Source organism: Muriicola sp. E247 (assembly GCF_041358175.1).
Lineage (GTDB): Bacteria > Bacteroidota > Bacteroidia > Flavobacteriales > Flavobacteriaceae > Muriicola.
In genome coordinates this window covers 57,672-115,342 of record NZ_JBGKBE010000007.1, presented here as the reverse complement: position 1 = coordinate 115,342, position 57,671 = coordinate 57,672, and the positions used below count along the sequence as shown (strand labels likewise).

Annotated in this window: 46 protein-coding genes (2 of these 46 cut by a window edge); 17 read left to right on the top strand and 29 right to left on the bottom strand. The window is 38.7% G+C overall.

Annotated features, from left to right (window positions below; translation table 11 throughout):
- The 8 genes from ACA086_RS11100 to ACA086_RS11065 form a co-directional block, all read left to right on the top strand.
- A protein-coding gene (locus tag ACA086_RS11100) for an N-acetylmuramoyl-L-alanine amidase (protein ID WP_371003426.1) crosses the window boundary here: on the top strand, positions 1-700 show its 3' portion. Its footprint begins 542 nt before the window's first position; only the last 700 of its 1,242 coding nucleotides appear in the window; the start codon falls outside the window, past its left edge; it ends in the stop codon at positions 698-700.
- Between the two features lie 54 nt (positions 701-754).
- Complete coding sequence (locus ACA086_RS11095; protein ID WP_369747569.1) at positions 755-1,717, top strand: MlaD family protein; 963 nt, start codon at positions 755-757, stop codon at positions 1,715-1,717.
- A 3-nt stretch (positions 1,718-1,720) separates the two neighbouring features.
- Positions 1,721-3,049: a 4Fe-4S dicluster domain-containing protein gene (locus ACA086_RS11090; protein WP_371003377.1), complete on the top strand. Its 1,329-nt coding sequence runs from the start codon at positions 1,721-1,723 to the stop codon at positions 3,047-3,049.
- A 24-nt stretch (positions 3,050-3,073) separates the two neighbouring features.
- On the top strand, positions 3,074-3,853 hold the full coding sequence (locus tag ACA086_RS11085) for a (Fe-S)-binding protein (protein ID WP_369747571.1): 780 nt from the start codon (positions 3,074-3,076) through the stop codon (positions 3,851-3,853).
- 64 nt (positions 3,854-3,917) lie between these two features.
- Positions 3,918-4,400, top strand: a complete 483-nt coding sequence (locus tag ACA086_RS11080; protein ID WP_369747572.1) for an ABC transporter ATPase — start codon at positions 3,918-3,920, stop codon at positions 4,398-4,400.
- A gap of 71 nt (positions 4,401-4,471) precedes the next feature.
- A complete protein-coding gene (locus ACA086_RS11075; protein ID WP_371003376.1) occupies positions 4,472-7,402 on the top strand; it encodes a glycoside hydrolase family 3 N-terminal domain-containing protein in 2,931 nt (976 codons plus the stop codon).
- Positions 7,403-7,430: 28 nt separating this feature from the next.
- On the top strand, positions 7,431-8,576 hold the full coding sequence (bshA, locus tag ACA086_RS11070) for an N-acetyl-alpha-D-glucosaminyl L-malate synthase BshA (protein WP_369747574.1): 1,146 nt from the start codon (positions 7,431-7,433) through the stop codon (positions 8,574-8,576).
- Between the two features lie 219 nt (positions 8,577-8,795).
- Positions 8,796-9,974: an OmpA family protein gene (locus ACA086_RS11065; RefSeq protein ID WP_371003375.1), complete on the top strand. Its 1,179-nt coding sequence runs from the start codon at positions 8,796-8,798 to the stop codon at positions 9,972-9,974.
- 26 nt (positions 9,975-10,000) lie between these two features.
- On the opposite strand, the gene ACA086_RS11060 is transcribed toward ACA086_RS11065, so the two are convergent.
- The 21 genes from ACA086_RS11060 to ACA086_RS10960 form a co-directional block, all read right to left on the bottom strand.
- Positions 10,001-11,257, bottom strand: coding sequence for a sulfate adenylyltransferase subunit 1 (locus ACA086_RS11060; RefSeq protein ID WP_371003374.1), 1,257 nt, complete (start codon positions 11,255-11,257; stop codon positions 10,001-10,003).
- Between the two features lie 12 nt (positions 11,258-11,269).
- Positions 11,270-12,175, bottom strand: coding sequence for a sulfate adenylyltransferase subunit CysD (gene cysD, locus ACA086_RS11055; protein ID WP_371003373.1), 906 nt, complete (start codon positions 12,173-12,175; stop codon positions 11,270-11,272).
- Complete coding sequence (gene cysC, locus ACA086_RS11050) at positions 12,168-12,770, bottom strand: adenylyl-sulfate kinase (RefSeq protein ID WP_371003372.1); 603 nt, start codon at positions 12,768-12,770, stop codon at positions 12,168-12,170. Before cysC ends, cysD begins: the two co-directional genes overlap by 8 nt.
- A complete protein-coding gene (locus ACA086_RS11045; RefSeq protein ID WP_371003371.1) occupies positions 12,767-13,183 on the bottom strand; it encodes a DUF2061 domain-containing protein in 417 nt (138 codons plus the stop codon). The genes cysC and ACA086_RS11045 overlap by 4 nt, the downstream gene beginning before the upstream one ends.
- Positions 13,183-13,986 carry a 3'(2'),5'-bisphosphate nucleotidase CysQ gene (cysQ, locus tag ACA086_RS11040; protein ID WP_371003370.1) on the bottom strand — a complete coding sequence of 268 codons (804 nt, stop codon included), beginning with the start codon at positions 13,984-13,986 and terminating at the stop codon, positions 13,183-13,185. The genes ACA086_RS11045 and cysQ overlap by 1 nt, the downstream gene beginning before the upstream one ends.
- Positions 13,987-14,060: 74 nt before the next feature.
- A complete protein-coding gene (locus tag ACA086_RS11035) occupies positions 14,061-14,714 on the bottom strand; it encodes an acetyltransferase (protein WP_371003369.1) in 654 nt (217 codons plus the stop codon).
- 108 nt (positions 14,715-14,822) lie between these two features.
- The gene (locus ACA086_RS11030; RefSeq protein WP_371003368.1) at positions 14,823-15,038 is read right to left on the bottom strand and encodes an acyl carrier protein; all 216 of its coding nucleotides are present in this window, start codon (positions 15,036-15,038) and stop codon (positions 14,823-14,825) included.
- 3 nt (positions 15,039-15,041) lie between these two features.
- Positions 15,042-16,112 (bottom strand): 3-oxoacyl-ACP synthase III family protein, encoded by a 1,071-nt coding sequence (locus tag ACA086_RS11025; RefSeq protein WP_371003366.1) that lies wholly within the window; start codon positions 16,110-16,112, stop codon positions 15,042-15,044.
- Complete coding sequence (locus ACA086_RS11020; protein WP_371003365.1) at positions 16,109-16,342, bottom strand: acyl carrier protein; 234 nt, start codon at positions 16,340-16,342, stop codon at positions 16,109-16,111. Before ACA086_RS11020 ends, ACA086_RS11025 begins: the two co-directional genes overlap by 4 nt.
- 42 nt (positions 16,343-16,384) lie before the next feature.
- Positions 16,385-17,905 carry an amino acid adenylation domain-containing protein gene (locus tag ACA086_RS11015; protein ID WP_371003364.1) on the bottom strand — a complete coding sequence of 507 codons (1,521 nt, stop codon included), beginning with the start codon at positions 17,903-17,905 and terminating at the stop codon, positions 16,385-16,387.
- 95 nt (positions 17,906-18,000) lie between these two features.
- Positions 18,001-18,486: a hypothetical protein gene (locus ACA086_RS11010; RefSeq protein WP_371003363.1), complete on the bottom strand. Its 486-nt coding sequence runs from the start codon at positions 18,484-18,486 to the stop codon at positions 18,001-18,003.
- A gap of 60 nt (positions 18,487-18,546) precedes the next feature.
- The gene (locus ACA086_RS11005) at positions 18,547-19,032 is read right to left on the bottom strand and encodes a hypothetical protein (protein ID WP_371003362.1); all 486 of its coding nucleotides are present in this window, start codon (positions 19,030-19,032) and stop codon (positions 18,547-18,549) included.
- 586 nt (positions 19,033-19,618) lie between these two features.
- A complete protein-coding gene (locus ACA086_RS11000; RefSeq protein ID WP_371003361.1) occupies positions 19,619-20,242 on the bottom strand; it encodes a sugar transferase in 624 nt (207 codons plus the stop codon).
- 120 nt (positions 20,243-20,362) lie between these two features.
- Positions 20,363-21,562, bottom strand: a complete 1,200-nt coding sequence (locus ACA086_RS10995; RefSeq protein ID WP_371003360.1) for a glycosyltransferase family 4 protein — start codon at positions 21,560-21,562, stop codon at positions 20,363-20,365.
- A gap of 108 nt (positions 21,563-21,670) precedes the next feature.
- The gene (locus ACA086_RS10990) at positions 21,671-22,705 is read right to left on the bottom strand and encodes a GNAT family N-acetyltransferase (RefSeq protein ID WP_371003359.1); all 1,035 of its coding nucleotides are present in this window, start codon (positions 22,703-22,705) and stop codon (positions 21,671-21,673) included.
- A gap of 45 nt (positions 22,706-22,750) precedes the next feature.
- Positions 22,751-23,962, bottom strand: a complete 1,212-nt coding sequence (wecC, locus tag ACA086_RS10985; protein ID WP_371003358.1) for a UDP-N-acetyl-D-mannosamine dehydrogenase — start codon at positions 23,960-23,962, stop codon at positions 22,751-22,753.
- Positions 23,963-23,965: 3 nt separating this feature from the next.
- Complete coding sequence (gene wecB / locus ACA086_RS10980) at positions 23,966-25,081, bottom strand: non-hydrolyzing UDP-N-acetylglucosamine 2-epimerase (protein WP_371003357.1); 1,116 nt, start codon at positions 25,079-25,081, stop codon at positions 23,966-23,968.
- A 65-nt stretch (positions 25,082-25,146) separates the two neighbouring features.
- A complete protein-coding gene (locus tag ACA086_RS10975; RefSeq protein ID WP_371003355.1) occupies positions 25,147-26,394 on the bottom strand; it encodes a glycosyltransferase family 4 protein in 1,248 nt (415 codons plus the stop codon).
- 2 nt (positions 26,395-26,396) lie between these two features.
- Positions 26,397-28,226, bottom strand: coding sequence for an alginate lyase family protein (locus ACA086_RS10970; RefSeq protein WP_371003354.1), 1,830 nt, complete (start codon positions 28,224-28,226; stop codon positions 26,397-26,399).
- Positions 28,227-28,291: 65 nt separating this feature from the next.
- Positions 28,292-30,415, bottom strand: coding sequence for a bi-domain-containing oxidoreductase (locus tag ACA086_RS10965; protein WP_371003352.1), 2,124 nt, complete (start codon positions 30,413-30,415; stop codon positions 28,292-28,294).
- A 384-nt stretch (positions 30,416-30,799) separates the two neighbouring features.
- Positions 30,800-31,924, bottom strand: a complete 1,125-nt coding sequence (locus ACA086_RS10960; RefSeq protein ID WP_371003351.1) for a glycosyltransferase — start codon at positions 31,922-31,924, stop codon at positions 30,800-30,802.
- Positions 31,925-33,028: 1,104 nt separating this feature from the next.
- Between ACA086_RS10960 and ACA086_RS10955 the strand changes: the two genes are divergently transcribed.
- The 4 genes from ACA086_RS10955 to ACA086_RS10940 all read left to right on the top strand — a co-directional run bounded on the left by ACA086_RS10955 (position 33,029) and on the right by ACA086_RS10940 (position 38,898).
- Positions 33,029-33,907, top strand: a complete 879-nt coding sequence (locus ACA086_RS10955; RefSeq protein WP_371003350.1) for an O-antigen ligase family protein — start codon at positions 33,029-33,031, stop codon at positions 33,905-33,907.
- Positions 33,904-35,034, top strand: coding sequence for a glycosyltransferase family 4 protein (locus ACA086_RS10950; protein WP_371003349.1), 1,131 nt, complete (start codon positions 33,904-33,906; stop codon positions 35,032-35,034). Before ACA086_RS10955 ends, ACA086_RS10950 begins: the two co-directional genes overlap by 4 nt.
- 37 nt (positions 35,035-35,071) lie before the next feature.
- A complete protein-coding gene (locus ACA086_RS10945; RefSeq protein ID WP_371003348.1) occupies positions 35,072-36,532 on the top strand; it encodes a lipopolysaccharide biosynthesis protein in 1,461 nt (486 codons plus the stop codon).
- A gap of 854 nt (positions 36,533-37,386) precedes the next feature.
- Positions 37,387-38,898: a heparin lyase I family protein gene (locus ACA086_RS10940; protein WP_371003347.1), complete on the top strand. Its 1,512-nt coding sequence runs from the start codon at positions 37,387-37,389 to the stop codon at positions 38,896-38,898.
- A 75-nt stretch (positions 38,899-38,973) separates the two neighbouring features.
- On the opposite strand, the gene ACA086_RS10935 is transcribed toward ACA086_RS10940, so the two are convergent.
- From ACA086_RS10935 to ACA086_RS10920, 4 genes are all read right to left on the bottom strand, one after another.
- Complete coding sequence (locus ACA086_RS10935; protein WP_371003346.1) at positions 38,974-40,254, bottom strand: nucleotide sugar dehydrogenase; 1,281 nt, start codon at positions 40,252-40,254, stop codon at positions 38,974-38,976.
- Positions 40,255-40,278: 24 nt separating this feature from the next.
- On the bottom strand, positions 40,279-41,634 hold the full coding sequence (locus ACA086_RS10930; RefSeq protein ID WP_371003345.1) for a UDP-glucose/GDP-mannose dehydrogenase family protein: 1,356 nt from the start codon (positions 41,632-41,634) through the stop codon (positions 40,279-40,281).
- A 9-nt stretch (positions 41,635-41,643) separates the two neighbouring features.
- Entirely contained in the window at positions 41,644-42,639 is a 996-nt protein-coding gene (locus ACA086_RS10925) for an SDR family oxidoreductase (protein ID WP_371003344.1), read from the bottom strand.
- Between the two features lie 178 nt (positions 42,640-42,817).
- Entirely contained in the window at positions 42,818-43,849 is a 1,032-nt protein-coding gene (locus tag ACA086_RS10920) for an NAD-dependent epimerase (protein WP_371003343.1), read from the bottom strand.
- A 746-nt stretch (positions 43,850-44,595) separates the two neighbouring features.
- Between ACA086_RS10920 and ACA086_RS10915 the strand changes: the two genes are divergently transcribed.
- The 4 genes from ACA086_RS10915 to ACA086_RS10900 are packed head-to-tail and all read left to right on the top strand — an operon-like array spanning position 44,596 to position 50,859.
- Positions 44,596-45,681, top strand: coding sequence for an aminotransferase class I/II-fold pyridoxal phosphate-dependent enzyme (locus ACA086_RS10915; RefSeq protein WP_371003424.1), 1,086 nt, complete (start codon positions 44,596-44,598; stop codon positions 45,679-45,681).
- Positions 45,681-47,633: a polysaccharide biosynthesis protein gene (locus ACA086_RS10910; RefSeq protein WP_371003342.1), complete on the top strand. Its 1,953-nt coding sequence runs from the start codon at positions 45,681-45,683 to the stop codon at positions 47,631-47,633. The genes ACA086_RS10915 and ACA086_RS10910 overlap by 1 nt, the downstream gene beginning before the upstream one ends.
- A 26-nt stretch (positions 47,634-47,659) precedes the next feature.
- Complete coding sequence (locus ACA086_RS10905; protein ID WP_371003341.1) at positions 47,660-48,445, top strand: polysaccharide biosynthesis/export family protein; 786 nt, start codon at positions 47,660-47,662, stop codon at positions 48,443-48,445.
- Between the two features lie 14 nt (positions 48,446-48,459).
- A complete protein-coding gene (locus ACA086_RS10900) occupies positions 48,460-50,859 on the top strand; it encodes a GumC family protein (protein ID WP_371003340.1) in 2,400 nt (799 codons plus the stop codon).
- 13 nt (positions 50,860-50,872) lie between these two features.
- Here ACA086_RS10900 and ACA086_RS10895 read toward each other — a convergent pair whose 3' ends face one another.
- From ACA086_RS10895 to mnmE, 3 genes are all read right to left on the bottom strand, one after another.
- Positions 50,873-51,613, bottom strand: a complete 741-nt coding sequence (locus ACA086_RS10895) for a tyrosine-protein phosphatase (RefSeq protein ID WP_371003339.1) — start codon at positions 51,611-51,613, stop codon at positions 50,873-50,875.
- Between the two features lie 119 nt (positions 51,614-51,732).
- Positions 51,733-54,462 carry a pyruvate, phosphate dikinase gene (gene ppdK / locus ACA086_RS10890; RefSeq protein WP_371003338.1) on the bottom strand — a complete coding sequence of 910 codons (2,730 nt, stop codon included), beginning with the start codon at positions 54,460-54,462 and terminating at the stop codon, positions 51,733-51,735.
- 145 nt (positions 54,463-54,607) lie between these two features.
- A complete protein-coding gene (mnmE, locus tag ACA086_RS10885; RefSeq protein WP_371003337.1) occupies positions 54,608-56,005 on the bottom strand; it encodes a tRNA uridine-5-carboxymethylaminomethyl(34) synthesis GTPase MnmE in 1,398 nt (465 codons plus the stop codon).
- Between the two features lie 110 nt (positions 56,006-56,115).
- Here mnmE and ACA086_RS10880 point away from each other — a divergent pair, with 110 nt between their 5' ends.
- Positions 56,116-56,478: a DUF4870 domain-containing protein gene (locus ACA086_RS10880; protein ID WP_371003336.1), complete on the top strand. Its 363-nt coding sequence runs from the start codon at positions 56,116-56,118 to the stop codon at positions 56,476-56,478.
- 74 nt (positions 56,479-56,552) lie between these two features.
- Here ACA086_RS10880 and ACA086_RS10875 read toward each other — a convergent pair whose 3' ends face one another.
- Positions 56,553-57,671, bottom strand: partial view of a hypothetical protein gene (locus ACA086_RS10875; protein WP_371003335.1) — the 3' portion only. The gene runs 636 nt beyond the window's last position; the window shows 1,119 of its 1,755 coding nt (coding positions 637-1,755); its start codon lies beyond the right edge, outside the window — the gene reads right to left on this strand; its stop codon occupies positions 56,553-56,555.

Here is a 57,671-nt window from a genome sequence, read left to right as displayed (position 1 = left end):
TTTAAAGCGAAATGACCGAAAAGTGAAGCAGGCTGGTTTTATTGTCCTTCATCAGACCTTTATGCCCAGTGTCCTTATTGAAACGGGGTTCCTTACCAATAAAGAAGAAGGCAAATACCTGAATTCTTCAAAGGGTCAGGCCGAAATGGGAAAGGCTATTGCACAGGCCATCATCAAATACCGCAGTAGTATCCCGGATGAAGAAACCGTAATTTCAAATGGGCAGCCACCAGTGGCGTCGCCTGAAGTGGCCGAAATTCCTAAAAAAGCAAATCCGGACCTCAAACAAGAGGAATTACTGGAGGTTAATAAGGAAGTAAAAGAGGCAGTGGTTGAAGTGACGGAAAAATCTTCTACTGAATCCGCCGGGAAAAAAGAAAATCCTGAAGAGACCAAGGAAAACAAACCTAAAGCGAGGCAATTAGTAGAAAAAAGCGGAGTTACTTTCAAAGTCCAGATTATGGCAACGGCAAGAGACCTTTCGCCTAATTCACCTGAATTCAACGGTCTGAACAGGATATCAAAGGAACCGATCAAAAATTTGTTCCGATACCTCTACGGGGAAACAGATACCTACATGGGGGCTAAACTATTAAAATCTAATGCCGATATGAAGGGCTTTACGACCTCCTATATTGTGGCCTATAAAGAAGGGAAACGCATCGCGCTACAAGACGCCTTGAAATACGAAGATGAATAATGGCTTGTCTTTCGATTTTATTCATAATTTTGTTTAGAACCTAAAAACGTATCCTTGAAACTATCGCGGGAAATTAAGACTGGAATTATAGTTATCGGGGGTATTCTCCTATTTATTCTGGGATTCAGCTATTTGAAGTCCACCCCACTTTTTGATAACAGCAAGATATTTTACGCGGTCTATGACAATATTGGTGGTTTGCAGACGGGCACTCAGGTATCTATTAACGGGTTTAGCGTTGGAAAGGTTAATGATATTCAGTTTAAGGATAATAGCGGTAAGCTGGTTGTAACATTTACTGTTTCTAACGATTTTCAGTTTTCCCGAAATAGCAAGGCAGAACTATACGATACAGGGATCATAGGGGGGAAAGGGATTCAGATTAAACCTGTTTTCGACGACGCCCCAATGGCAAAATCCGGCGATACGCTTGTTACGAATACCCGTCCCGGCCTCACAGAACTCGTACAACAAAAACTTACCCCATTGCAGTTAAAGGTGGAAGGAGCAGTCTCAAATGCAGATTCCTTGTTGATGAATGTCAATGATGTTTTGGATGATGAAACCAAGAAAAATCTGCGTGAGAGTATTCAGGGTTTATCTCAGGTAATCTCGAGTTTTCAAAAAAGTGCAGGCACACTTAATGAAATGCTTTCTGAAAATAGAATGCATATCGATAGTTCTTTGAGTAATATCAATACCCTTACGGCCAATTTTGCAAGCCTGTCAGACTCTTTAGCGGCCAATAACCTGGGCGCAACAATCCGGAATCTGGAATCTACCATGAAGAACCTGGATGCTGTCCTGGAGAAGATCGAGAAAGGGGAAGGAACCATGGGGAAATTGATGAATGATGAAGAGCTGTATAAAAACCTTGCGGATGCCTCAAAGGAACTCGATTTACTGCTTCAGGATTTTCGTTTGAACCCTAAGCGCTATGTCAACGTATCCGTCTTCGGGAAGAAACAGATCGACTACACCCTTCCGCAAAACGATCCTGCCATAAATCAAGATTAATTGATGGAATACCTTCCCAACATCCTCTTTGCCCTCCTCCTGATCACAGGAATTGGCTTTTTTGCCCGGAATGTTAAAAAACTAAGACGAAATATTCTGCTGGGGAAAGCAGAAGATCTTTCCGATAACAAGCCCCAACGCTGGAAGAACATGATGAGGATTGCCCTGGGGCAGTCCAAGATGGTAGTGCGGCCTGTTGCAGGGATCATGCATATCATCGTATACCTAGGTTTTATTATCATCAATATAGAGGTACTCGAGATCATAATTGACGGCCTTCTGGGGACGCATCGCATCTTTGCCTTTATGGGTGGGTTTTACGATTTTCTTATTGCCTCCTTTGAAGTCCTGGCTCTGTTGGTGATCCTGGCTGTTATCATTTTTTGGTTGAGGAGGAATGCATTAAAACTGGCCAGGTTTGTTAAGCCTGAAATGAAAGGATGGCCAAAGAATGATGCCAACTGGATTCTATATATCGAACTCATTCTGATGGGGCTGTTCCTCACCATGAATGCAGCAGACTATCAATTACAGCAGATGGGAGTTGCCCATTATGAGGCAGCCGGGATGTTTCCTGTAAGTCAGTTTATTACACCACTGTTCGAAGGGATGTCTGCCAGTACAGTGATTCTGATTGAGCGAATCGCCTGGTGGCTGCATATCGCGGGGATTCTCTTCTTTTTAAATTATTTGTATTACTCTAAGCATTTGCACATTCTGCTGGCATTCCCCAACACCTATTTTGGCAACTTAAAACCTAAAGGACAATTTAAAAATAACGAAGCGGTAACCAAGGAAGTAAAACTGATGATGGATCCCAATGCAGATCCTTTTGCCGCCCCAGCTGAAGATGCGGGACCTCCTGATAAATTTGGTGCTTCCGACGTACATGACCTGAAATGGGTTCAGTTGCTCAGCGCTTATACCTGCACCGAGTGTGGTCGATGTACCAATGAATGTCCGGCGAATCAGACCGGCAAAAAGCTTTCCCCCAGGAAGATCATGATGGATACCAGAGACCGACTTGAAGAAGTGGGAAAAAATATTGATAAAAACGCAGGTAAGTTTGTAGACGATGGTAAACAACTCCTGGATGATTATATCAGCAGGGAGGAATTGTGGGCTTGTACCTCCTGTAATGCCTGTGTGGAGGCCTGTCCGGTAAGTATAGACCCTTTGTCGATCATCATGGATATGAGGCAGTATCTGGTAATGGAGCAATCTGCTGCCCCGGCTGAATTAAATGTGATGATGGGAAATATTGAAAATAATGGAGCTCCCTGGCCTTTTAATCAGATGGACCGACTCAACTGGGCCGATGAGTCCAAATAGAAGTAAACGAATAAGCAGAATACTATGAATGTACCCACTATGGCATCGCTGTTTGCAGAAGGAAAACAACCAGAGGTTTTATTCTGGGTGGGTTGTGCAGGTAGTTTTGATGACAGAGCCAAAAAGATCACCAAGGCCTTTGTAAAACTTCTTAATAAGGCAGGCGTATCCTTTGCAGTTCTTGGAACTGAGGAAAGTTGTTCCGGGGATCCTGCTAAAAGGGCCGGAAATGAATTTTTGTTCCAGATGCAGGCAGTTACCAATATAGAGATCATGAATGGCTATGGGGTTAAAAAGGTCGTCACCGCCTGCCCGCACTGTTTTAACACCCTGAAAAATGAATACCCCGGATTAGGGGGGACATATGATGTAGTTCATCACACCCAGTTTTTAAAGCAACTGGTTGAAGAAGGCAGGATTGGACTGAAGGGTGGAACATATAAGGGCAAGCGAATAACGTATCATGACCCGTGCTATTTGGGCAGGGCCAATGATGTTTATGAAGCTCCCAGAGAACTGATAAGGAAATTAGACGCCGAACTGGTGGAAATGAAAAGCTGCCGTCAGCGCGGACTCTGTTGTGGAGCCGGTGGGGCTCAGATGTTTAAAGAGGCAGAGAAGGGGGATAAGGAAGTAAATATCGAACGTACAGAACAGGCCCTGGAAACCCAGCCCGAAATCATCGCTGCGGCTTGTCCTTTTTGTAACACTATGATGACCGATGGGGTAAAGAATAAAGAGAAAGAGGCGTCAATTGCAGTAATGGATATCGCAGAATTAATGTCGAATGCCGAAGATCTTTGATCGTTCTGATTTTTGGAACGATTTTAGAGAAGGATTATGAAAGAATTAAAACAGTAAGTGAGTCATGTTAGTACCGTTTAACGAACTACCCGAAACATCCAGGATATGGATATACCAGGGAAACAGGAATTTCTCTGAAGAGGAATTAGGGGAAATCAACAATCTTCTTCCCCAGTTTCTGACCCAGTGGACTGCCCATGGAGCTTCTCTCCGTGCCGGGTACGAGATTAAGTACAAGCGGTTCATTATCATAGGGCTGGATCAATCCCTGTCATCTGCCTCAGGTTGTTCGATAGATGCTTCTGTACACTTTATCCAAGGACTGGAAAAAAGATTCGGCCTTGAGCTCCTCGATCGAATGAATGTCTCTTTTAAACAGGGAGATTTCATCACTTATAAATCAATGTCCGACTTTAAGAAAATGGCGAAAGCCCGCTCCATTACCAAGGATACGATTGTCTTCAATAACCTGGTAGCCAACAAACAGGAATATTTAGAGCACTGGGAAGTACCTGCCTCTGATAGTTGGCACAGCAGGTTTATCTAATCTATTCACCACAATTTCAGAGTGTTATCTCACTGTTTTACAATAATCCCTGTCGATTTTAGTTAGAATCAATGATCAGATTGCATATGCGGATAAAAAATTACTTTCTCTTGCTCTTTCTACTTTCAGCCTTTTTTGGCCAGTCTCAACAAAACCCGTTGCAGGCAAGAGATAGCGTTGCCCAAATAAAATGGGTAAACGACACCTATGAAGGAATGACACTGGAGGAGAAAATAGGTCAGCTCTTTATGGTTCTTGTGGCATCAGATCAGGACAAGGCGTCTACTGATAAGATAAAAACACTGATTGAAGAAGATCACCTGGGTGGGATCATCTTTTCAACAGGCGGACCAATGAGGCAGGCTAAACTTACCAATGAGTACCAGGCCCTGTCTAAAGTGCCTCTATTGATAGGAATGGATGCAGAATGGGGATTGGCAATGCGACTCGATTCAACCTTTGCGTACCCATGGAATATGACACTTGGGGCAATAAAAGATTCTAATGTTATAGAGGAAGTAGGATTCAGGATCGGGAGTCATGCTAAACGCCTCGGGGTTCATTTCAATTTTGCCCCTGATGTAGATATAAACATCAACCCCAGAAACCCGATTATCGGGAATCGCTCATTTGGGGAAGACCGTGAGAATGTAGCCCGAAAAGGAGCTGCTTTTGTTCGTGGGATGAGCAGAGCTGGGGTGCTGTCGAGCGGGAAACATTTCCCCGGTCATGGGGATACTGCTGTGGATTCACATAAGGATCTGCCTGTAATTCCTTTCGAAAGGGAACGACTCGATAGTATTGAGATGTATCCCTATAAAGAATTAATCAAAGCAGGGGTTTCTGGAGTGATGGTAGCCCACCTCAATGTACCTGCTTTAGAGCCTGATGAAAAACGCCCTTCTTCCCTTTCCTCGAGTATAATCTCAGGCACTCTTAAGAATGAACTGGGATTCAAAGGACTTGTGCTTACCGATGCCCTGAATATGAAAGGTGTGACCGATTTTGCCGGGGATACCAATGCGGAATTACAGGCTTTTCTTGCGGGAAATGATATTCTGCTCATGCCCAAGGATATAAAGGTAGCCAGGGTTGCCATTACAGAGGCTTACAAGCAAGGAATAATTAAGGAAACAAGGTTGTCTGCCTCGGTAAAGAAGATTCTGATGGCCAAGTATAAGGTGGGTTTAAACACCTATCAGGAAATAGACACCAATAATTTATACAAGGATCTCAATACTATTGAAGACTATTTGTTGTACGAAAAAGCAATTGAAAATGCGATAACACTGGTAAAGAACGAAGTGTCATTACTCCCTGTAAAAAATCTGGAAAATAAAAAGATTGCTTATGTAGCCATGGGAGATGATTCTGGTGAACAATTCCATAAGGCATTGCAGCAGTACACGGAGGTCATAAAAGTAGTGGGGAAGGATATAGGTACGCTCAAAAAAAATCTTGAGGGTTACAATGTAGTGATCGTCGGTTTTCACAAAAGCAATGACAGTCCCTGGAAGCCTTATAAATTCTCGGAAAAGGAGCTTTACTGGCTGGCTGAATTGGGGAGATCGAGGAGTTTCAATCTTGTCCTTTCAGTTTTTACCAAGCCTTATGCCCTTTTAGATCTGGTTAATTACAATGACATAGACGCTCTTGTTCTCGGGTACCAAAACAGCGAGATCGCCCAGGAGAAGACTGCTGAGGTAATTTTCGGGGCCATTCCTGCTAAAGGTGTTTTGCCGGTCTCCCTGAGTTCAGAATATTCTGCTGGACATGGTATTTTAAGCAAATCTCTTGGTCGTTTGGGGTATAGTATTCCGGAGCGAGTGGGTATTAATGGAACTTTGTTATCTGAAGTAGACACTTTGGTGAAAAATGGGATCGATTCTCTGATGTATCCAGGGGCCCAGGTGCTTGTCGCCCGAAAAGGAAAGGTGATATACAATAGAAATTTTGGTAAGCCCACTTATGATTCCGTCGATTCGATAACCTCAGATCATTTATACGACTTGGCGTCTCTTACCAAGATACTGGCTACACTGCCAGTTGTCATGGCTATGGAAGAGGAGGGGAAGATCTCATTAAACGATACTTTTGGTGAGCTGATTCAGGCTTATGATACAACAGACCTGAAAAATGTTACCGTGTTAAAAGCACTGAGTCACTATGGTCGCCTGCCATCCTGGATTGCATTCTACCTGTCAACGCTTGACAAGAACAGGAAACCATCCAGCGAATTTTATCGATCGCGTCCGGGCCCCGGATACTCTATAGAAGTGACCAAAAATCTTTATCTCAGCGATGCCTATCAGGATTCTATTTACAATCGTATAGGCCGTCAGTCGCTTAAATCGAATCGATACCGCTATAGTGATGTAGCCTACTATGTGATGAAGAAATATATAGAAGATACCTACAAGCAGTCCCTCGACAAACTGGCAAATGAAAAGTACTATGCACCACTGGGGACCAACAATACCGGCTACAGGCCTCTGGATTACTTTGATAAGGATCGAATTGTACCTTCGGAAATTGATAATTATTATCGCTATCAGACGGTACAGGGCTTTGTCCATGATATGGGTGCAGCTATGCAGGGCGGAGTAGGGGGTCACGCAGGTCTGTTCAGTAATGCCAACGATGTTGCCAAGATTATGCAGATGTACCTGCAGGGGGGATATTACGGGGGAGATCGTTTTTTAGATTCGAGGACCATTGAAAAATTCAACAAGTGTTACTTCTGCCAGGAAAATGTGCGCAGGGGTGTTGGGTTTGACAAGCCTCAGCTTGAGGAGTACGGGCCTACCTGTGGCTGTGTATCAAGGAAGAGTTTTGGACATAGTGGCTTTACAGGCACTTATACCTGGGCTGATCCGGAAGAAGAGATCATCTATGTTTTTTTATCAAACAGGACCTTCCCCACCTCCTCTAACAACCTGCTCATCAAATCAGAACTCCGTACCCGGATTCAGCAGGCGATTTATGATTCTATTATAAATTAGAAAAGGAATTTAAATGTAATTTTACGATATGAAGATCGCCATTGTTTGCTATCCTACCTTTGGTGGGAGTGGAGTAGTTGCTACAGAATTGGGTATAGCCCTTGCCAACAGAGGTCACGAGATCCACTTTGTGACCTACCGCCAGCCTGTGCGACTGGAATTGCTGGGGAATAACATTCATTTCCACGAAGTACATGTACCTGAATATCCATTATTTCATTATCAGCCCTATGAACTGGCACTATCCAGCAAGCTGGTGGATACCATCAAATTACATGGCATAGAATTACTACATGTACACTACGCTATCCCACATGCCTATGCAGGATATATGGCAAAGAAAATACTGGAAGAGGAAGGCATTTATATTCCCATGATCACCACGTTGCACGGGACAGATATTACCCTGGTGGGAAATCATCCCTTCTACAAACCTGCGGTGACCTTCAGCATTAATAAATCTGAAGTGGTGACCAGTGTATCTGCCGATTTGAGGCAGAAGACGCTCGACTTCTTTGAAATAGACAAGGAGATTGAGGTGATTCCCAATTTTATAGATAAACGTAAATACAATGCTGAATTTACGGACTGCCAACGTTCCCTGATGGCCAATGAGGATGAGAAGATCATTACCCATATCAGTAATTTCAGAAAGGTTAAGCATATCCCCGATGTGATTAAGATATTTTACGGTATACAAAAGGAAATGCCGGCGAAACTGATCATGGTAGGGGAAGGCCCTGAAAAGGAAAAAGCAGAGTTGCTATGCGACGAACTGGGCATAAACAACAAGGTAGTGTTCCTGGGCCAGAGTTCAGAGATAGATAGGATTCTGTGTTTCTCTGATTTGTTCCTGCTACCCTCTAAGTCGGAGAGCTTTGGACTGGCGGCATTGGAGGCAATGATCAATAAGGTCCCTGTGATCTCCAGCAATACCGGTGGTATTCCGGAAGTCAATATTCATGGGGTTACCGGCTTCTTAAGTGATGTGGGCGATGTGGATGATATGACACAAAATGCATTGTATATCTTAAAAGATTCAAATACATTAGAAACCTTTAAGCGAAATGCTTACAAGGAAGCTTTAAAGTTCGATCTTCAGCATGTGCTCCCCCTTTATGAGAATCTTTATGAGAACGCTTATAAGGAGTATTATAAGAGTGTGATGGGGTAAACCAACTACTCAGATTAATTCATTATCCATTAAATAGACACCTCCTTATCTTGGAACCAGGTAGTTTATCGAGTGATCTTCTATTATTGTAAATATTACCCTCTTCCGGACATCACCAGGATACCAATCGTCGAAATTTTAGGTAGCTAAGGGAAGAATATAGCCTTCCTGGGGCCTGGATTGTAATTTTGTGATACAAAGATCCCAAATCTTCAACCTATGAAATTGCTCAGGGCTATTACTTTTCTTGTCTTAATTGGTTGTTTCCAACTTTATTCCCAGGACAGTATTGTATTAACTCCAAAGGACAGTGTTATTGAAAGTTCGTGGATGATGGGAATAGGCTGGAACTTCATAGACGATTCCGGAGATGCATTCAATGATTTTACCACAATTAGGGACCAGTGGAACGGGGTCGCTTTTCCATCACGTCTCAATATTGGCCGGTATTGGCAAAGTGGTCTGGGCCTGGAATTGATCGGGACTTATAACAACTATAAGGAAGGGAATACTATCGACGGGGTAACGATCACGGAGGATATCCCTTACTGGGGTATAGATACCCGACTCAGCTATGACCTCAATAAGTTGGTTGGGGAAACCGGATTCTTTGATCCCTATGTTGGTGTCGGACTGGGATATTCTGATGCGAACAACCTGGGACGAGGTACTTACAATGCGATTATAGGCTTTAGAACATGGTTTACAGATCGCTGGGGGCTCGACTTTAGTTCCAGCGGGAAATGGTCGTTAGGAAATGAAGCATCAAATCATATCCAGCATGCCGTGGGTGTGGTTTATCAGTTTAACATAAAGAAGGGACTATCAGAAAAAGGGGAAGAAAAGCTTGCTTTGTTGCAGGAAATGGAAAAAGAGCAGCAAAGGCTTCAGGATTCCCTTCTGGCCGCCAGAAAGGCCGAGGAGGAGGCCAGGCTCCTGGCAGAACGAATGGAAAAAGAGAAGGAAGAAGCCCGACTGGCAGCACTGGAAAAAGCGAAGAAAGATCATTTAAACAACGTGCAGCAAGTCCTGGATAGCCTGGGAGCGGTGTATTTTGCGTTTGATTCGTCTTATTTAAATGAATACTCAAGGAAGACACTGGATGGGGTAGCGAGCCTTATGGCCCAGTATCCGGAATACTCCTTTGAAATCCATGCTTTTACTGACTCCCGTGGTCCTGACAACTACAATCAATGGTTATCTGAGCGCAGGGCACAACGAACTACAGACTATCTGGTAAAACAGGGAATCTCAGAAAGCAGATTGACGGCCATTGGCCATGGGGAATCCCTTTTGACCAACAGCTGTTCTGACGGGGTGAAATGTACACGGGAAGAACACCAGCAGAACAGGCTGTCTGAAGTCACTGTAATTAGGGTATTCTCAACACAAGACTAAAAATTAAGAGTAGGATATCGTTTCAACTAAATCACCATCCCGGCAGCAACGGTCTCATTGGTCTGATCATCAATTAGAATCAGGCTCCCCGTAAATCGGTTGTCTTTATAAGGGTCGACGAGCAAGGGTTTGGTAGTCCTGAGTTTAACCTTGCTGATATCATTCATTTTAAGCTCCTTGTCTTCCGTGATCCGCTCCATGGTGTTGATATCATATTTATACATCACCTCCCTGATCATCGCTTTTTGTTCATTTGAGGTATGCATCAGGGTATACTTGGCCCTAGGTTGGGAGGGACGATTATTTAACCAGCACAACATTACCTCTACATCCTGAGAAGAATCAGGTGTATTATTGGAACGAACGATCATATCACCTCTGCTCACATCAATATCGTCTTCTAATTCAATAGCAATAGACATAGGGGCAAAAGCCTCCTCCAATTCTCCATTCGGACCTGTGATTGACTTAACTCTTGACGAAAATCCGGAAGGAAGAACCGTCACTTTGTCTCCTTTTCGGTAAAATCCACTGGAGATTCTACCTGCATAGCCCCTGTAATCAATAAATCCCTCCCGCTGAGGCCTGAGCACGGTCTGAACCGGGAAGCGGGCATCTACCTTGTTTAGATCACTACTGATATGCATGGTCTCTAAGGTGTGGAGTAGTGGTGCATCCTGGTACCAGGGCATATTCTCTGAACGATTCACCACATTGTCTCCCAAAAGAGCACTTATAGGGATAAACCTTATATCTCTGATCAATAGTTTTGCAGCAAATTCTACAAATTGGTCTACAATCTTATTGAAAACATCTTCTGAAAAGTCGACCAGATCCATCTTATTGATACAGACAATAACATGAGGAATATGCAATAGGGACGCGATAAAGGCATGCCTTTTAGTTTGTTCTATCACGCCGTGTCTCGCGTCTACCAGAATGATGGTTGCATTGGCCGTTGAGGCCCCTGTAACCATATTTCGGGTGTATTGTACATGGCCGGGGGTGTCAGCTATGATGAATTTTCGTTTCGGGGTGGTGAAGTAACGGTAGGCTACATCAATAGTGATCCCTTGCTCCCTTTCATCCCTTAATCCGTCCGTAAAAAGGGCCAGGTCTACTCCGTCGTGTCCTTTTTTGCGACTCGTATTCTCTATGGCTTCCAGCTGGTCTTCGAAGATCGACTTGGAGTCGTATAACAATCGGCCTATAAGGGTGCTTTTCCCGTCATCCACGCTACCGGCAGTAGAAAATCGCAGTAATTCGTTTCGCTCTATTTCCATCAATTCCTGATATTAAAAGTACCCAAGTTTTTTTCTGTCTTCCATGGCATTTTCGGACCGTTTGTCATCCGTTCGGTTTCCACGTTCTGTTTGTCTCATAGCAGACACTTCCTGTACAATTTTCTCCAGCGTATCTGCCTCTGATTCTATGCCACCGGTGATAGTGATATCACCAAGGGTTCTGAACCTTATTTTTTTGGTAACGACTTCTTCATGTTCTTCCAGGACTAAGAATTCTGAATTTGGGATCCAGGAGTTGTTTCTCCAGACTACTTCCCTTTCATGCGCGAGATAGAGGGAAGGGATTTCTATTTTTTCACGTAAAATATAATTCCATACATCCATTTCCGTCCAATTACTTATTGGAAAGACCCTGAAATGCTCGCCTTCAAAATGTTTTCCGTTAAAAAGGTTCCATAATTCAGGGCGTTGGTTTTTGGGATCCCATTGTCCAAAGTCGTCCCTATGGGAAAAAAAGCGCTCTTTTGCTCTGGCTTTCTCCTCATCTCGTCTTCCACCCCCAATGGCACAGTCTACTTTATTAGATTCAATAGCATCGAGTAAGGTGGTAATTTGAAGCGCATTGCGAGTGGCACTTCTACCTTTTTCCTCTGCCACCCTTCCCTGATCGATGGATTCCTGTACAGATCCGACTATAAGTTGTACCCCAAGATCATTAATAAGTTGATCCCTAAAATTGATGGTCTCAGGAAAATTATGGCCGGTATCCACGTGCATTAAGGAGAACGGAATTTTACTGGGATAAAATGCCTTTTTGGCTAAATGTGTGCAAAGTATGGAGTCTTTTCCACCCGAAAAAAGGATCACCGGATTTTGAAATTGGGCCCATACTTCTCTTAGTATGAATATAGCCTCGGATTCTAATTCGTCCAGGTAGCTTAAATAATACTTACTCATTGCTTCTGGGTTTTAGTTTTGGTTGGATCTTTTTATAGATCATTTCTACAGCTTCGGCCACTGAGTTATTTTCTGTCACCGTAACATCTGCATTGGTAGGACTTTCATAGGGGGCTGAAATTCCCGTCATATTCTTTATCTCACCTTTACGGGCTTTTTTGTAAAGACCTTTCACATCGCGTGCTTCGCACTCCTCCAAAGAGGTATTTACGAAGACCTCTATAAAGGTATCAACTCCGACGATATTTCTAATTCGGTTTCTGTCTTTTTCATAAGGCGCCACAAAAGCAGCTAAAACTACCAGTCCGGCATCCACAAACAATTTACCAATTTCACCAATCCTGCGGATATTTTCTGATCGGTCTTCCGGACTAAAACTCAGATCCTGATTAATGCCACTTCGAATATTATCCCCATCCAGGGAATAGGTATGTATATTTTGGGTATGCAATTTTTGTTCCAGGGCATTGGCGATGGTAGATTTACCAGAACCAGATAAGCCAGTAAATAGGATCATAAAGGAACCATGGCCATTTTTTTTGCTGCGATCTGCCATGGTAATTTTATAGTTGTGTTTCGTGATATTTTTTTTCATTCCTTTTTAACGCCCCTCTTTTCTAATCCAAAATTAATACGATACCAGCTTCGTTCATGAAAATAGTATAAAATCATTTTAGTGACCACTTCTGCTACCCCTATTTTTAACCCGGTTAAAGGATTACCCGAAATAAACCAGGAAAGTAGAAAGGTATCCAGGGTTCCTATAATTCTCCAGGTGATGGTTTTAAACAAATGTCTTCTTTTACTATTCCTGACCCCTGTATTAAACCAGATCCGTTCGTGGAAATAGTACAAAATCATTTTTGTGATCACTTCAGCCCCTCCAATTTTAAGTCCGGTTAAAGGGTTCCCAGTAATGATCCAGGCAAGTACTATGGTGTCTAGCGTACCAACGATGCGCCAGGTGATGGTTTTGGCCAGGTGCCTTTTATAGGAGGAGGTGGCCATCAGGGAGCGACCAGAAAATATGGGTTGAGAAGGTTTTCCTTATTATAACACAATTCGCTCTGGGTGTCCTGTGCGGTAACTTTTAATCCCACTGCAGTACAGATAGCATGGCCGGCTGCTGTATCCCATTCCATAGTAGGTGCAAAACGCGGATAAACATCAGCTTTCCCTTCGGCGACCAGGCAGAATTTTAAAGAACTTCCTTTAGAGACCACTTCTACATCCCTTCCTTGCTTTTTTAACCCTTCCACATAGTCCAGTGTATCCTGGTTCATATGGGATCGACTTCCGACCACTCTTACTATTGAACCTGTTTTTAATGTAGGTTGAATACGATCTTTTTCAGAAAAGAGCTGATCTGGTAGGGAGTGATCTTCAGCGATAAGTGTTTTGAAGGCTGCTTTTTGATTCACATCTGCATAGTATAATTCCCGTGTTACAGGGACATAAATGACCCCCAGTATGGGTTTTCCTTTACGGATCAGGGCAATGTTTACGGTAAATTCCCCATTCCGCTTTATAAACTCTTTGGTTCCGTCTAGCGGGTCTACCATCCAGCAGGTTTCCCAGGATTTTCGGGTGGTGTAATCCATCTGTTTATTTTCCTCGCTGATGATGGGGTAGGGGGTGTCCTTAAGGAATTCGTTGATGACGGCGTTGGAGGCGAGATCGGCTTCGGTTAGTGGGGATTTATCCTTCTTAATCTTAGTGTTAAAATCTGGAAGGTCGTAAACGTTTAGTATAGATATACCGGCCTTTAATGCAGAAATAATAGGAATAATTAATGGATCATTCAGATTCATTTTGAAGTTTATTCGGTTGATTTAGCACGTTACCTGGATGTATTAAAAAGCCCAGTATTTAATTAATTAAAGGATTACATTTTAGGGATGGCCATTACCTTTTCTTTAAAACGATAGAAAACTGTAGTATCATCTTTAATGTTTTTATCCACCAACATTCCTGCTTGAACAACATTATTATTGCCAATTTCTATTCCTGGAATTACCGTAGACCTCAATCCAAAATAATTATTGTCTCCCACTTTTACTGATCCGGCAAGTCCTGCTATGGATAAAAAATTATTGTCACCTACAATACAATCATGGCTAATGAAACAGTAGGAGGTAAGAAAATTATAATTACCAATAGTGGCGTATTTTTCAAGAATACAAAAAGGAAAAACGATATTACCAATACCTATATCTAAATTTTCTGGCATCACCACACTATGGTGAATAAAACTCCCAACGACAATATTCTTCTCTTTGATTATATCGATTAATTTTTTTCTGGAATCCATGCTTCCGACGGCGATCAGCAACTCTTCCCCATCAGCTTGGGAGTAGGTATGAATATTTCCTAGATGAGGTGCCTGAAAGTTATATTTTTTCCAATTTTCCTTGGAATCGTCCAAATATCCTTTAATGGTAATTTGGTCTTCCGGTCCCACTTTGGAGTTGTGATCTTCAATATAAAAGGTCACTTCTGCACCGGCTCCCCCGGCTCCAAGTATAATTACATTTCTCATAAATTGGTCTTTAATAAATTATAAGAGGCTTTGAGCTAATTTACAACAAAGTAACCTCAGAAGCGATTTAATTATTTTTAGCAGGAATTTAGAAGGACCTCTGCTCCTCTATTTTTTTCCTTGAATAAGACTTTTTAGCCCCTCAATAGTTTTAGAGTCATTGATTTCCTGTGCTGACAGAGGTACATTATATTCCGAGTCACTAAGCGCAATAATAGATAAAACCGCTAATGAGTCCCAGGCATCGAAGGATTCAAGTTCATCAGTTAGTTCAACAGAATCTACTTCAAGTATTTCTGCAATAGAAGATTGAAAATTGTCCATAGCCTAATTTTTAAATTCAATTGTATTACAAAAGTCTAAATTGCCCATCTTCATAAGCAGAGATGCCCAGCTCAAACCAGCTCCAAATCCCGCCAAAAATAATAATAGGGTGCCTTCCATTAGTTTATCACCTATATTATGCGTAATTGCAGTAGGTATGGAAACCCCACTGGCATTGCCAAAATTTTCTACAACATTATTGGGCATTTTATCATAAGGAATACCCATTTTATCAGCTAATTTTTTTAACATAAACTTATTCGGTTGATGAAACATATAATAGTCTATATCATCCTTATGTTTATCTGCCTTAACTAATAGGTTATCAACCATGGGAGGGACTTCTTTTTGAACAAAATTAAACACGTCGTCACCTTTCATAACCAGGTGATCCAAAGCCCTGGAGTTCCCACTCTCATCTGTTTCTAATTTTGCAGTTTTTGCGGTTGAAGGTATTCTAAAGCCACCGGCAGGAATTATGAGGGCATCGGCGCCTTTTCCGTCAACATACACAGATCCATAGATTACACTATCCGAAGAATCGTTTTCAACGATCGTAATCGACGCTGCATCACCTGTTAATGGTCTACTTCCGCGATCTTTGTGAGATACCTTATAACTCATGGTATCAGCATTCAGTACCACCACTTTGTTTATCTCCTCCTGGTCTAACAACATAAAAGCCTGATTAAGGCCTATGGGATATCCTGAACAGGCCTGATTAATGTCCAGGCAGACCATGTCCTGCTTTAAATCCAGTTTACCTTGAATAATGTGGCTGGTGGCAGGTACAAAATGATCAGGGGACTGCGTGACTAAGATAATGGCATCGATTTCATCTTTTTTTAAAAAATTATTATCAAAAAGGTAATTCAACCCAAAAATACATAGGTCCGAGGCTGTTGTCCCTTCTTTGACAACCCTGCGTTTGCCATATCCCATGATTAGTTTGAGTTTCATCGATTGTCCTCTCGAGAAATCATAATTGTCGATCTCATCGTCAAAATTGACTTCATTTTCCGGTAAAACCGTAAGGATGCCGGTAATTTTCTTCTTGTGAAACTTTAGGTTCATTTTGTGACACCATTTTTGATTAGTAAATGATAAATGCTATCGACATCGGAAAAATTTTCAGGTAAAATCTCCGTTCCGTCAATTGAAATTCCAAATTCTTCATCCAGAGAAGCAACTAAACTCACTATATCAAAAGAATCTAACATCCCTTCTCCAATAAAATCAGTAGAATTTTCAAAGTCAAATTCAGGTCTGATCTCCGAGAGTATTTCTAATATTTTTTCCTTCAACTTAAATTTTTTTTTAAACAAGATACTTCCAAACGAAGAAGATCAGGTATTATTTATTTTTTTATTGAGTAAAGCTCTATCAATCTTACCCGTTGTTGATTTAGGTAAGATATCCATTTTAATATATTTTGATGGAATCATATGTTTAGATAACACTTTTGTGAGCTTTAGTCTGAAATCTTTAACCGGTATTTCTTTTTCAGATTCATAGATCAGGACAATTTCATTTTTTGCTTTGTCAAAGAATACCCCAGCATTGATCGTATCAAATACACTTAAAATATGATGTTCTATCTCCCCCAAATCTATTCTGTATCCGGATAACTTTATTTGAAAGTCCTTTCTTCCTATATAGATGTACTCACCTTTTTCATTTAAGTAAACGATATCCCCGGTTCTGTATATTCTTTCAGGAACTGCGTTATTTAAAGGATTTTGTACAAAAACCGCGTTAGTTTTTTCTAAGTTGTTCCAATAACCAAGGGCAAGGGAAGATCCTCGAACGCATAATTCACCTTTTTCTCCAACTTGACAAAGTTCATCTTTTTCATTCAAAACCAATATATCCGTGTTCCTGCAAGGCTTCCCAATGGGCAAAGACTCATCTTCATCTACGGTATCGCTAACAATATGGTAGACACATGTTCCTGTAATTTCAGTAGGACCATACATGTTTCCATAAATAACATTTTTATTTAAATTCCTTATCCAATAATTTAAATGTTTAGGCGGCATCACTTCCCCACCATAAAGAACTTTTTTTACCGTAGGAATTTTTATGGAAGTAAAGAGCTTGAGATTAGCTATATTGACGTAAACCGATGGCACCCAGAAGATAAAATTTATCTTGTTCTCATTGATATAATCCAGTAAAGTAGCGGGAAAAATAAATTTCTGTTCAGGAATCAAATACAGGGTAGCACCTTTGAATATCATCAGATATATATCCAGGGTGGACATATCAAATATAAATGGGGTCTGATTTCCGACTTTTTCATTCTCAGTGATGTCAAAGGTGTCAACCACCCAATTGATATAATCAATAATTGATAAATGAGATATGACCACACCTTTGGGCACACCTGTAGATCCTGAGGTGTGTAAAATATATGCAGGATCGGTATCAATGCATTTGATATAATTGAATTTTTCGTCTACATCCTCCCCCTTCTCCAATTCATCGAGGTTGATAATTGGAAAATCTAAATTAAGTTCTTTTAACTGGGTGATGTACTTATCATTTGTGATTATGCATGCTGGATGTAATGCCCTTAAAATTGCTTCAATTCTAGGAAGTGGGTTCTTTGTGTCAAGCGGTGTATAGCAGTTTCCGCTGTAAAGGGTCCCAATAAAGGAAGCCAGGGTTTCATTGGCTTTAGGCAGGTAAATTGCAACCGGTTTGTTGATAGCATTGGTCTCTTTCGTTATGTGGGTCGCAATAAGTTTAGCTTTTTGCCTTAACTGATCAAATGTAATTTGAGAAGTACTGTCAACGATTGCTATTTTATCAGGAAATAAGTCAACCGTATTTTCGAAATACTCAATTAAATTAATCTTTATCATATCAGAAAACTATTTTCAAATAAAGCTTTAGTAAGAACCTATAGCCATCAATTTCTTAGAAAAAGTTTTATAAAACTTTTGAGGCATACTAAGCTCTACAACTTTCCTAAAAACTTATCCGGGATAGGAAGTTCCGGGGTTTCCCTAGCCCAAAATAGGTTCAAAATCCACCATCTATCTTCATCAAAGAGCAATTGAAAACTATTGATACCTCTGGCATGTATTTTATTCTCAGCCATTTCCTCTTTACTATTGAAAGATTGATAGGTGCTAAATACCTGTGCAATATTTCCAAAGGCGTGAACTTCTTTGTGAGCTTCATTTTCGTAAAATGCAGACTTTCTTCCTGAATCCAACCATTTTCCAGTGGTATTAATATAATCGTCAACAGTTAGAAACTGTGGTCTCAATACTCCATCTGTAAGGGATTTCTCGTATCGAATTAACCTCCCATCAGGGTGAAATAAAAATTTATAAAGTTCCCAATCCCTTGGCTCCCCTTGTTCTCCTCCCAGGATGATATAATTTGTGTCGATTATACTATCTATCGACTCTACACTCTTTAAATATTTGTCTTCCATTATTGATTTTAAATTTAGCTACCTGTGATATACTAATTAATATTTATTATGCCTGAGCCATTAATCCAGACCTAGGAACTCATTCGGAATTGGAAACTCTTCTGTCTCACGATACCAAAACAAATTAATAATCCACCATCTGTCTTGATAGTATGCCATTTGTATGCTGTGGACATTTCTGACGTAGGGATTATCATTTTCCATATCCTCTTTGCTTCCAAAAGACTCACATGTGCTCCAAACATGAGCTATAGGACCAAACACTTTTTTTATTTTATGAATTTCCCTTTCGTAGAAGCCTGTTTTTTTAATCTTCTCCATATACTTTCCTATTGAAGATGTGAAATCATAGGGAGACATATATTGAGGTCGAAATTCACCATCTGTGAAATCCTCTTCATACCGAATCATTTTGCTGTTCGGATGATATAAAAAGCGATATAATTCCCAATTTCTCGGTTCGCCTGATTCACCTGCCAGACACTCATATAAGGTGTCTATGGTACCATCAATAGTTTTTACTTTTTCCAAATATTCTCTTTTCATTATTGAATCATTTTTTTAAAGTGGTAGTTATTTTTAAGTGATACTATTATAAAACGATTAACTAAGCTTATCAGCGCTTACACAAACTATACCTAAGTATGCCTGACAAAAAAACAAATTCATTTTGACTTTCGCTGATTTTTAAGATAAAAACCATGAAATATCGACCATTACTTGTTATTTCTGAACCAGATCATCTTTCAAACGGTATAATATTTTAATTATAATTAAAAAATTCATTTTTATAACGAATCCATCTTTAACCTATTTACTTAGAATGTCAATTGAAATGTGAAATCAATTTAATTCGAGCAAGTATGATAAGAATGAATCGACGGTATTTTATTGTACAATAATAGTTGATAAATCACGGAAAGTCTTATGGATTAGTATTCAAATCTTGGATCATTTTAGAAGTACTTTTAAAGAATCAACCTCGAAGTATTTCCAGGATTTAAAAACCATCGATGCGATGTGTAATCTTTTTGAAAAACAGATTAAACATCAAATATTTTATCAGCTTCTGATATGCTCATCTTGATAAAATAATAAAATTTGGCCAGCCAATAATTATAATTCTTATGTGTTATTCCAGGTTTCCCTGCCATTGTTTATACGGATCTGCTCCTACCATATCTATGTCATCTGATTTAAATACCTTTAATACAGTTTTCATTAGGATTTTAATATCAGTGGCAAAGCTAATATGATTAACATACCATACATCATAAACAAACTTTTCTTCCATTGAAAGAACGTTACGTCCATTAACTTGTGCCCAACCAGTGATGCCCGGCTTAACTAAATGACGCTTAGCCTGTTCCTTGTTATATAATGGAAGATAGGCAATTAATAATGGTCTCGGCCCAACGATGGACATGTCGCCTATAAGAACATTAACCAATTGTAGTAGTTCGTCAAGGGAATATTTTCGAACAAATTGTCCAACTTTGGTGACACGTTGTGCAGCTGGTAGAAGTTCACCGTTTTTATCTTTCTTGTCATTCATCGTTTTAAATTTGATGATGGTAAAGATTTTCTCATTTTTCCCGGGTCTTTTTTGAAAGAAAAATGGCTTGCCATTGTTGGCAAACAATAACAGTACGATTAAAGTACTTAAAATTGGGGATAGGAGTATTAGGGCTATTAAAGAGGACAAAAAGTCCCCACCCCTTTTTATATAAGATTCGTATAATGTGGTGGACGCCATAACTTTTATTCTTTGTTTAATAAAGTTTAAATTTCAGATTTGTGGCAATTATACAGTTTTCGTTTTTAGGATTAAACTATCCTCGTTTAATTGCCAAAATATATAGTTCAGTTTAATTTTTCATTTTGATATACTTTCTATTGTATTAACAATCTCTTCGCATAGAATAGATTTATCAAATTTAGTTTCGGCTAGTTTCCTTGAATTTTTACCCATCAGAATACATTTTTCCGGATTCTCTTTAAGGAAAAGAATCTGTTTTACTAAATCTTCTGATTTTTCGGGATTGGCAAACAACCCACAATTATTATCAGTAACCAGACCTTTAATCCATCCTGGAGTATTTGTAATAACCGGTTTACCCGCAGAAAAGGAGTCAAAAAGTTTATTGGGGGAATGAGTTTCGAATACAGGAATATTGGAGTAGGTAACTAAGGAAACATCGCAAATATTTACAATTTCGGAAAGTTCTTTCATAGGAAGGCCTTCTAAAACATAGACATTTTTTAAACCCATACTATTACATTTTTCTTCCAGAGAAGTCTTTAAAGCTCCACGGCCTATCAAAATAAATTCAATATTTTGATCATTTTTCAATAGCTCAATGGCCTTGATGATGTAATTCAATCCGTTAGCTATGCCCATAGCACCAAAATAAATTACCTTAAAAGAATCTTTCTTTAGTCCGTACTTATCTCCGATTTTAAAATCAGGCGGGCGATTACCAAAATTATCTATTTTGGACATATTTGGGATCATAGATATTTTACTTGGCGGTATGTTCCGTTTCATAACTCCTTCCACTATGCCCGGTGAAAGCGCAATGATGTGTAAAGCATTTTTATAGATGGTTTTCTCAAACCAAATCGCGATTTTTTTAACCAACTTATTATTCAAGGCTCCCATTTGAATGGGCACTTCGGGCCAAAGGTTTCGAACCTCAAAGAAGTAAGGAATCTTTTTAAATTTTTTTAGGAATAATGCAGGAAAACCTATTGTAAGAGGAACTGAGGAGGCAAAAACCAGGTCTACATTTTTTTCTTGAAATGCCACTCTGGCGGATCTGAACATAAAAATGATAAAGGCTAGTAACCTTCTAAAGACACTCATTTTTTGATCATATGGTACTTTTATGTATATGACATCTATTCCATCAACATGTACACGCTCTATGCCTTTTTGAATTTCTCCCAAGGGATCTGAACATAACATGGTTACTTTATGTCCCTTAGCTATCAAACTTTGACTAATCCAATATGAGCGGGTAGCGCCATATTGTTTTGGGGTTTTGAAATACTGGTGGATGTAGAGAATCTTCATAATTTGGTTTATTGTTGGTTGATATGCTTCAAGTCCAAATTTAATCAGAATAACTCACAAAAGTCAAATACGTATCCAGGTCCCTGTTTTCAAAAAGAATTTGCTGGTTCAAAACTGATTAAATCTGTAGCTGGGAAAAAATGATGAATTATATTTTGAGTTGGCAATAACATTTCTTTGAGATACCAGCTCATCGTATTTTTTTTGATTGATTATATATTTCCAAACCTTGAATGGTAGCGTATGATTAGAAAATCCTGATTTAAAATAAAATAACGAATCTTCTTTAGCACCAACTCCACCGCCGAGATTGAAGAAATTATAATTCTCCTGCGTTCCTATAATCCTCATCTCATCAATTAGTAATTTAAGAGGGTTAGAATTTAAAAACGAATTATTGGTGCCAGAAAGATGATATTGTATAATACCTTCTTTTTTCAAAAACATAGCGCCTCCGGCAACTTCATCCGTTTTTCTGCATATGGCAAGTAAAACTTCAGTTTCGAATTGAGAACTCTTAATCAATTCATTAAAATATGTTTTTGAAAAAAAGTATTCCTTTTTTGCATTTACTCGATTCATTGTCTGGTAATACGCTTCAATAAAAGATTCTATTTCGCTAGGAGTCGAAGCTTTTTTAACTAGGTATATGTTTCGAAATGTATTGACATAGGTTCGTAGTCTTCTGTGATAGCCCTTGATTTGTTCATCGATTGATTCTTTGACATCTATAAACAATATATTGCCGATTGTCTCTATGACACCTAATTGATGCAGAAAAATATCCTGAGATGGAATAAATGGGTTTAATCGTAGAAAAACTGTTAAAAGATTTAGTTCAATAAAACATGCCCTTAACTCTTTCTGAAATAATTTCAGGTCAAAATATTCAAAGGCTTCACTGGCAATAGGTCCGCCATAACCGTATACTGAAGTTGCGTCTTTGTATTTTGAGAATTCTATATCTCTGATAAGTAATGGTAGAAGAATTGAATTACCTTTTTCAGTATAGTGAATTAATATAGGTTCCTCCCCTTCGACTAAGGTCGCATGATGATAGTCATAGGTATGATAGGAATCTGAATATTGGCAACTATTTACAAGTTCGTTCCAAGTATCTTTTTCTCGAATAACTTCTATCATATAACGAACTAACCTAGTCTTTAACAATTAAAGTAAAACCCATAATTATTTTAACGCACCACAAAAATCTAATACAACTTTATTTTTCAGGTTTGAGAGTTCTTTAAACTCATTATGGGCAACTAGTAGGGCGATAATATCAGCCTGTTTGATGGCTTCTTTAAGACCAGTGATCTTAAATATGTTGTGATCTTCAATATTAGGTTCTACAATATAGTATTCTTCATTGTTGGAAGCTTGCAGTACTCGCTGTACAATATATTTGGCTGGGGACTCTCTAAGATCATCAATGTTCGGTTTAAATGCCAAACCCAGTAGTGCAATTCTCGGTTTTCTCCCTTGTCGTAATTCAAATTCTAGCTTGGATGAAATAATTTTTTCAGCACACCAGAAGGATTTATAATTATTTACCTCTCTTGCTTTTCCGATTATTCTGGATTCCATTGGATAATCCGCCACGATGAAATAAGGATCGACTGCGATACAGTGACCTCCAACTCCACAACCTGGCTGTAATATGTTCACTCTTGGGTGTTTGTTCGCTAAGCTGATTAGTTCCCAAACATCAATATTTGCTTTATCACAGATCAGAGATAGTTCATTTGCAAAAGCGATCTGCACATCTCGAGATGAGTTCTCAACTAATTTGCACATTTCTGCTGTCCGAGCATTTGTTTCATGTAATTCACCAGTTACATATTCTCTATAAAACTCCACAGCTTTTTTTGTACTTCTATCATCGATTCCTCCAATAACACGATCATTATTAACGAGTTCATACATCACATTACCAGGTAATACGCGTTCCGGGCAATAGGCAATGAATAACTCCCCTTTTAAGTCGGGTCTTTTTTCATAAATAAGAGCCATCATTTTTTCGGTGGTACCCACTGGCGAAGTAGATTCAATTATGTAGGTATCGCCTTTCTTCAACAAAGGCAAAAGATTTTTTGTAGCTGACTCTACAAATGATATGTCCGGTTCATTTTTATCTTTAAATGGAGTTGGTACTACAATAAGATATGTATTTGCCGCTACAGCTGTAGTACTTGCATTTAAAAAACCATTTTTAACAGCTTTGGAAACTACATCCCCTAAATCTGGCTCTACAATATGAATTTTACCCTCGTTGATTGTTTTTACAACACCAGGATTAATATCCACTCCGTGGACGTAGGTCCCTTTTTGGGCAACTAAGGCGGCGGTTGGCAAACCTATATAACCGAGTCCAACTATAACTACTTCTGGATTTTTCATCAATTAAAGTTCTTTAATGTATTCTATAATTCTTTTGCAAGCCTGCCCATCACCATAGGGATTATGTAACATGCTCATGTTCGAATATTTTTCCTTATTCTTTAGTAAGTCGTTGGCTTCACTAATAATCTTATCCTTATCAGTTCCAACAAGTATTACAGTACCAGCATCAACGGCCTCTGGCCTTTCTGTTGTATCTCTCATTACTAGGACTGGTTTTCCTAAGCTAGGAGCTTCTTCCTGAACACCTCCACTGTCTGTAATAATTAGATATGATTTATCCATTAACCAAACAAAGGCCGGGTAACTCAAGGGATCAATTAAAGAGATGTTTGCGATACCACCTAATATTTCCTTAACCGGTTTTTGTACTTTGGGATTTAAGTGAACGGGATATATAATCTGTACATGCTTATTATTTGAGGCAATATTTTTAAGCGCTTCACAAATGCGGATAAAGCCTTCTCCGTGATTTTCACGTCTATGGCCGGTAACTAATATTATTCTGTCACTTTGTATTACTTTTTTCAGGTTTAAAATTTCCGGATCCTCAAGTTTATTTACTTTTTCTATACTTGCTAAAAGTGCATCAATTACTGTATTGCCGGTGATACATATGTTTTCTTTTTTAATATTTTCCTTAACGAGATTATTGAAAGACTTCTGGGTAGGGGCAAAATGATAATCGGCTAAATGACCTGTCAGGGTCCTGTTAATTTCTTCAGGAAATGGAGACTGTTTATTGTAGGTCCGTAAACCTGCTTCGATGTGACATATTTTCGCGCCGGAGTAAAAAGCCGCAATACTGGCTCCCATTGTTGTGGTAGTATCTCCATGCACAAACACATAGTCTGGATTGAAGTCTTCCAAAACTGGTTGCAAGGAAGTAATTATATTCGCCGTAAGACCATAAAGATTTTGTCCGGGACGCATTAAATTCAAATCGTACTGAGGGGTGATATCAAAAAACTCCAGAACCTGGTCTAACATTTCTCTATGCTGAGCAGTGACACAAACTTTAGTTGTGAAATCGTTCTCATTGTACAATGCCTTAACCAGAGGAGCCATTTTAATTGCTTCAGGTCGGGTACCAAAAATGACTAATAGTTTCTTTTTCATGGCGGGTATGTTTTGTTATTCTAAAATTAGGAATTTGTCTGTTCAGGTTCTTTTGAAACACTGTATTATTTACGAGCTACTTTTTTAATTTCATTCAAATACTTAAGCGCCAATTTATGTCTGTCAAAATGTTCTTTCGCATGATTATACCCATTTAAACCTTGTTCAATGATATTGTGGTCTCCCCTGAGGTAACCCCGGATTTTCTCTGCTATATCATCAGCATTTTCGGGTTCTGCAAAAACACCACATTGGGCGTCCTCGATCAGTTTTCTGGAAACACCATCAATTGCTAAAAGAATAGGTTTTTTACAAGACATATAGTCAAATGTTTTGTTTGAATAAATGGTCTTAAAGGTATCAACCTTCTTTAATACGGAAGTTCCAAGATCGGACGCTAATACATATTCGAAAGCTTTGGATTTCGGTACAGAGTCTACGAAGCGTACATTTTGTAAATTCCTTGATTTCACCTCCTTCATCAATGAATCTTTGGTCATTCCACCGCCTATTAACTGAATTAAAACATTCGTATCCTGTAATTTTTCGGCTGCATCTATTAGCTGTATAAGATGATTTGCGATACCATGTGCCCCAATATATGTTACGACAAATTTATCATCAATTCCTTCTTCTTTTCTAAATTTTTTAGCGTCAAAATTTTCCGCTACTTCTTCTGCCAGAGAAAAGTCAGCTGCGTTTGGTATATAAATAATCTTTTCAGCAGGTATATTCTTTTTATTTATAAGTTTTTCCCTGAACGCAGGCGTCAAAACATTGACCAATTTTGCTTTTTTGTAGATCGACTTTTCAAACCAGTATGAAAATTTTATTAGCCAAGGATTGCTAATCACACCAGTATCTATAGCAGACTCGGGCCAAAGATCCCTTACTTCAAATATTAAGGGTAATCGCTTAAATACGGCTAAAACATATGCAGAAATGCCTACAAATAAAGGCGGGGAGGATACCAGGAGTACATCATACTTCCCCTTAGCCCTGAATAAACCTGCCCAAATACTTGAAAAAACAAATGTAAAATAGGCCCATAACCTTCCTGCGAAATTTACGTTATAAGCAGAAGAAACATGGCAGCGAAAAACATCGATATTTTTATAGTAATCCTTCTCATGAAAGACATATTTTCCTTTTCCTTCATGTTCTGGATCATTTTTATTTGCTAAAATGGAATAACCCGCTAATACAGTTACTTCATGACCTTCATCCGACCATGTTTTTGTCATTTCATTAAAACGTGCTCCACCTGCCTGATTTTTGCCTAAAAAATATTGATGGATTAAAAGAATTTTCATACTTACTTTATTTTTAATGTAGTTTTAAATCCAGTTTTTGAAAAATAAGTATATCTAATGGAGGGTTCAATTTCTCCATAATAATTAGAACACCATTTTTCCTCTATTTTAGGATTTAAAATATTACCTGATCCATCTATACAGCTGATATTGATTTGATCAAATGTTTTTGGATTAAAATGCCAATATAGTTGAGATACATAATCATCTGCATTTTTGATAGTATCAGTGACCACCCATTGATTTAGCTTCTTTGCCTTTACCACTTTTCTGTTGTGAATAATTTTATTTCCAAGTTCTGGAAAACCTGTGAATTGGCCATCGAATTCGAAACTGTTTCCTTTTTCAGACAATGTTGCTTTCGCTTTTTTATTCCAATAATTCCAAATAAACCTGCTTCCCTTCAACATTTGATTTTTGTTATCAACTGAAACTGTATTGTGTCCAAAAGAATAACCAAAAAATCTATCGTACTTTTTTTCAGTATTATTATATAAATAAGACCCGAGGTCCCATAGATAATTGTTGCCATCTACCCAAATATCTAAATGTAAATTATCTGCATGTCCAGGTCTGTCCTTGTATTTGGCACACTTTACTAAAGTTTTTGAAGAACCATCATTTATAACATAATGACCACCAAATGGATATGACGCTAACACCTCTGGTTCAAAAGGTACTATTTTGCAATTCTTAATGCCATACCACAACTGACTTTCACTATGTTCCGAAACTTCCCTATTTAAAACAGCACTTAAATCGTTAATTTGAGAAGTATAAACTCGATAGTCGTCATCTGTAAGTTTAAAGAAAAGTGCCCCGTCATTTGCTCCATAATTTGGTAATTTTCCACTTGTTTGATCTTGACATGTTCTTAGATAGTTTAACGATTTTCCGGCTCTATCATATACGGTTGAATTAAATTCGTCTTTATGGAGTTCTGCCAGTTTAATACCCCAGGTAAGCAATTGGATTGCAACGCGATGATAATTCATAGAGAATTGGAGGAATGTTCCATCTTCATATATCTGGTAAGCGATCTCTTCCTGAAACCACTTTTTACCTTTTTCTGACCATTTTTTGGTATTTGGTAAAAATGGAAATAGTAACCCTCCTAAAAAGAGCATCAGTGTTTCGGTAAGCGCGTGATTATTTCTTACCGCAATCCTGGAGAAGTTAATATTATTGTACACGTGATGTAACTGCCAATAGATGGCATTCATTATAGATTTAAACCTTTCTTCCGTTAATTCATTGGAATTCCTGTAATAGTATAGGGCAAATGTCCAATTTAGAATTCTTAGACTAATTTCCTGGCTACATCTGTAGTTTGGCCCCTGGTTTATCGGATTATGAATCAAAAATGATTCTATTTCCCTGAAGACCAAATTGGAACAGTCTGTATCAAAGTGATAATCATATCGAATAATATCGTATAAGAAAGAAAAGCGTGATTTCTCCCAAACGTATTTAATGTCACCTGCCTCTTTTGACAGGTCTACTATTTTAGACCAGTGTTTTAATTCATATTGATATCCTGTCACCGGATTTGTTATCCAATCGAAGTCTTTACCCAAGGATAATTTTGTTCTGCTGAAAAAGGTGTAGGTATTATTCTGAATATTATTGAAAGTTTCTTGTAGTCCGGGATGCTGTATCCTGGGTATTTCCAATGATTCCTTCGCTTCAAAGAAAAACTTAGGAGCATTTTTCCTCCATTCATCCAAGGTTAAAGGGCATTCAAGGAAATCAGGATTTGAAGGAAATTTAGATTTTAGAAGCCCTGTTTTCCTGCGGATTTCGTAACCTAATCGAAATAGGGTATAGCGCATACCCATATTCTGAATGGTATTGATTAAAGATAAAATATTCAATAGCAGTAAGTTAAGTTATTAAATCATTCAACTGTAATCCAAGTATTGTTTTTTAAACTATCAATTGCGGCAATTGAAGCTTTGGATGTATTCATAATTGATTCAAAACTTATAAGGGAATCATTGCCTTCTTTTATATTCTTTAAATAAGAACTAAATTGATTCTTATGGCCTTTATCCATCTTCGTTCTAAGTTTCGAGAAATTGTTAAACCCGTAACCCTTGGTAGTACGAAAATTATCCATAATAAGGATTCGCCCCTGAGAATAAACTTCAAGCCTTTCCTTTGAATAACTTTTGGAGCCATTAGAAAAGTAATTGATCACACCATTTGAACCATTTTGGAATTTTAACAATAAGCTGGCGATATCTGTATTCTCCTTGGGTGTTGTACCTAAGGAATTTGCACATACGGCAGTTACCTCGCTACCAGTTAAATACGACAAGAGATCAATATAATGACAGGCCTCTCCAATAATTCGTCCACCACCAATCGCCATATCATGAACCCATGAATTTTCAGGGATAAAGCCAGCATTCATGGTCGCTATAATACTAATAGGAGTTTCTGTAGAGCCTAATAAAGATTTCATTTTGACAATGTGCGGGGAAAACCTTCGATTAAACCCTACCATCAGGCTTCCGGAAGAAGCCTTATATGTTTCCTCTATTAGATCTAATTCACTTGTATTTATTGCCAAAGGCTTTTCGACAAAAACATGTTTATTCGCTTTCAACCCTTCAATTACCATTTGGCTGTGAAGGTTGTGCCGTGTGGTGATGATCAGGGTGTCAACCTCCGGATCCTTTAATACATCTGTATAATTTGTTCCACTTTTGGCGATGCTATATTTTTTAGCCAAACTGGTTCCGCTCAAACCTTTTGAACTTATAATATACCTTGCGTCCGCATTTATTTTCTTTAGAATTGGCAATAAGGTCATCCCTGTAAAGTTTCCAGCACCAATAATTCCAATTACTGCTTTTGATTTTGAAAAGGCTTTTGGTTTAGAAACTTCAATTGTTGTAGAACTGTCAGGGTTTTTCTCATATTCTAATATGCTCGCAATTGCATCTGAAGCGCTCATATTACCATATACTTCCAAGTACTTTTCTAAAGGTGTTTTCTGAGTAATTAAAGGTTCAACGTTTATCGATTTATCTGAGATTGCATTTAATACAGCTTCAAAATTTCGTTTTTCAGTCCACCTAACATACTCTATTGGATAATCGTGACCTTTATCTTCATAATTTGGGTCATATCTGCCAGGCCCATAAGAACAGGAGACTTGAAAACTTAATTCTTTTTCATAGAAGTCAGCCCTGGAAATATTTAGGCCAATCACACCTACTAAAACAATTCTACCCTTCTTTCGACACATTTTAGCCGCATCTGAAATAACCGTATCAGACTTTGTTGAGGCCGTTATAACTACTCCATCGCAACCAATTCCTTTTGTTTTTTCAAGAATAAACTTAACAGAATCCGTGCCTTTCCTGGGATTAAAAGCTGTAATCCCAAATGAATTAGCAAGATTTACCTTGTTATTGTCAAGATCATAGCCAATAACATTACAACCATTGGCTTTAAGTAACTGGGCTGTAATAAGTCCGATCAGACCTAAACCGACAACCACAATTGTTTCTCCCAAGGTTGGATTAAGAAGTCTAATGCCTTGTAACCCTATTGAACCAATAACAGTAAAACAAGCCTCTTGGTCTGTAACATCATCAGGAATAGAAGCCACCAAATTTTCTGGAATACAAACATATTCGGCATGAGAACCATTAGAAGCAACCCTATCTCCAACTTTGAAGTCGGCAACTCCATTACCAACTTCTTCAACAATTCCAACATTGCAATAACCCATTGGTAGCGGTTGGCCTAACTTGTTAAAAACCGCATTAACCGTTGGCATTAATCCATCTGTTTTTACTTTGGTAAGCACCTCTTTAACTTTATCCGGCTGTTGTTTGGCCTTTTGCAGAAGACTGGCTTTTCCAAATTCAACCAACATGCGCTCTGTTCCTAACGAGACCAAAGTATTAGTGGTTCTAATTAAAACATGACCAGGTTTTACCTGTGGTTTAGGTACTTCTTCAAGTATGGTTTCTCCGGTTCTAAATGATTGTATAATTTGTTTCATAATGTTCTCCTGCTTAATTCAATCTATAGTTCACTCTTTGTGATATGTATAGAAAGGTCATCTCGCGATAAATTTTTTATCAATAATTGATTTTTCTACTGTAGATGGTGACTTGATTAATATTACCCCTAATCGTATCATAAATGACCTAATTATTTTAAGCACACATCTCAATTCATTATTTTAATGGGTCTACCAATCACAAACATAGATTGAATTTAGTTGATGACTCAAGAATTTGGATAATAACCTCAAGAATTCCGATTAAGAGGCGAGATACTAAATTTCATAAAAGAGTAATCTTACAAATACGAATTACATATTTTGGAATACCATATAGCATACAACAAGGATTAACAATTATAGTATGGGCAACCCCGAATTTCAATTAAAAACGTTATCAATAAGGTTTATCTGAAAATTCGGGTTATAGTACTCATCCATTATCTTATAACAATCTTCTTTCATTTGCGAATTTGATTTGGTTTTACGAAGATTTAAAACAGTTTTTATTTGTTCCTTTAGATCAACCGTATCGCCATATTTAAAAAGTGCTCCATTAATATTGGGTACAATGGCCTCAAATTCTGGCATTTGTTTGTTCATGTCGTTATGAGAAATTACTGGAACACCAAACATCAATGAATGCATTGCGGTCAACCCAATCTCCCCAGGTGCAACACAGCAATCACTTGATGAGATTAATTTGCAATTTTGAATCTCATCGTATGAAGCACCGTAAAAATGAATCTGATCGGCAATTTTGTATTTATCTACTTGAGATTGCAATTTCTCTTTTTGATCACCATCTCCAACAAAGAGAAGATTTACAAAAATATTTTCCTCTTTTAGCAAGTGGATTGCCTCTATAAGTAAGTGTAATTTTTTCTGGACTGTGAGTCTGCCAATGAAAAGAAGTTGGTCATTGTTTGGATTATCAAACAAACTGGACCTGATACTCTGTCTTTCTTTGTCAGTCAGTGTATCTCTTAATTTGATTTGCTCTTTATAATTCAAAGAATTATAAATGACTTTTATTTTTTCTTTGTTAAATCCTAATTTAATCAAATTTTGTTTGGCGCAATTTCCATAGAGCAATAAGCCATCAAAAAAGTATTTGTAAAAAATAAAATAGAGTTTATTCTTGAGATTTCTATGGTTTGTAAGAACCCCATGCGTCCAATTAAAAACTTTTACTCCTTTAACTTTGAATATAAGCGAGGCAATAATAATAGAAATCCAATACGGAGGGGCATGTACTATAACACCACCGGGTTTTTGAGAAATCACATAACGGATTAATCCTTTGTTGAAGTAGAAGGGACCAATTTTATAGGCTGGAAAATCTAAGAAATCAGCTGAATCCTTAAAATCATAGGGCTTTACATTCATCCAACCTTTTTTGTCCCCTAAAAATACATAATGGTTTTGGGTTGATTCTAAAAGAGCCTCTATAATACCAACTCTGTAATGAGAAAATCCAGGGTATATGACAAATATTTTCTTCATTAATTATAATAAATTTAAAACTATACAAATGTTTTATATAACAAGTATGAACTCTTGTTATTGTGTAAATTGAAGTAATCTTTTCTATTAAACATCATACACTGTCTTGGGCCTATTAATGCTTAAATAGCTATAAAGACTTATTATTTGATCTAATGTAATCACCGTAAACTGTTTCATCCAATAATCAAAGCTTTTATAATCACCTTCTATTTTACTTGTCTTTTTATTTTTTAATACAAGGCTTATCGTCATATTATAGTTTCCGGAATCAGAGTATGAAATCAGCGTATAACATCCAGTCGATTTCATTAATTCATTCACCACCATGTCTATAGAGCGCGTAAAAATAATTTATAAAGGCTTCAGAGTTTATGGGTTTATCTAATTTATTCATACGTTATTAGTGGTTTGGTGGCTTGAAACTATTCCTATTTCAATAAATTAAAGGATTGTTGTATAAATATCTAAACCAAATAAGGGCATAATAGCATAAGATTAAATCTATGAATTGCATTCTCCCAGAATGGATAGAAAACTTTTTGTTCTTGATTTAAGCTGTCAAGATTCACATAAGGTTTTTAAAGAGCTTAACTTCTAAAAAAAAGTAAGAGCATGCAACATTATTCTTGGTTACTTGAATCAAAGTTAAATTGCTTATTTGAATAAGTATAAAAAATGGGGTTTTAATATTCAACTATTCGTTAAAAACTAGTTTTTCATCTATTAAGTAAGCGTTACTACTTATTTTTTAATTTAATTTGCTCTCCGACGATAGATGCCCTTAAATAAATCATGATAAAGCCTTTAAATATTATAAATGATTACTGTTTATATTTACTGGTATTCTCCGTAACTTTTGAGAAATGGGATCCATTTCAATTAGTCGGCACAGTTTCGGTTACCTATATCACAACCATACTATATTTAGCCAGCTGGGTGCCGCTAATTGGCAGGAATTTTCACTTTGCACCCATAAAGAGATTCGTAATTCCCCTATTACTATTAATTGTAGTTGGGTTTATTTGTTCTGCAATAAACTCAGAATATGTAACTGAATTAAAGTATGCTTACAATTATAGAACACTTCTTTTAATAGTGTTAATGACATTTATTGCCGCTCATCTATATTGTAAGCCAAAAAATTCATCTATAGTTTTAAACACCTATATAGCTAGTATGCTATTGGTTTTTTTATTGGTTTCACTTGGCAACGGTGTCACCTATGATAATGGTAGATTATTGTTGTTTGGAGAGAATCCTAATATTATGGGAGCAAAGGCTTCTTTAGCTTTCTTAATTGCTATTTCAAAGTTAATAAATAAGTTTTCAATTAAAAGATCCATAATTATAATTGCCGTTTGTATCCCATTTATTAGCTTAGTTGCCACGTCTGCTTCGCGTGGAGCTTTTGTATCTATGTTTTTGGGACTAACTGTACTACTCTATTTTAGAGAGATGGCAGCTTTCAAGAAATGGGCACTAATTGTTTTTGCAGCACTTGCCTCAGGTGTGCTGATAACTTATTTGTTAGAAACAAATCCACTTATGGCAGAACGCTTCTTAAATACAGTGGAGTCTGGTGATATAGGAAGAAATACACTGTGGGATGCGGCATTTAACATAATTACGGATAATATTATCATTGGTTCTGGGTTTGAAGGGGTCAGGCCCAGAATGTTTTCATATTCAGGAATTAATCTGAATCCTCATAACGTCTTTCTCTATATCTTCATCGCTTGTGGCCTTCCTGGAATAATTTTATTTCTTATTTTTTTGACCCGGTTGACTAAATTACTATTTCGTCATTACAAAAAGTATGGAGATTCTTTAAACCTTGTAATATTCGTTATTGTCATCTTTAATATGTCTAAACAAGGTGGTAGTTTAGGGAAAATAATATTCTGGTTCTTTTTTGCAGTTTTAATAGGATCAACAGCTCAAATAATGTCCAGTGATAAACAAGAAAAACTAGCTCAATGAAAATATTAGTAGTATCCGGTAATTATCCATCCTTAAAAACGCCATCAAGGGGTGTGTTTGTTTACAATTTGATTCAGCAATTTGCCAAGTTGGGTCATACAGTGAACATAATATCTCCGGTGGGTCTTATAACTAATATTTATTTTAATAAGAATAAGGAATACGGGGAAGAACTAGGAACAGTCTACAGGCCAAAATTTTTAAATGCATCCCAAAAATTTATATTTGGATTTAACACCTACAGAATAGGCGAACTAGGTCAAATTAAAGCTGTAAGGAGAATCGTAAAGAATCATAAGATTGAATTTGATGTAGTGTATGCCCATTTTTTAGCCAGTGCTTTTATTGCGGTCGAGGCCTTATCAGAATATAATAAACCGATATATGCGGCTATAGGGGAGTACAATAATTTAGAGGTAAGAAAGGCTTTTTATTCAAGCGCCTACTTCAGCTCTATTTTGGGAAAAATAAATGGATTTATAGCCGTTTCTCCTCAAATAAGTGATAGGCTTATTAAATATGGGGTTAAAGAAAATAAGATAATAATCAAGCCAAATGCTGTAAACTTAAATATCTTTTATCCTAGGGACAAACTAAAAATGAGAAGTAAATATGGCCTCCCAAAAGATAAAATATTAGCAATATTTGTTGGCAGGTTTATTGAAAATAAAGGTCCTAAAATGCTGTTAAACGCCACCCAAAATTTAGAAGGATTAGGTCTTATCTTTGTAGGTGGTGGTCCACAAATCCTTGAAGGAAATAATGTCGTATTTAAAGATAGTGTCATATCTGAAAAAGTTCCAGAATTACTATCCGCAGCAGATTTATTTGTTTTGCCAACTTGGCATGAGGGCTCTTGTAATGCAATTGTTGAGGCAATGGCATGTGGATTGCCAATAGTTTCATCAGACATTCCTGAGATACACTTTCAATGCGATCCTTCCTTTTCCATTTTGGTAAATCCATTGGATATAAAAGCCATAGAAAGTGCTATAAAAACGATCGTCAGTAATGAGGGCAGAAGAGGGGAAATGTCCAAGAACGCCTTGGAATACTCAAAGAATTTTGAAATCAGTGAAAGAGCAATTGGTATACTGAATTTCATTCAAGGTAAGTTAGAAGAATAAAGTAAACCGACAGACCTTGCAAAATTAATATGACTGTATGAGGAGCCTTGGCGATAAAATTAAGCATGCAGGTAAATGGCAGTCAGTTTCAGTCCTTTCCCTAAATCTTTTAAAGATCATTTACTTTTCTATTATGACCAGGCTTTTACTTAAAGAAGACTATGGTCTTATGGCTATTATCTATGCAATTATAGGCATTGGGAATATTTTTGTGCTGGGTGGTATGGGTTCTGCCTTGATACAACGAAAGGAAATAAATAACAAACATGCCAATGGCGCCTTGCAAACCAGCCTTTTCATTGGCCTCCTATTATATGCCGTTTTATATATTACGGCTCCGTTTATTGCTTCTGCATATAATGACCTTAGGTTAGATAATCTCATTAAAGTATCTTCGTTAAACCTCATATTACTCGCTCTGAGCCATATTTCAATCAACCTGCTTTTTAAATATTATTCCTTTAAAAATGTTGCGATAGTCAACATTGTCTCAAATATAATTGGTTATGGTACAGGTGTTTATTTAGCTATGAATGGTAATGGAGTATGGTCTTTGGTTTTTGCGACTCTTATTACCTCCTTGCTAAGCTCAATAGCTTTGTTCTATTTGGCTCCAATGAAAATAAGCTTGAAGATTCATTATAAAGAAGCCCGTCAGTTGTTTAGTTTTGGTTTTGGTATCGTGTTGTTAACGATTGGTAGTTTTTTATCTAGAAATGGTCTGAATTTGATATTTGGAAAATTCTTTACACAAGATATGCTCGGTGTTTATGAAAGAGCCTCTAGAGTAAAGGAAATACCCAGTGAATTTCTTGCACAGATTATGAACCAGGTTATGTTTCCTGTAATGTCCGAAATCCAGGATGAGAATGAAAGATTGATTAAAATATACAAGTTTGGGTTGGGGTTTAGTAACTCGATTATGATTCCCGCAACGGTTTTTCTAGTTTTTTTTTCAGCAGAAATTGTACAAATTCTGATGGGATCAAATTGGCCAGAAGCTGTCTTACCTCTACAAATTATGTTTCTCATTCTAACCTTCAGTAATGCCGGAAAAACAACAGATGAAGTCATTAAGGCAAAAGGTCTTGTTTATAAAAATGTCACTCGCAAATACATATTTACGGTAATCATCTTAGTACTTTCTGGTGCTTTGGGTTATTTCTACGGAATCAATGGTGCAGCCGTTGGAATTGTTGTAAGCCATTTTATAAACTATTTAATGATGATCGTTTTAGTAAAGAACGTTTTCAAGGGATCTATTGGAGAATATTTTTATCAGCCCTTGGTGGCAGGATTGAGACTGGGACTGTATCTTGGTATATTGATTTTTGCATATAAATATTTGTTTAATTTATTGGGTGAAACTGATGTCACGATGTTTATTGTATTTACGGCAGGTCTGTTGATATTATGTGCTGGTTTATTGAAGCTTAAACCTTCTGTATTTGGGCAATATTTAGAATTGGCAATTAGAAATACCGTGAACAAAGGGTAATATTCCCATTTTAAGATCAAAAAGATTGTAATTATTTTGAATTTTAATTAAGAAGGAACAAACACGAATAAATTTATGGGTTAGATGGTCAAAAATCAGAGTCCATCATAGACCGTCTCAAGAACATCTTCCGGATTGAGTACTCACGTCTCAGAAGTCCAAAGAACTTCATCTATACAAAATATCTATGTTTACTCTATATGCATATCACACTTAGGTTATTTTAGTAAATGGAATTTTAAAACCTATGGTAAATCTTCTGAAAAATAAAGATGTAGATTATTTCTTGCAATTCTTGCTTCATAACAGTTGGACAAAATCTATAATTTACCAGAATGCCTATAATCTGAAGTTTGGATTTCCTAATGGTAATTAATCCAGCGAAAGACTCAAGAACTATCTTACTTCAATAATGTATGATAGTTTCAAATTAACAATTACTCAGATTTTTAACCTACTCTCTCGAGACTTTTAGCTAATATCATATTATTCCATCTTGGACACTCCGGGTGCAACTTTCGTTTGCCCCAAATTTCCAATACGTTTTGGTAATACGGAATACCTATAAAAGTTTAAAACTCTATAAATTATCATTGGGCAGGATTGAATTCTCCCTTTCTACTCATCAGATTTGATTAGCTCCTCCTAAAATCTTAACTGTTTGTTAAAAAAAAGTGTAGTTCATCGAATACTGGAAACGGTGACATCCAAAAGCATAGTCACGATCGTTAAAGATTATGTGTCAATTGGGTATTTCATCGAAAAACTGATGCTTTTTAGCGATGATTATTGAATTTTAAATAATTTTAGCGAACCCAAATTTGATTATAATAGGAACTTAATTTATTTATCACATGAAATTTTATCCCCAAAATTCCCTAGTATTAGCATGCTTTATTTGTAGTATTCTATTCTTTACTTCTTGTAGTAAGGATTCAGATCTATTGCTCGATACCGTTCTCGTAGATCAAGAAATAGAATCAATAGACAATCCTGGTAGTGATGGTAGTGATGGTACTGATGGAAGTACCGGACAGAACGGAAGTGACCCAGCAAATCCAACTTCTAGAGGTGATGGTGTTAATTTATTACCAAATGGAACATTTAATGACGCAGAAGGATGGAATCTTTTAAATGGTTCTAATGCGACAGGTGGTGTTTTAACTGTAATAGCAAATGGCAGTGTCACATCCTCAGATGAAAACTGGTCGGCTGTGTATACTGACGTTTATCCCGATCGTGTTTATGAGTCAAGGCGGTACAGATTGACCTTTGAAGCAAGACAAATTGTAGGAAATGGTGAGTTACAAATTGGGCAAAGATATAATGAAATTGCCACTCCAACTATTGCATCCACCTGGACACAATATTCTTTTGAATGGAATGGTCAGGTTTCTGGCGGAGGGGCAAGCGGTAACGATTTTAATTTAGGAGGTCGTGAAGTTGGAGATACATGGGAGTTTCGCAACATGAGCTTAGAAGATATAGGCATAACAACTATTGATTCAGAAGCGGGCTTGCCAGGAGCAACATATCTTTTTACTGATTTTAGTTCTAATACTTACTCTTATGAACAATGGGGGCCGAACGGTTCGGCAGAACCATATAGAAACCAGTGGGAAGTTGACAACGGAGAACCAAGAACCACAGACCACCCCGATTCGCCATTAAGGGCAGGAAGAAACGGCGGCAGGGCTATTTGGTTAGGATCCTACAATGGTAATTCTAGCAGAAATGAATTTGGCAAGGACGGTGCTCTTTCCTATGGAGAATGGTGGCTTGCTTTTTCAATATATATAGCTGATCCGATGGAGGATGATAGAATTTATTTTCAAGCAAGAAATCTGGCTCCCGGAGGCAGCTCTACGGTAAATCCTTTATCTCTGCGTCAAGGCTCAACTGACACTCAATTATATTGGAGTATTTGTGATGATGTAACAAGGGTAGATCAAACAAGCGCTACTTTGGGTGGCTGGAATGGAGCAGGAACAGGAACAAGCAAGGTATTTTTTGATTATAACCCCGGTGAATGGATTGATATTGTTGTTCATTATAAAGGCGGGTTTGGTGCTAATTATGCTGGTCCTGATTGTACTTCTCTTTCAAGAGCGCATGCAGGTCATGATCTTAGGAGCGATGGTTTTGTAGAAATATGGGCGAACGGAACAAAAATAGTTGACCACGTTGGAACAACCCTTTATCGTTATGAAAAAAATGGAGGGGAAATAAGAGGTATAACACCCAAAATAGGACCTTATTGGTCGAATTCATCAGGATTGGGTAATGGAACTGATATTTATTATGATAATATTATAATGTGGAATGGCCCTGATGGAACCTATCAAGACGTTGACCCGAGTAGATAGGTAAGAGTATAAGTATACAAGAAAAAAATCCTGACAACTCTGTCAGGATTTTTTTGTTTGTTCTTTTGAAGATTATCAAAGTCTGGCATCCACACGCTCTTTTAAAACTCCTTTTACATCATAAAGAATTCCTTTTTCATTTAGCAACTCCCTTAACCCCAATTGTAAATATTCTTTATGGGCCACTGCAAGGACTACCGTATCAAAAGGACCCTCAGGTAAATCCTGAGTGGTGGTTAATCCATATTCTTTTTTAACCTCTTCTGGAGAGGCCCATGGATCATAGACGGTCATATCTGTTCCGTAGCTTATTAAGTCTTTAATTAAGTCTACAGCTTTAGTATTTCTAACGTCCGGACAGTTTTCCTTAAAGGTTATTCCCAAAACAAGAATTTTAGAACCTTTTACCTTGATGTCCTTTTGCACCATAAGTTTAATCACCTCAGAGGCCACATATTTTCCCATTCCGTCATTCATCCTCCTACCGGTTAAGATGATTTCAGGATGATAACCAAATTGCTGCGCCTTTTGTGCAAGATAATAAGGATCCACTCCAATGCAGTGACCTCCAACAAGACCTGGTTTAAAAGGCAGGAAGTTCCATTTGGTTCCTGCTGCTTCCAGAACCGCATGAGTATCAATCCCCATCAGGTTAAAGATCTTCGCAAGCTCATTCACAAAGGCGATATTGATATCCCGCTGGGAGTTCTCTATTACTTTGGCGGCTTCAGCTACCTTGATCGAAGGCGCCAGATGGGTCCCGGCAGAGATCACTGAGGCATATAAAGCATCCACTTTCTTCCCCATTTCCGGTGTTGAACCTGAAGTCACCTTTAAAATTTTATCAACGGTATGCTCTTTATCTCCGGGGTTGATACGTTCTGGGGAATAACCAACAAAAAAATCCTTATTAAATATTAGGCCACTGAATTTCTCCAGGACTGGAACACATTCCTCTTCAGTTACCCCGGGATAAACTGTCGACTCGTATATTACCAAATCCCCTTTTTTGAGCACTTTGCCAACGGTTTCACTCGACTTGTACAAAGGAACGAGAATGGGGCGATTGGTATGATCTACAGGGGTAGGGACGGTAACTACATAAATGTTACAGTCGGCAATAGTATTAACCTGGTCTGTACAATAAAGCCCTGAAGTCATATTAGGAGTAGATTTCAGCACCTCTTGCAGTACTTCATCCTCTACCTCCAAAGTGCTGTCTTTGCCACTCTGTAGCTCTTCAACACGTTCCTTGTTAATATCAAATCCGATAACCGGATACTTTGTGGCAAATAAGCGGGCAAGTGGGAGGCCAACGTATCCTAACCCTATGATTGCAATTTTAATTTCAGACATCCTTCTTAAGTCTTTTGGTTACAATTAGTGCGCAGGGTTGAGCTTATGCATCCCTCTTTTCCCAATTTGGTAGTATTCGAAACCCAATTGGAGCAACTTCTCATCTTCATACTGATTACGTCCGTCGAAAATTACCGGCTCTTTTAACTGGGTTTTCAATTCCTCGAAATCCGGTGCCCGGAATTCCTTCCACTCCGTCAAAAGTAGCATGGCATCTGAATCCGGAAGGGTTTCATATTTGGAATTGCAATAAGAAATCCCTGGGACATCTTTAAGATAAAAATGCCTGGCTTCGTCCATGGCTTTTGGGTCATAAGCCTTTATTTTAGCCCCCCGTTCGGCAAGTGCTTTGATTATGTATATAGAAGGAGCTTCGCGCATATCATCCGTTTGGGGTTTAAAAGATAATCCCCAAACCGCAAATGTTTTTCCACTGAGATCTTCTCCAAACCGGTTGATCACTTTGTTGGCAATGACTAATTTTTGACTATCGTTAACTTCTTCAACGGCGTTGATTAATTTCGCCTGGTAGCCATGTTCTGCCGCAGTTCTATGCAATGCCTTCACGTCTTTTGGGAAACATGAACCCCCATAACCAGCACCAGGATAAATAAAACTATATCCTATACGGTGGTCGGATCCAATACCTATACGTACTTTATTAACATCAGCTCCTACCAGCTCGCAAATATTAGCCACTTCATTCATGAAAGAGATCTTGGTTGCTAACATTGCATTTGCCACGTATTTGGTCATTTCAGCTGAACGGACATCCATGGTAATCATACGATCCATACTACTTCTAAAAAATGGATTATACAGGGAACGCATTTTGTCCGTGGTGTCTGGATCGTCGGATCCAACAATCACACGGTCCGGTTTTAAAAAATCGTTTATTGCATCTCCTTCTTTCAGAAATTCCGGGTTAGATACTACATGGAATTCAATGTCCAGATCTCGTTTAGAAAGTTCCTCATTAATGACTGCCCTTACTTTATCTGCGGTACCAACTGGTACAGTAGACTTGTTCACTACAATTATTGGGTGATCCATATACCCGCCAATAGTGCGAGCTACCTGAAGTACGTACTGCAGATCTGCAGAGCCATCTTCCCCCATTGGAGTACCCACGGCAATAAAGGCAATATCGCATTCCTGAAGAGCCTCATTTAATTTGCTCGTAAAGAAGAGTGTTTTATTGTTAATATTGCGCTCTACCATAGCTTGCAAACCAGGTTCGTAGATGGGGATAATACCTTTTTTAAGGTTTTCTATCTTGATCTTATCAATGTCCACACAGGTTACGTTATTTCCCATTTCAGCGAAACAGGTTCCGCTTACCAGACCAACGTATCCAGTGCCAATTACTGTTAGATTCATGATTTTTATTTAAAGATTATTCCAATACCAATTTACAGCCTGCTTGAGACCAGATTCCATATCATATGTGGGGTCATAGCCAAGTAGTTTCTTTGCCTTTTCTATTGAAGCCAGAGAATGGGGTACATCCCCTTCACGTTCAGGACCATATTCAGGGTCTACTTTCGCGATACCTGAGTCAAATTTTGACAAGTGTTTTTTCAACAGAACGACTAATTCATTGAGATTGGTCCGTTCCCCAAAAGCGACATTATAAACGGTATTGAGTGCATTTTTATCCTCGGCAAGTATAGCCCGAATATTCATTTCAATGACATTATCCACATAAGTGAAATCACGAGAAAAAGACCCGTCACCATTTATCACAGGTGACTGGTGTTGCATTAATTGCATTACGAATTTTGGGATAACAGCAGCGTATGCCCCATTGGGGTCCTGACGCCTTCCAAATACATTAAAATACCGCAGGCCGATTGTTTCAATACCATAGGTCTTGCTAAAAATATCAGCATATAGTTCATTTACATATTTGGTAATAGCATAAGGCGATAAGGGCTTTCCGATGATTTCTTCTACTTTTGGAAGGCTTTTAGAGTCGCCATATGTAGACGAACTGGCTGCATAAATAAAACGTTTAACACCGGCATCCCTTGCAGCTACAAGCATATTGAGAAATCCTCCAACATTTACTGCATTGCTTGTCACAGGATCTTTAATAGAGCGCGGTACTGAGCCGAGGGCAGCCTGATGTAACACGTAATCCATACCTTCACAGGCCTGAACGCAATGCTCTAAATTCCGTATATCACCCTCAATAAATTCAAAGTTGTGAGCTGATTGTAGATGTTGGATATTTTCCAATTTGCCTGTTGCCAGGTTATCGAAACAACGTATCTGATTGCCGTTATTTACTAATACTTCACACAGATTTGAACCGATAAAACCGGCACCACCGGTAACAAGAATTTTAAGATCTGGATTTAGGTTAAGATTTTTTAATATCATTTATTCGAATTACAGTGTTCAAAGATCAACAAAATACCCGAATTAATCCTTGGGAAATATATATACAGGAGGATTTACTCGATAAGAGGGATATAACTGGTAATTTCAATTAAATGCACAACCGATCAGGTGCAAGTTACTTTGGTTGTGAATACACAAGGTGGATAAGGGATTTTTATTATTCTTTATGCCCATAAAAATCCAAATACCACTTTACAAATTTGGCTACACCATCGGATATCTTTGTATTAGGCCTGTAATCAAAATCCTTGATGAGGGGATCCACATTAGCCCAGGTTTTTTCCACATCTCCAGGTTGCATTGGAAGCATTTCTTTATCGGCCTTGATCTGGAGCGTATCCTCGATAGCCGCGATAAAATCCATTAAATTAACCGACTGATTATTACCTATATTGTATAACTTGTAGAGGTCCCCTTTTTCCAGACGCAGGCTAACATCTTCTTCTACTACTCTTACAACACCTTCCGTAATATCATCTATATAAGTAAAATCCCGTTCCAGTAGGCCATGGTTAAAGACCTTTATTGGGTTGCCCTTTAATATAGCCTCAGTAAATAAGAACATGGCCATATCTGGCCTGCCCCAGGGACCATAGACCGTGAAAAATCGCAAACCAGTTGTAGAAAAACCGAAGAGATGGCTATAAGTATGAGCCATAAGCTCATTGCTTTTTTTGGTAGCTGCGTACAGACTAACCGGATGATCTACTCTGTCAGTGGTCTCGAAGGGTATTTTTGAATTTTGGCCATAAACACTTGAACTACTGGCGTAGATTAAATGTTTGATTTTAAAATGTCTGCAATTTTCAAGAATGTTTAAAAATCCTACTACATTACTTTCAATGTAAGCCTGAGGATTTTCTATACTGTAACGAACCCCGGCCTGGGCAGCCAGATTGCAGACAACATCAAATTTTTCCTTTTCGAAAAGTGCAGAAAGTTCCTCCTGATTCTCAAGATTTAACCTTATGAATGAAAAATTATTTATGGATTGACTGCTGGTAAGTAAATTAAATTTTTCGGCACTGTCTTTTGAAATACCCAGTTCTTTAAGCCTGGCGTATTTTAAGAGGGGATCGTAGTAATCATTTATATTGTCTAAGCCAATAACTTTATGCCCCTTAACTGCAAGTAATTTGGCTACAAAAAAACCGATAAAACCGGCGGCACCGGTTACTAAAATTTTCATGCGATTAGAAATTTACACTTTATCAAAAATCCGATAATTATTTGATCAATTAATAAAAATAGGACAATGTTGTATAAACATAGGTTAAAGTGTCCCAAAAAAAAGTGATTGTAAATAGATTGTTCATTAAGAAGTGTCATATTTAATTTGGACAGGATACTTATCTCAGGAGATTAATTGGGTAATTTACACTCCTGGTTTCAAAACTTTATAAGAGAGAACTGTTTATAAAACATATTTTATTTAAAGTATCACAAAGCTATTTGGTGATTTGAAGAGAAAGGATAAGTAGATCATTTCAGGATAATTAAGAAATTTTGACATTAAAAGATTCCTGTAATGATAACAAATTGGATTAGTTTCCGATTTATCAAATTTCTTCTGTGAATTTTATCATTAGCCTGTCAATTAAATTGGATATGACTCATATCATTGGGTTAGTTATATTTTATTATTAGTTATTAGGAAATATTTTGGTTATTTTAATATCCCCAAATATGGATGCTAACCGACTTTTTGTGGAATTGACCGAATTATTTAGCAGTAATTATGTGTCTGAGATTTTTACGCGTAATTTTATTCTTTCCTATGTTTTAGAGTAAGAAGAAGACAAATTGTTGGCAACTATATAGAGTAAAAAAAGAATTCAGGATTATCCAACATAGATTTGTATTTATAACCATTTGACCAAAACCAAACCTGTGAAAACAGTAATACAAAATAAAATTTGGCTTTCATCCCCCCATATGGGCGGGAATGAGCAAGAGTTTATCAATGAAGCATTCGAAACGAATTGGATCGCTCCTTTAGGTCCGAATGTTCAGGGCTTTGAAGAAGACCTGGCTGTTTATTTGGGCAATGACGCTCACGTTGCGGCGCTGAGTTCAGGTACCGGAGCATTGCATCTGGCGCTGCAATTGGTTGGAGTTTCCCCGGGAGATGAGGTGATCTGCCAGAGTTTTACCTTTTCTGCATCTGCTAATCCTATTACTTACCTAGGGGCCTCCCCCGTATTTGTTGACAGCGAAAAAAAAACCTGGAATATATGTCCGGTTTTGTTGGAAGAAGCAATTCTGAATGGTATTTCTAGAGGGAAGAAACCGAAAGCCATTGTTCCAGTTCACCTGTACGGTATGCCTTATCAGGTAAATGAGGTGAATGCGGTGGCACAAAAATACAATATACCCATCGTTGAAGACAGTGCTGAGGCTTTGGGAAGCACCTATAATGGTATAGCGTGTGGTACTTTTGGTGATGTGGCAATATTATCTTTCAATGGTAACAAGATCATTACAACCTCAGGGGGTGGGGCATTGGTGTCAAAAGAAAAAAAGTTGAAAGAAAAAGCTGTTTTTTTGGCAACTCAAGCGAGGGACGACGCCCCCCACTATCAACATTCTGAAATTGGTTTTAATTACAGAATGAGTAATGTCTTAGCCGGAATTGGCAGGGGCCAGATGGAGGTGCTGAATGATCGCGTTAGTGCACGTAGGGCTAATTTTCAATTTTATAAAGAGGAATTATCTCGATTAGAAAGTATTGAGTTTCTCGACGAACCTGAGGGATTTTATTCCAATCGATGGCTTACGTGTATTTTGTGTACATCCTATGAGGCGCGTGAGCAAATACGGTTGGCCTTACTTCAGGAAAATATAGAATCAAGACCCTTGTGGAAACCGATGCATATGCAACCTGTGTTTAAGGATGAACTATCCTTTGTAAATGGAATAAGTGAAGATCTATTTACAAGAGGCTTATGTCTGCCCAGTGGTTCTAATTTAAGTACCGAAGATCTTCTAAGAATAACAGATATTATAAAAGGAACCGTCTAATGTTACGAAAATACTTTAGTAGTACAGTTCAGCGTTACGCCTCCAAATGGGTAGTATTGATTATTGATCTAATCACGATTTCTATTGCCTTTGTGTTGTCATACTTTGTAAGGTTCAATTTCACTTTGAATTTTGATTTCGAAAAGCTTGGTATACAGGTGCCTTTAATAATACTTATTTCATTAGTGGCATTCTTAATTACCGGTTCTTATAAAGGAGTGATCAGACATACAGGGGTGCGTGATGTATATAATATTTTTAATGCCGTTTGTTTGTCTAGCATAATAGCCATTTTCATAGTCCTTTTAAATAGGCAATTTGTCGTTCTTGATGACTTTACAATCCCTCTTTCAATCATAGTTATTAATAGTTTTATAGCCTTTGTTTCTCTTACTGCCAGCAGGTATGTTTTTAAGAGTCTGCATTACAACCTGGTTCATAAATTAAATTCAAACAATAAAAACGTTTTAATTTATGGTGCCGGAGAGTCAGGCATATTAACACATCATGCACTTTCTAATCACTCGAGAAATATGGCAAACGTAGTTGGCTATATAGATAGTGATAAGCAAAAAATTGGAAAAAAGATCAATGGCATAAAGGTTTACGGACCTCAATCTTTAAACGAGGAATTTATCAGAATAAAAGAAATTTCTGAGGTAATTTTTTCGATTCATAATATAGAGCCAAAAACACTTAGATCAAAAGTTGAAGGGTTGGTAGATTTTCCTGTTATAGTAAAAATGGTGCCACCTGTAGAGGATTGGATCAACGGTGAATTAAAGGTATCTCAGATCAAAAAAATTCAGATAGAGGATCTGTTAAATCGATCCCCCATCTTAATCAAAAATTCAAGGATATCTGAAGAGCTTAACGATAAAGTAATATTGGTAACCGGAGGGGCTGGTTCCATCGGCAGTGAATTAGTTCGCCAAATCACTCGATATCATTATAAATCCTTGATTATAGTTGATCTTGCAGAATCGGCATTATATGATCTGCAACAAGAATTAAAGCAATCAAAGATATTTAATTTTAAACCTCTTGTTGCGGATATCCGGGACAAGAACAGGATGAATGAAATATTCAATGATTTTAAACCCGATATTGTATTTCATGCCGCGGCCTATAAGCATGTGCCCTTAATGGAGGAAAATCCCTATCCGGCCATCAAAACGAACATTGCCGGAACTAAGGTAATAGCTGACCTTTCAATTCAATATGGAATACAAAAATTTGTACTTGTATCTACAGATAAGGCGGTAAACCCTACAAATGTGATGGGGGCTACAAAGCGCATTGCAGAAATGTATATTAGCTGCAGACAGCAGGAAGGTGTAACGAAATTTATCACCACACGTTTTGGGAATGTCCTGGGCTCAAATGGATCGGTAATTCCCCTATTTAAAAAGCAAATAGAAAAAGGAGGACCTTTAACAGTAACTCATGAAGAAATAACCCGTTTTTTTATGACTATCCCTGAGGCATCCCAACTGGTATTGGAGGCAGGGGCGATGGGAAGTGGAGGAGAACTTTTTATATTTGATATGGGTGAATCAGTAAAAATAATGGATCTGGCCAAGAATATGATTAAACTTTCAGGATTGCGTTACCCGGAAGACATTGATATCCAAGTAACAGGTCTGCGACCCGGAGAAAAATTATATGAAGAATTACTGGCGAATGGAGAAAATACTTTACCTACTTATAATAAAAAAATTATGATAAGTAAGGTTCGCGATTTTGATTATACAGAGTTAAGAGCCAAGATAGACGAATTGTGTGTTACTAATATGTTTTTTTCCGGTAACACCGTGAAGTTAATGAAGCAAATAGTTCCGGAATATATTTCGAACAATTCTAAGTATAGCGAATTAGACTCAAAAGAATTGAAATCCAATCTCGAAGAGACAATAATTGAGAGAAGAGAAAAGAATTCGATTCTACCATAGATCAACCATTTTTCAAAATTTAATTAATGTTCAACAAGACTCCGTTATTTGGCCGAATACTTTTTTTAACATTTTTTACGTGCTTTTTACTTTCATCCTGTGCTACACGCCGTGATGTCGTATATTTCCAGGATACAGGTGATTTTGAAACGATGTTGGTCAACAACAAGGCTGCTACAAAATTTAAAGTGGATGACCTGGTTTCTATTCATATATCTTCTCTGGATCCTGAGGCTAGTGTTCCTTTTAATTTGTTTAGGGGCGCATCAGAACGTGGGTTTAGAGCGGAACAAGTAGATTATTTGGTAGACCAGGATGGAATGATCGATTTCCCGGTAATAGGTAAACTCAAAATCGAGGGCCTTTCACCTGACGAATTGAGAAGTTTACTCCGAGAAAGGCTATCAGAGTATTTGAAAGATCCTATAATAAATATTAGGTTAACTAATTTTACCGTTACCATTTTAGGTCAGGTAAACAGGCCCGGTACCTATCCTGTGGTTGGGGAACAAATATCAATTTTAGAAGCGCTTGGCCTGGCAGGGGATCTTACTCTAAGGGGGGTTAGGGATAATATATTGGTCATTCGGGATTTCAACGGCACAAAGGTTTATACCAGGATTGACCTCACTTCTAAAGAAATGACAAAATCTCCGGTCTATTACCTCACCCAGAATGATGTAGTGTATGTAGAACCAAATTCGACAGGCATTAATGAAACTTCTGTAGGGCCATCAACCACGATAACCATAACCATTCTTTCAACCCTGATCACCTCTGCTGTATTAGTATTAACAAGACTGACTAATTAGATTAATTGAAACCTATGGAACCTTCTTATGCTGGTGCACCCAATAACCAGTTAGATTACAAAGAATTATTTAAACCCTATATTAGAAATTGGAAATGGTTTGCAGCAGGTACTATTCTTGCGGTAATACTTGCCTTCCTATATATCCGATACACAACTCCTATGTATGCTGTAAAGGGGAAGATACAAATCCTGGAAGACCAAAGTGCAGCTTCGGAACTAGGAGCCTTTTCCGATCTCGAGATGTTTACTGCAGGGAATACCAAGGTTGAGGATGAGATCGAGATCCTGAATTCCCGAACTAACATGATCGAAGTGGCCAGGCAATTGGGGATCAATATTAAGATTTTTTCCCTTGGCAAAATCCACGATTCGGAACTTTATGGAAAGGCAGCACCCTTTAAGGTCAATTTCTTAATCCCTGATTCTCTGGTCTATACGTCTAAGGCTGAATTTTTGGTAAAAGTAACCTCAGAATCTACCTTTACCTTTCAGGAAATAAAAGGAAAAGAGGTCGGACCTGCTAACAGTTATAGTTTTGGAGGGAAGGTAGCCTCTTCGATTGGGGATTTGGTTATGATCCCCAATAATGGCGATATGGCCGAACAAAGGGGTCGTGAATTTAAGGTGATCTTAGCGCCCCTGATTTCAGTCGCTCAGAAATACAAGCATGAAATTTTAATATCGGTCAATAACGAATTATCTAATGTAATAACCATTTCTCTTAATGATGCTGTAGAGCAAAAAGCAAAGGATATCGTCAATGGCCTAATAGACACCTACAATGGGAATGCGATAGAAGACAAAAGGCTGATCGCAGATAGGACCTCAGCGTTTATAAATGACCGTATAACTGAGATATACGGGGACCTCTCTTCAGTAGATCAGTCTGCACAGGAATTCAAGGCGGGGAGGGGTATTGCGGATGTGGCCTCACAGACCAGCAGCAATATCAACATAAGTGCTCAAAGTCAGCAGGAATTGCAAAATGTGCAGTTTCAGCTAAATTCAGCGGCATCAATGAAGGATATCATTGACAATATGCAGGGGTATGAAATACTTCCTTCCAACATTGGATTAAATGATCCTACGATCGCAAGTACTACTGCTACCTTTAATCAATTGGTGAGTGAAAGGAACAGGCTACTCCGAAGTTCTAATGAAAAAAACCCGGTCATTGTAAGCCTCGATGAACAATTAAATGGGTTGAGAAAGAGCTTGCAATCCAGTTTAAATAGTATGACCAATACACTGGACATGCAGGTCAGTAATTTGAGCAGCAGGCTTTCTGCCGTTAATGCCAGGATTTATGCGACGCCGGGAAATGAGAGGGCTTTGCGGGATATTACGCGCCAACAACAAACCACAGAGGCCCTTTATCTCTATTTATTGCAGAAACGAGAGGAGTCTCAGATCACTTTTGCATCTGCTTCACCAAAGTCAAAAATAATCGATAGAGCTTACGGTGCCAGCGAATTTCCGGTATCTCCAAAAAAACCAATTATTCTGCTGGCCAGCCTAATCTTGGGCTTACTTATCCCATTTTCTTTAACTTACTTGCAGCAGTTGTTAGACAACAAGGTGCACAATAAGGTCCTTCTAGAGAAGTACGTAGGGGATATTCCGGTATTGGCCGAATTACCCAAGCTTTCTAAAAAGGAAAATTCCCTGGTGCGCACGGGGGAAAGGACGGTGCTGGCAGAATCACTAAGGATCCTGAGGACTAACATCGATTACATGATCAAATCGAAAAAGAGGTCAACAGGCAAAGGGAATATTATATATGTTACTTCTTCGGTGCCCGGGGAAGGAAAAACTCTGGTTTCAGCCAATCTTGCCATGATCTTTGCAAAGGCAAATAAAAAAGTATTACTGATCGGTGCAGATATAAGGAATCCCAGGATCTATGAATTTTATTCAGGGAAAAATGTGGACCGCCTCGGTAAGCCCAAAAGGGAAAATGGAAGCGTTGGTCTTACAGATTACCTGGTGGATGAAAAAATAAGTATTGATGAGATCATCACTCCAATGTTGGCCCATGACCAGACGGTAGATGTTATTTATTCTGGAAAAGTACCGCCTAATCCGGCTGAACTATTAATGAATGACAAGATGAAAGAATTGCTGGCCATTGTACCGGCTGACTATGACTATGTAATTGTAGATACGGCACCGCTCATGGTAGTCTCTGACACACTGCTTATCAGTGAATATGCGGATCAAATTCTATACGTGGTTCGTGCCGGCGTTACGGAATTAAAAGTACTCGACTTTCCTTTAAAACTTCATGCAGAAGGAAAATTAAACGGGTTATCCTTCATTGTTAACGGAGTAAAGGAATCAAATCTGGGCTATGGTGGTAAATACGGCTATGGCTATGGGGAGAAAACTAAAAAATGGTGGAAATTTGCCTAGGGAATTATTTGAATTAATAAAACTCCCTTATTGTATTTTGAACAATGGGTACTATCTTATCATAAACTTTTTCTGATACGGTAATTTCTTTTAAGCTCTTTAATTGATTGATCGTGTGAACATCCGATCCCACGAAATCAATCTTGTTCTTTTCTAAGAGTTGGAAAGCAAATTTTTGTATATCACTGCCGTAGTAATCACTTAAGGACAACAGATTTAGCTGAAACAGTACATTTTTTTTCTTGTACTCCTTTAAGACTTTCCTTTTTGAATGAAGGTAGCGATATCGCTCAGGATGGGCCAGTATTGGAAAAAATCCTGCAGAAGTTATTCTTTCAATAGCACTTTCAAAATTAAGTGAGGCTTGCAGATACGACATCTCAATAAGGAGGTAATTGAATTTAAGAGGCATGATTTCCTTATTCTCAAAAAGATTTTCAAAGGACTGATCGATCATATGTTCTGCCGCTGCTTCTATAGTGATGTTCTCTTTACCCTGCATTAACAACTCCGATTTTAGTTTTCCCAGGGCATTGGCAATAGTTATTGGTGTGTTTGGGTAATAGTCGGCCATAATATGAGGGGTAGCTATAAACTTTGTCACTCCAAAGGACTCAAATTCTCGGATCATGGCTATAGAGTCTTCCACGGTTTTTGCTCCATCATCAATACCCGGCAGAAGGTGATTGTGAATGTCTACGAACCCCTTTAACGCATCTACTAAAAATCGTTTCTTATTAAAAATATGGAACATTGCCAATTTAAATTCTCGTGCAAAAATAGGCTTTCTTCACCAACTAAGAAGATTAAAAAAATGGACACCTATATACGCTTATAGGTGTCCAATTGGAAATCTTTAAACTTGTTGATAAGCTATTTTTCCTCCATAATAGCCGCCTGTGCCGCCGCTACCCTGGCTATAGGTACCCTGAAAGGCGAACAGCTCACATAATTCATTCCGGCACGGTGACAGAACTCCACTGAACTGGGTTCCCCCCCGTGTTCCCCGCAGATTCCTACCTTTAAATGAGGCTTGCTTTTCCTTCCGCGTTCTGTACCCATAATTACCAATTGCCCTACACCTTCCTGATCCATCACTTCAAAAGGATCCTCCTTTAAAATTCCTTTCTCCAGGTAGATGGGAAGGAATTTGCTTGCATCATCCCTGGAATACCCATAAGTCATTTGTGTAAGGTCATTGGTGCCGAAAGAAAAGAAATCGGCATGTTCGGCGATCTTATCCGCCATCAGGGCCGCCCGGGGGATCTCGATCATAGTCCCTACCGAATAATTGATCTTGGTTTTCCGCCTAGCAAAGATAGCCTCTGCGGTTTCCCGGATTACTTTTTCCTGTTCTACAAACTCGTTTACGGTTCCCACCAGTGGCACCATGATCTCAGGATGAACATCAATACCCTTTTCTTTAACATTTAGTGCGGCCTCTATAATGGCCCTAGTCTGCATTTCGGTGATCTCAGGATACGTATTTCCCAATCGGCATCCCCGGTGTCCCAGCATGGGGTTAAATTCTTCCAGGGCTGCTACCTTACTTTTCACCGCATCAAGCGAAATATGAAGGTCCTCTGCCAGTTCTTTCTGTGTAGCAAGCTGATGAGGTACAAATTCATGCAGTGGTGGGTCGAGCAACCTTATAGTCACAGGAAGGCCTTGCATGGCTTCAAAAATACCTTCAAAATCGCTGCGTTGCATGGGTAATAATTCACGTAGTGCGTGTTTTCTCCCTTTTACTGTCGTCGCAAGGATCATTTCACGCATAGCCTTGATCCTGTCCACCTCAAAGAACATATGTTCTGTACGGGTAAGACCAATCCCCTGCGCCCCAAAATTACGGGCTACAAGGGCATCTTTAGGAGTATCGGCATTTGTCCGAACCTTCATTCGGGTATACTTATCAGAAAGATCCATCAGCTCCCCGAATTCTCCACTGAGTTCAGGTTGTCTTGTTGCAACTTTCCCTTCTATAATATTCCCGGTAGAGCCATTGAGGGAGATCCAGTCGCCATCGTGGAATTCTTTTCCATCAACTGTTAGGGTTCTTTTTTTGTAATTGATCTTAAGAGCTCCTGCACCGGAGATACAGCATTTCCCCATCCCGCGAGCCACAACGGCCGCATGGGAGGTCATTCCCCCTCTGGCGGTAAGGATTCCCCTTGCAAGATCCATGCCTTCCAGGTCTTCAGGGGAAGTTTCTGTACGTACCAGGATTGTATTTTTATATTTCTTTGCCTCTTCGGCAAAAAACACGATTTGTCCTGTAGCTGCACCGGGTGAAGCGGGTAATCCCTGGGCTATGATCTCCGCATCCAATAGTGCATTCGGATCGAAAACAGGGTGGAGGAGTTCGTCGAGTTTGGCCGGGTCGATTCTGAGCAATGCTTCTTTTTCGTCAATAACACCTTCTTCCAACAGATCCATTGTAATCTTAACCATAGCTGCCCCGGTACGCTTTCCATTTCGGGTTTGCAGAATCCAAAGCTTACCCTGCTGTATGGTAAATTCCATATCCTGCATGTCTCGGTAATGATCTTCCAGTGTTTTCTGATATCCATCTAATTCCTGATAGATCTCCGGCATTAATTCTTCCAGAGAGGGGTAGTCGGTCTTTCTGTCCTCCTCGGCGATTTGAGCCAGTTTTGCCCAACGTTCAGACCCGAGTCGGGTGATTTGCTGAGGTGTCCGTACCCCGGCTACCACATCTTCCCCCTGGGCGTTGATAAGGTATTCCCCGTTAAACACATTTTCGCCGGTTCCTGCATCGCGTGTAAAACATACCCCCGTCCCCGAATCGAGGCCCATATTACCAAATACCATGGCCTGTACATTTACGGCCGTACCCCAATCGGCAGGATAACTATGGATTTTTCGGTAATACTGGGCACGTTTTCCGTTCCAACTGTCAAATACAGCCATTACAGCGCCCCAGAGCTGATCCCAGGGGTCTGTCGGAAAGTTTTTCCCGGTTTTTTTCTTTACAACATCCTTAAAGTCGTACACAAGGTCCTGCAAATCCTGGATAGTAAAATCAGTGTCGAGCTTTATATGTCTTTTATCCTTGAGATGGTCAATGATTTCTTCAAAGGGATCTTCATCTTCCTTGGACTCGGGTTTCATTCCCATTACAACACCCCCGTACATCTGTATAAAACGGCGATATGAATCCCAGGCAAATCGTTCATTCCCGGTTTTTTTGACAATGCCTTCAACGGCGTCATCATTTAAGCCTAAATTCAGCACTGTATCCATCATCCCTGGCATGGAGACCCTGGCACCGGAGCGCACGGAGAGTAACAGAGGATCATCATCATCTCCGAATTTTGCTCCCATGGTTTGTTCAATTTCCTGTACCGCTTTTTCAACTTCGGATTTGATCAGGGATATAACCTTTTTCCGGCCCAGTTCATTGTATTCAGTGCAAACTTCTGTGGTGATCGTAAATCCCGGAGGAACCGGAATTCCAATACGACTCATTTCAGCCAGATTGGCGCCCTTGCCCCCAAGTAAGTTTTTCATTGCACTCTTCCCATCGGCTTTTTTATTCCCAAACCTGTATACACGAGTCTTGATTTCTGTGGTCGTTTCCATGACAGCTACTTTATTTTAAAGGATTTAAATTAGGATTGAAAGTACTGCCAGTATGCCGGTATTAATATGATATAAATCATATATTGCCTATATGTAATCTTTGTTACATATAAGATATTCAGGGTTTTACAAAAATTAAAAGTCCTTATTTTCCGATGCAGAAATTTGCGAAAATATTCCCCAGCAGGTCGTCCGTAGTAATTTCCCCGGTGATCTCGCCAAAATGGTAAAGGGCCTGGCGGATATCCACTGCCAACAGATCACCTGATAAACCTTCTTCTAACCCAGTCTGTACTTTATGAATTTCTTCACGGGCTTTTTGCAGGGAATTATAATGACGGGTATTTGTCACGACTGTATCTCCGGAATTCAGTGCTCCTGTATTTACAAGTTTTAACAGACTGGCCTTGAGTTCTTCCATCCCAGTATTCTCCTTTGCTGAGATAAATAGGGCCTGAGGTAATTCTTTTTTGATGTCATTCAGCGTATCATCAGGAATTCCGTCAATCTTGTTGACAAGCAGTATCCTATTTTTATTAGGATACTCAGAAGTAATGTTGTTTAATTGTTCCTTGACCAGAGCTGTTTTTGCGGGATTGTTCTGTATGGCTGTTCCATCAACAAGATAAATCACCACCCGGGCTTTCCCGATATTTTCCATTGTTTTTCTGATCCCTATCGATTCCACAACATCCTCGGTCTCCCTGATCCCGGCTGTATCTATAAAGCGAAACCCAATCCCCTCGATCACCAGTTCATCTTCTACAGTATCCCTGGTGGTCCCTGGGATGGGGCTTACAATAGCTCGTTCTTCATTGAGCAGGGCATTGAGGAGGGTCGACTTCCCCACATTGGGTTCCCCCACAATGGCTATGGGAATTCCATTTTTTATCACATTTCCCAGGGCAAAGGAGTCGATGAGATGTTTTAAAACAGTATCAATTTTATGCAAAAGTTCAGAAAACTGTTTTTTATCAGCAAACTCTACATCCTCCTCGGAAAAATCCAGCTCCAGTTCGATAAGGGAGGCGAAATTGAGCAGCTCTTCCCTCAGTTTTGCGATCTCATTGCTGAATCCTCCTCTCATCTGTTGCAAGGCGAGCTGATGTGAGGCAGCATTTTCTGAGGCGATCAGGTCGGCCACGGCCTCGGCCTGACTCAGATCTAATTTACCATTCAGAAATGCCCTGAGGGTAAATTCGCCTGCCTCGGCCATTCGACATCCCTTTCGCAAAAAAAGCTGGATGATCTCCTGTTGAATATAGGGCGATCCGTGGCAGGAAATTTCAACCACATTTTCCCCTGTGTATGAATTGGGTCCTTTAAAAACGGTTACCAAAACCTGGTCAATAGTTCGTGAGCCTTCAATGATGTAGCCGAGGTGTACGGTATGACTTTGTACTTTGGTTAGTAGCTTTGAACTACCCGATTTGAAAATATCTGCGGTTTTGACAATGGCGTCATTTCCCGATACGCGTATAACAGCAATAGCTCCTGTTCCGGGAGCTGTGGCCAAAGCAACTATGGTATCTGTAGGGAGCATGGATAATTTTGATGCAAAAATAAGGAAAAGGATTTTGGAGGACTCAGAGCAAAACTTGTAACAATTACAAAAAATTTACGTCCTATAAAGTACAATCAAAAGAAGAAATCATGGAAGTCATCAATCAATCAGCACTTAGGGAAGACAGGCAATTGCTTGTAATCACACATTTAACGCAACTTTTATCATATATCATTGGTTTTGGCGGACTCATAGCCCCACTGATCATATGGTTAACGTCAAAGGATAAGGTAGAGGGTATGGATATACACGGGAAAGCCATACTGAATTTTCAACTGAGTTTAATCCTATATTTTATCCTGAGTATCCCCGCCATTCTGCTATTAGGTCTTGGAATTCTGGGAATCATAGGAGTAGTCATTCTGGGGTTTGTTATGCCTATAGTAAATGCAGTACGAGCAGGCAATGGGGAGGAACCCAGTTATTTTATGACGATAGGTTTTATAAACTAGAGTTAGTAAACTCTTTTGTAAAAACAAAATAGGCATCCAATTGGATGCCTATTTTATTTTAAGCCTGTTTAGAATTATAAAGGACAAAGGTCTCCACCATTTCTACTGGTCCCTTCAAGAATCTCAAAGTTGCCAATGACCAATCCGGGCCCTATCGGTTGTGAACAACTTGTATGGATATCCGTAATCTTCTCTCCATTCAAGTAAATGGTGATTTCTGTACCGAGCGTTCCTTTTTTATCGTTACCATAAATTTCAAACGTTCCGTCTGCAGAAACATTCCCGTTAAAGACATTACCTTCTTTTTTAGTCTTTACTTTGATTACATCATCGATACTACCACTATACTGGAACTTTAAATAGTCCACTTTCCCATCACATTCGCAATCTTCATCGTCATCGTCATCATCGTCATCGTCATCGTCGTCATCATCATCATCATCATCGTCATCATCATCATCACTGTCATCATTATCTGAAGGATCCAACGGACACAATTCACCACCATTTCTGCTGGCACCTCCAACTACCGTGAAGTCTCCAAAGGATAGTCCGGGACCAATGGGTTGTGAGCAGCTTGTGTGGATCTTGGTGTTTTTAGAACCGTCAGTATAAATTATGATTTCAGTTCCCAGGGTACCTTTTTTGTCAAATCCACTTAGGGTAAAGGATGCGCCGGCTTCAACATAGGCATTGAAGATCTCAGTTTTTCCTTTTTTATCGGTGACCAGGATTTGTGCACCTGGCCCATCATTTTGCAAATCCAATCTGGTAACCTTACCATCACAATCACCGCAATCATCGCCACCTCCTGGAGGAGGATCTAACGGACATAGGGCGCCTCCATTTCGGCTCGCACCTGCTACCACAAGAAAATCACCAAAGGTGAGCCCAGGCCCAATGGGCTGGGAGCAACTGGTGTGAATCTTAGTATTTACTTCACCATTAACTTCTATGGTAATTTCTGTTCCCAGGGTGTTCTTCTTGTCGACACCAACAAAGGAAAACTCCTGCCCCGGTTGAACTACTCCATCGAAAACAATTACATCATCCTTTTTTTGTGTGACAACAATATGGGCATCTGTTTGGTCACCATTGTATTTCAAGGTTAATTCAGTCACCTTTCCATCACAGGGAGAGCATTCTTCCCCTTCTATTAAAAATGGAATAATCAAGGGCTGAATATCTGTGGG

Excerpts from the sequence above, each read along its gene's own strand:
- ppdK (WP_371003338.1), bottom strand. The coding sequence starts at position 54,462 with ATGGAAACGACCACAGAAATCAAGACTCGTGTATACAGGTTTGGGAAT.
- ACA086_RS11000 (WP_371003361.1), bottom strand. The coding sequence starts at position 20,242 with ATGGCGTCCACCACATTATACGAATCTTATATAAAAAGGGGTGGGGAC.
- ACA086_RS10950 (WP_371003349.1), top strand. The coding sequence starts at position 33,904 with ATGAAAATATTAGTAGTATCCGGTAATTATCCATCCTTAAAAACGCCA.
- ACA086_RS10970 (WP_371003354.1), bottom strand. The coding sequence starts at position 28,226 with ATGCGCTATACCCTATTTCGATTAGGTTACGAAATCCGCAGGAAAACA.
- ACA086_RS10880 (WP_371003336.1), top strand. The coding sequence starts at position 56,116 with ATGGAAGTCATCAATCAATCAGCACTTAGGGAAGACAGGCAATTGCTT.
- ACA086_RS10900 (WP_371003340.1), top strand. The coding sequence starts at position 48,460 with ATGGAACCTTCTTATGCTGGTGCACCCAATAACCAGTTAGATTACAAA.
- bshA (WP_369747574.1), top strand. The coding sequence starts at position 7,431 with ATGAAGATCGCCATTGTTTGCTATCCTACCTTTGGTGGGAGTGGAGTA.
- ACA086_RS11030 (WP_371003368.1), bottom strand. The coding sequence starts at position 15,038 with ATGGACAATTTTCAATCTTCTATTGCAGAAATACTTGAAGTAGATTCT.
- ACA086_RS11005 (WP_371003362.1), bottom strand. The coding sequence starts at position 19,032 with ATGAAAAGAGAATATTTGGAAAAAGTAAAAACTATTGATGGTACCATA.
- cysC (WP_371003372.1), bottom strand. The coding sequence starts at position 12,770 with ATGAAAAAAAATATCACGAAACACAACTATAAAATTACCATGGCAGAT.
- ACA086_RS10905 (WP_371003341.1), top strand. The coding sequence starts at position 47,660 with ATGTTCAACAAGACTCCGTTATTTGGCCGAATACTTTTTTTAACATTT.
- ACA086_RS11090 (WP_371003377.1), top strand. The coding sequence starts at position 1,721 with ATGGAATACCTTCCCAACATCCTCTTTGCCCTCCTCCTGATCACAGGA.
- ACA086_RS10975 (WP_371003355.1), bottom strand. The coding sequence starts at position 26,394 with ATGAAAATTCTTTTAATCCATCAATATTTTTTAGGCAAAAATCAGGCA.
- ACA086_RS11080 (WP_369747572.1), top strand. The coding sequence starts at position 3,918 with ATGTTAGTACCGTTTAACGAACTACCCGAAACATCCAGGATATGGATA.
- ACA086_RS10935 (WP_371003346.1), bottom strand. The coding sequence starts at position 40,254 with ATGTCTGAAATTAAAATTGCAATCATAGGGTTAGGATACGTTGGCCTC.
- ACA086_RS10915 (WP_371003424.1), top strand. The coding sequence starts at position 44,596 with ATGGGCGGGAATGAGCAAGAGTTTATCAATGAAGCATTCGAAACGAAT.
- ACA086_RS10955 (WP_371003350.1), top strand. The coding sequence starts at position 33,029 with ATGACATTTATTGCCGCTCATCTATATTGTAAGCCAAAAAATTCATCT.
- ACA086_RS11075 (WP_371003376.1), top strand. The coding sequence starts at position 4,472 with ATGATCAGATTGCATATGCGGATAAAAAATTACTTTCTCTTGCTCTTT.
- ACA086_RS11010 (WP_371003363.1), bottom strand. The coding sequence starts at position 18,486 with ATGGAAGACAAATATTTAAAGAGTGTAGAGTCGATAGATAGTATAATC.
- ACA086_RS11035 (WP_371003369.1), bottom strand. The coding sequence starts at position 14,714 with ATGAGAAATGTAATTATACTTGGAGCCGGGGGAGCCGGTGCAGAAGTG.
- ACA086_RS10895 (WP_371003339.1), bottom strand. The coding sequence starts at position 51,613 with ATGTTCCATATTTTTAATAAGAAACGATTTTTAGTAGATGCGTTAAAG.
- ACA086_RS10910 (WP_371003342.1), top strand. The coding sequence starts at position 45,681 with ATGTTACGAAAATACTTTAGTAGTACAGTTCAGCGTTACGCCTCCAAA.
- cysQ (WP_371003370.1), bottom strand. The coding sequence starts at position 13,986 with ATGAATCTGAATGATCCATTAATTATTCCTATTATTTCTGCATTAAAG.
- cysD (WP_371003373.1), bottom strand. The coding sequence starts at position 12,175 with ATGAGTAAGTATTATTTAAGCTACCTGGACGAATTAGAATCCGAGGCT.
- ACA086_RS11065 (WP_371003375.1), top strand. The coding sequence starts at position 8,796 with ATGAAATTGCTCAGGGCTATTACTTTTCTTGTCTTAATTGGTTGTTTC.
- wecC (WP_371003358.1), bottom strand. The coding sequence starts at position 23,962 with ATGAAAAATCCAGAAGTAGTTATAGTTGGACTCGGTTATATAGGTTTG.
- ACA086_RS10995 (WP_371003360.1), bottom strand. The coding sequence starts at position 21,562 with ATGAAGATTCTCTACATCCACCAGTATTTCAAAACCCCAAAACAATAT.
- ACA086_RS11015 (WP_371003364.1), bottom strand. The coding sequence starts at position 17,905 with ATGATAAAGATTAATTTAATTGAGTATTTCGAAAATACGGTTGACTTA.
- ACA086_RS11085 (WP_369747571.1), top strand. The coding sequence starts at position 3,074 with ATGAATGTACCCACTATGGCATCGCTGTTTGCAGAAGGAAAACAACCA.
- ACA086_RS11060 (WP_371003374.1), bottom strand. The coding sequence starts at position 11,257 with ATGGAAATAGAGCGAAACGAATTACTGCGATTTTCTACTGCCGGTAGC.
- ACA086_RS10945 (WP_371003348.1), top strand. The coding sequence starts at position 35,072 with ATGAGGAGCCTTGGCGATAAAATTAAGCATGCAGGTAAATGGCAGTCA.
- wecB (WP_371003357.1), bottom strand. The coding sequence starts at position 25,081 with ATGAAAAAGAAACTATTAGTCATTTTTGGTACCCGACCTGAAGCAATT.
- ACA086_RS10965 (WP_371003352.1), bottom strand. The coding sequence starts at position 30,415 with ATGAAACAAATTATACAATCATTTAGAACCGGAGAAACCATACTTGAA.
- mnmE (WP_371003337.1), bottom strand. The coding sequence starts at position 56,005 with ATGCTCCCTACAGATACCATAGTTGCTTTGGCCACAGCTCCCGGAACA.
- ACA086_RS10920 (WP_371003343.1), bottom strand. The coding sequence starts at position 43,849 with ATGAAAATTTTAGTAACCGGTGCCGCCGGTTTTATCGGTTTTTTTGTA.
- ACA086_RS10930 (WP_371003345.1), bottom strand. The coding sequence starts at position 41,634 with ATGAATCTAACAGTAATTGGCACTGGATACGTTGGTCTGGTAAGCGGA.
- ACA086_RS11045 (WP_371003371.1), bottom strand. The coding sequence starts at position 13,183 with ATGGCCACCTCCTCCTATAAAAGGCACCTGGCCAAAACCATCACCTGG.
- ACA086_RS11025 (WP_371003366.1), bottom strand. The coding sequence starts at position 16,112 with ATGAACCTAAAGTTTCACAAGAAGAAAATTACCGGCATCCTTACGGTT.
- ACA086_RS10960 (WP_371003351.1), bottom strand. The coding sequence starts at position 31,924 with ATGAAGAAAATATTTGTCATATACCCTGGATTTTCTCATTACAGAGTT.
- ACA086_RS10925 (WP_371003344.1), bottom strand. The coding sequence starts at position 42,639 with ATGATATTAAAAAATCTTAACCTAAATCCAGATCTTAAAATTCTTGTT.
- ACA086_RS10990 (WP_371003359.1), bottom strand. The coding sequence starts at position 22,705 with ATGATAGAAGTTATTCGAGAAAAAGATACTTGGAACGAACTTGTAAAT.
- ACA086_RS10940 (WP_371003347.1), top strand. The coding sequence starts at position 37,387 with ATGAAATTTTATCCCCAAAATTCCCTAGTATTAGCATGCTTTATTTGT.